42 protein-coding genes (1 of these 42 only partly in view) are annotated in these 41,654 nt (G+C 65.1%); 26 read left to right on the top strand and 16 right to left on the bottom strand.

The genetic code is table 11. The features are described from left to right. Nucleotides 1-167: 167 nt before the first annotated feature. From EG850_RS10410 to EG850_RS10400, 3 genes are read right to left on the bottom strand one after another with little or no spacing between them, the layout of a single operon-like run. Nucleotides 168-1,799 carry a solute symporter family protein gene (locus tag EG850_RS10410; protein ID WP_124973198.1) on the bottom strand — a complete coding sequence of 544 codons (1,632 nt, stop codon included), beginning with the start codon at nucleotides 1,797-1,799 and terminating at the stop codon, nucleotides 168-170. Beyond that, entirely contained in the window at nucleotides 1,796-2,149 is a 354-nt protein-coding gene (locus tag EG850_RS10405) for a DUF485 domain-containing protein (RefSeq protein ID WP_124973196.1), read from the bottom strand. Before EG850_RS10405 ends, EG850_RS10410 begins: the two co-directional genes overlap by 4 nt. Nucleotides 2,150-2,197: 48 nt before the next feature. After that, a complete protein-coding gene (locus tag EG850_RS10400) occupies nucleotides 2,198-4,192 on the bottom strand; it encodes an AMP-binding protein (RefSeq protein ID WP_124973195.1) in 1,995 nt (664 codons plus the stop codon). 147 nt (nucleotides 4,193-4,339) lie between these two features. Between EG850_RS10400 and EG850_RS10395 the strand changes: the two genes are divergently transcribed. The 5 genes from EG850_RS10395 (at nucleotide 4,340) to EG850_RS10375 (ending at nucleotide 9,608) form a co-directional block, all read left to right on the top strand. Next, on the top strand, nucleotides 4,340-5,191 hold the full coding sequence (locus EG850_RS10395; RefSeq protein WP_235829291.1) for a LuxR C-terminal-related transcriptional regulator: 852 nt from the start codon (nucleotides 4,340-4,342) through the stop codon (nucleotides 5,189-5,191). 166 nt (nucleotides 5,192-5,357) lie between these two features. Continuing rightward, entirely contained in the window at nucleotides 5,358-6,038 is a 681-nt protein-coding gene (locus EG850_RS10390) for a GntR family transcriptional regulator (RefSeq protein ID WP_124973191.1), read from the top strand. Continuing rightward, nucleotides 6,035-7,570: an MmgE/PrpD family protein gene (locus EG850_RS10385; RefSeq protein ID WP_124973189.1), complete on the top strand. Its 1,536-nt coding sequence runs from the start codon at nucleotides 6,035-6,037 to the stop codon at nucleotides 7,568-7,570. The genes EG850_RS10390 and EG850_RS10385 overlap by 4 nt, the downstream gene beginning before the upstream one ends. 12 nt (nucleotides 7,571-7,582) lie before the next feature. After that, the gene (prpB, locus tag EG850_RS10380; RefSeq protein ID WP_124973187.1) at nucleotides 7,583-8,482 is read left to right on the top strand and encodes a methylisocitrate lyase; all 900 of its coding nucleotides are present in this window, start codon (nucleotides 7,583-7,585) and stop codon (nucleotides 8,480-8,482) included. 13 nt (nucleotides 8,483-8,495) lie between these two features. After that, on the top strand, nucleotides 8,496-9,608 hold the full coding sequence (locus tag EG850_RS10375) for a bifunctional 2-methylcitrate synthase/citrate synthase (protein ID WP_124973184.1): 1,113 nt from the start codon (nucleotides 8,496-8,498) through the stop codon (nucleotides 9,606-9,608). Between the two features lie 104 nt (nucleotides 9,609-9,712). On the opposite strand, the gene EG850_RS10370 is transcribed toward EG850_RS10375, so the two are convergent. Both EG850_RS10370 and EG850_RS10365 read right to left on the bottom strand, forming a co-directional pair. Further along, nucleotides 9,713-10,747: a TerC/Alx family metal homeostasis membrane protein gene (locus tag EG850_RS10370; protein WP_124973182.1), complete on the bottom strand. Its 1,035-nt coding sequence runs from the start codon at nucleotides 10,745-10,747 to the stop codon at nucleotides 9,713-9,715. A 164-nt stretch (nucleotides 10,748-10,911) separates the two neighbouring features. Continuing rightward, nucleotides 10,912-11,478, bottom strand: coding sequence for a histidine phosphatase family protein (locus tag EG850_RS10365; RefSeq protein WP_185715031.1), 567 nt, complete (start codon nucleotides 11,476-11,478; stop codon nucleotides 10,912-10,914). Nucleotides 11,479-11,562: 84 nt separating this feature from the next. Between EG850_RS10365 and ftsY the strand changes: the two genes are divergently transcribed. Both ftsY and EG850_RS10355 read left to right on the top strand, forming a co-directional pair. Further along, nucleotides 11,563-12,444 (top strand): signal recognition particle-docking protein FtsY, encoded by an 882-nt coding sequence (gene ftsY, locus EG850_RS10360; RefSeq protein WP_124973178.1) that lies wholly within the window; start codon nucleotides 11,563-11,565, stop codon nucleotides 12,442-12,444. Then, nucleotides 12,441-12,878 (top strand): GNAT family acetyltransferase, encoded by a 438-nt coding sequence (locus tag EG850_RS10355; protein WP_235829290.1) that lies wholly within the window; start codon nucleotides 12,441-12,443, stop codon nucleotides 12,876-12,878. The genes ftsY and EG850_RS10355 overlap by 4 nt, the downstream gene beginning before the upstream one ends. 136 nt (nucleotides 12,879-13,014) lie before the next feature. On the opposite strand, the gene EG850_RS10350 is transcribed toward EG850_RS10355, so the two are convergent. Next, nucleotides 13,015-13,713: a Crp/Fnr family transcriptional regulator gene (locus EG850_RS10350; protein WP_124973174.1), complete on the bottom strand. Its 699-nt coding sequence runs from the start codon at nucleotides 13,711-13,713 to the stop codon at nucleotides 13,015-13,017. A gap of 117 nt (nucleotides 13,714-13,830) precedes the next feature. Between EG850_RS10350 and EG850_RS10345 the strand changes: the two genes are divergently transcribed. Beyond that, nucleotides 13,831-14,061, top strand: coding sequence for a heavy-metal-associated domain-containing protein (locus tag EG850_RS10345; RefSeq protein WP_124973172.1), 231 nt, complete (start codon nucleotides 13,831-13,833; stop codon nucleotides 14,059-14,061). A gap of 28 nt (nucleotides 14,062-14,089) precedes the next feature. Continuing rightward, nucleotides 14,090-15,961: a heavy metal translocating P-type ATPase gene (locus EG850_RS10340; RefSeq protein WP_124973170.1), complete on the top strand. Its 1,872-nt coding sequence runs from the start codon at nucleotides 14,090-14,092 to the stop codon at nucleotides 15,959-15,961. 176 nt (nucleotides 15,962-16,137) lie between these two features. On the opposite strand, the gene EG850_RS10335 is transcribed toward EG850_RS10340, so the two are convergent. Both EG850_RS10335 and EG850_RS10330 read right to left on the bottom strand, forming a co-directional pair. Continuing rightward, nucleotides 16,138-16,695 carry a gamma carbonic anhydrase family protein gene (locus tag EG850_RS10335; RefSeq protein ID WP_124973168.1) on the bottom strand — a complete coding sequence of 186 codons (558 nt, stop codon included), beginning with the start codon at nucleotides 16,693-16,695 and terminating at the stop codon, nucleotides 16,138-16,140. A 47-nt stretch (nucleotides 16,696-16,742) separates the two neighbouring features. Continuing rightward, the gene (locus EG850_RS10330; RefSeq protein ID WP_185715030.1) at nucleotides 16,743-17,915 is read right to left on the bottom strand and encodes an SLAC1 family transporter; all 1,173 of its coding nucleotides are present in this window, start codon (nucleotides 17,913-17,915) and stop codon (nucleotides 16,743-16,745) included. Between the two features lie 117 nt (nucleotides 17,916-18,032). Here EG850_RS10330 and ffh point away from each other — a divergent pair, with 117 nt between their 5' ends. Continuing rightward, nucleotides 18,033-19,589: a signal recognition particle protein gene (gene ffh, locus EG850_RS10325; protein ID WP_124973164.1), complete on the top strand. Its 1,557-nt coding sequence runs from the start codon at nucleotides 18,033-18,035 to the stop codon at nucleotides 19,587-19,589. 85 nt (nucleotides 19,590-19,674) lie between these two features. Here the strand turns inward: ffh and trmD are convergent, their stop codons facing one another. The 5 genes from trmD to rpsP are packed head-to-tail and all read right to left on the bottom strand — an operon-like array spanning nucleotide 19,675 to nucleotide 23,078. Further along, the gene (gene trmD, locus EG850_RS10320) at nucleotides 19,675-20,382 is read right to left on the bottom strand and encodes a tRNA (guanosine(37)-N1)-methyltransferase TrmD (RefSeq protein WP_124973162.1); all 708 of its coding nucleotides are present in this window, start codon (nucleotides 20,380-20,382) and stop codon (nucleotides 19,675-19,677) included. Nucleotides 20,383-20,387: 5 nt separating this feature from the next. Beyond that, on the bottom strand, nucleotides 20,388-21,788 hold the full coding sequence (locus EG850_RS10315; protein ID WP_148097119.1) for a hypothetical protein: 1,401 nt from the start codon (nucleotides 21,786-21,788) through the stop codon (nucleotides 20,388-20,390). Nucleotides 21,789-21,800: 12 nt separating this feature from the next. After that, a complete protein-coding gene (gene rimM, locus EG850_RS10310) occupies nucleotides 21,801-22,346 on the bottom strand; it encodes a ribosome maturation factor RimM (RefSeq protein ID WP_328588386.1) in 546 nt (181 codons plus the stop codon). 37 nt (nucleotides 22,347-22,383) lie between these two features. Then, complete coding sequence (locus EG850_RS10305; RefSeq protein WP_124973156.1) at nucleotides 22,384-22,614, bottom strand: RNA-binding protein; 231 nt, start codon at nucleotides 22,612-22,614, stop codon at nucleotides 22,384-22,386. 5 nt (nucleotides 22,615-22,619) lie between these two features. Further along, nucleotides 22,620-23,078 carry a 30S ribosomal protein S16 gene (rpsP, locus tag EG850_RS10300; RefSeq protein ID WP_124973154.1) on the bottom strand — a complete coding sequence of 153 codons (459 nt, stop codon included), beginning with the start codon at nucleotides 23,076-23,078 and terminating at the stop codon, nucleotides 22,620-22,622. 231 nt (nucleotides 23,079-23,309) lie between these two features. Between rpsP and EG850_RS10295 the strand changes: the two genes are divergently transcribed. From EG850_RS10295 to EG850_RS10270, 6 genes are all read left to right on the top strand, one after another. After that, entirely contained in the window at nucleotides 23,310-24,401 is a 1,092-nt protein-coding gene (locus tag EG850_RS10295) for a YbdK family carboxylate-amine ligase (protein ID WP_185715029.1), read from the top strand. 100 nt (nucleotides 24,402-24,501) lie between these two features. Then, the gene (locus tag EG850_RS10290; RefSeq protein WP_124973150.1) at nucleotides 24,502-25,113 is read left to right on the top strand and encodes a hypothetical protein; all 612 of its coding nucleotides are present in this window, start codon (nucleotides 24,502-24,504) and stop codon (nucleotides 25,111-25,113) included. Nucleotides 25,114-25,279: 166 nt separating this feature from the next. Then, nucleotides 25,280-25,627, top strand: coding sequence for a 50S ribosomal protein L19 (rplS, locus tag EG850_RS10285; protein ID WP_124973148.1), 348 nt, complete (start codon nucleotides 25,280-25,282; stop codon nucleotides 25,625-25,627). A gap of 94 nt (nucleotides 25,628-25,721) precedes the next feature. Next, on the top strand, nucleotides 25,722-26,558 hold the full coding sequence (gene lepB / locus EG850_RS10280; RefSeq protein ID WP_124973146.1) for a signal peptidase I: 837 nt from the start codon (nucleotides 25,722-25,724) through the stop codon (nucleotides 26,556-26,558). After that, nucleotides 26,555-27,226: a ribonuclease HII gene (locus EG850_RS10275; RefSeq protein WP_124973144.1), complete on the top strand. Its 672-nt coding sequence runs from the start codon at nucleotides 26,555-26,557 to the stop codon at nucleotides 27,224-27,226. Before lepB ends, EG850_RS10275 begins: the two co-directional genes overlap by 4 nt. An 11-nt stretch (nucleotides 27,227-27,237) precedes the next feature. After that, nucleotides 27,238-27,561 (top strand): DUF2469 family protein, encoded by a 324-nt coding sequence (locus EG850_RS10270; RefSeq protein WP_124973142.1) that lies wholly within the window; start codon nucleotides 27,238-27,240, stop codon nucleotides 27,559-27,561. Between the two features lie 166 nt (nucleotides 27,562-27,727). Here EG850_RS10270 and EG850_RS10265 read toward each other — a convergent pair whose 3' ends face one another. After that, nucleotides 27,728-29,368: a thiamine pyrophosphate-binding protein gene (locus EG850_RS10265; protein WP_124973140.1), complete on the bottom strand. Its 1,641-nt coding sequence runs from the start codon at nucleotides 29,366-29,368 to the stop codon at nucleotides 27,728-27,730. Nucleotides 29,369-29,683: 315 nt separating this feature from the next. On the opposite strand from EG850_RS10265, the gene EG850_RS10260 reads away from it, so the two are divergent. The 5 genes from EG850_RS10260 to EG850_RS10240 all read left to right on the top strand — a co-directional run bounded on the left by EG850_RS10260 (nucleotide 29,684) and on the right by EG850_RS10240 (nucleotide 34,835). Further along, on the top strand, nucleotides 29,684-30,247 hold the full coding sequence (locus tag EG850_RS10260) for a GNAT family N-acetyltransferase (protein ID WP_124973138.1): 564 nt from the start codon (nucleotides 29,684-29,686) through the stop codon (nucleotides 30,245-30,247). Nucleotides 30,248-30,447: 200 nt separating this feature from the next. Continuing rightward, the gene (locus EG850_RS10255; protein ID WP_124973136.1) at nucleotides 30,448-30,819 is read left to right on the top strand and encodes a YraN family protein; all 372 of its coding nucleotides are present in this window, start codon (nucleotides 30,448-30,450) and stop codon (nucleotides 30,817-30,819) included. Next, entirely contained in the window at nucleotides 30,816-32,375 is a 1,560-nt protein-coding gene (locus EG850_RS10250; RefSeq protein ID WP_124973134.1) for a YifB family Mg chelatase-like AAA ATPase, read from the top strand. The genes EG850_RS10255 and EG850_RS10250 overlap by 4 nt, the downstream gene beginning before the upstream one ends. Nucleotides 32,376-32,440: 65 nt before the next feature. After that, entirely contained in the window at nucleotides 32,441-33,706 is a 1,266-nt protein-coding gene (dprA, locus tag EG850_RS10245) for a DNA-processing protein DprA (RefSeq protein WP_124973132.1), read from the top strand. Nucleotides 33,707-33,929: 223 nt separating this feature from the next. Next, nucleotides 33,930-34,835 (top strand): tyrosine recombinase XerC, encoded by a 906-nt coding sequence (locus EG850_RS10240; protein WP_124973130.1) that lies wholly within the window; start codon nucleotides 33,930-33,932, stop codon nucleotides 34,833-34,835. Between the two features lie 58 nt (nucleotides 34,836-34,893). On the opposite strand, the gene EG850_RS10235 is transcribed toward EG850_RS10240, so the two are convergent. Both EG850_RS10235 and EG850_RS10230 read right to left on the bottom strand, forming a co-directional pair. Further along, nucleotides 34,894-36,441 (bottom strand): hypothetical protein, encoded by a 1,548-nt coding sequence (locus EG850_RS10235; RefSeq protein ID WP_124973128.1) that lies wholly within the window; start codon nucleotides 36,439-36,441, stop codon nucleotides 34,894-34,896. A 49-nt stretch (nucleotides 36,442-36,490) separates the two neighbouring features. Continuing rightward, nucleotides 36,491-37,033, bottom strand: coding sequence for a murein hydrolase activator EnvC family protein (locus tag EG850_RS10230; protein WP_124973126.1), 543 nt, complete (start codon nucleotides 37,031-37,033; stop codon nucleotides 36,491-36,493). A 321-nt stretch (nucleotides 37,034-37,354) separates the two neighbouring features. Here EG850_RS10230 and rpsB point away from each other — a divergent pair, with 321 nt between their 5' ends. The 5 genes from rpsB to EG850_RS10205 all read left to right on the top strand — a co-directional run. Continuing rightward, nucleotides 37,355-38,245, top strand: coding sequence for a 30S ribosomal protein S2 (gene rpsB, locus EG850_RS10225; RefSeq protein WP_124973124.1), 891 nt, complete (start codon nucleotides 37,355-37,357; stop codon nucleotides 38,243-38,245). A 60-nt stretch (nucleotides 38,246-38,305) separates the two neighbouring features. After that, nucleotides 38,306-39,160: a translation elongation factor Ts gene (gene tsf, locus EG850_RS10220; protein ID WP_124973122.1), complete on the top strand. Its 855-nt coding sequence runs from the start codon at nucleotides 38,306-38,308 to the stop codon at nucleotides 39,158-39,160. A gap of 131 nt (nucleotides 39,161-39,291) precedes the next feature. Next, entirely contained in the window at nucleotides 39,292-40,020 is a 729-nt protein-coding gene (gene pyrH, locus EG850_RS10215) for a UMP kinase (protein WP_124973120.1), read from the top strand. 57 nt (nucleotides 40,021-40,077) lie between these two features. Then, nucleotides 40,078-40,632 (top strand): ribosome recycling factor, encoded by a 555-nt coding sequence (gene frr / locus EG850_RS10210; RefSeq protein WP_124973118.1) that lies wholly within the window; start codon nucleotides 40,078-40,080, stop codon nucleotides 40,630-40,632. 43 nt (nucleotides 40,633-40,675) lie between these two features. Then, nucleotides 40,676-41,654, top strand: partial view of a phosphatidate cytidylyltransferase gene (locus tag EG850_RS10205; protein WP_124973116.1) — the 5' portion only. Its footprint extends 71 nt past the window's final position; only the first 979 of its 1,050 coding nucleotides appear in the window; it begins with the start codon at nucleotides 40,676-40,678; its stop codon lies off the right edge, out of view.

The raw sequence follows: 41,654 nt of genomic DNA, 5'->3' as shown, positions 1-41,654 counted from the left end.
TCAGCCCTGCCGGGCCGCATCCCCATCTGTGAGCGAAAACTGCGAGTGGGAGTCCGCTGGGGCTCCCACTTGTGGTTCTCGCTCCCAATTGCGGGGAGCAAGCCCGCGGAAAGACCCTGGGCCCTCGAAGCGTGCGCTCCGAGGGCCCAGGGTCATGCATCCAGCTACTAGTGTTCGACGGCGGCTTCTGCGCCGTGGCCGGTGAGCGAACGCACTTCCATCTCAGCGGCGAGCACCGGGTCTTCCTTCTCGCGGGCGGTCACTGAACCGAGCCAGCCGAGGAAGAAGCCGAGCGGAATCGACACGATGCCCGGGTTCTGCAGCGGGAACCACGCGAAGTTGACGCCTTCACCGAAGAGCGACGTCGGCGTGCCCGACACCACCGGCGAGAAGAAGATGAGCAAGAGCGAGGATGCGAGCCCGCCGTACATGCTCCACACCGCACCGCGGGTGGTGAACTTCTTCCAGTAGAGCGAGTAGAGGATCGTCGGCAGGTTCGCCGAGGCCGCGACCGCGAAGGCGAGCGCCACGAGGAATGCGATGTTCTGACCCTGCACGCCGATACCACCGGCGATCGCGATGACACCGAGCACGACCACGGTGACCTTGCCGACCTTCACCTCGGTCTCGGGGTCGGTCTTGCCCTTCTTGATGACGCTGCCGTAGATGTCGTGCGCGAACGAGGCCGCAGCAGTAATCGCGAGACCCGCCACCACCGCGAGGATGGTCGCAAATGCGATCGCCGACACGAAACCGAGCAGCACCGGGCCACCGAGCTGCAAAGCAAGCAGCGGTGCAGCCGAGTTCACCTTGCCGGGCGCGTTCTGAATTACTTCGGGGCCGACGAGCGCCGCGGCGCCGTAGCCGAGCACAAGGGTGAAGATGTAGAACGCACCGATGAGCCAGATCGACCAGACGACCGACTTGCGGGCTTCCTTCGCGGTCGGCACGGTGTAGAAGCGCATGAGCACGTGGGGGAGACCCGCGGTGCCGAGCACGAGCGCCATGCCGAGCGAGAGGAAGTCAATCTCCTTGCCGCCGTACTGCAGGCCGGGGGCGAGCACCGCGGCGCCCTTCTCCGATGCATCCATCGCGTGCTGCAGCACCTGCGAGAAGTCGAAGCCGTTGAGCGCGAGCACCCAGAGCGTCATCGCGAACGCAGCGCCGATGAGTAGCCAGGCCTTGATGATCTGCACCCAGGTCGTGCCCTTCATGCCACCGATGAGCACGTAGACAATCATGAGCACACCGACGACGGCGACAACGAGCGACTGCCCGACCTTGTCGTTGATACCGAGCAGCAGCGACACCAGACCACCGGCGCCGGCCATCTGCGCGAGCAGGTAGAAGAAGCACACCGCGAGCGTCGTCGTGGCCGCAGCCATGCGCACCGGGCGCTGCTTCAACCGGAACGAGAGCACATCGGCCATCGTGAACTTGCCGGTGTTGCGCATGAGCTCGGCAACGAGCAGGAGCGCCACCAGCCACGCCACGAGGAATCCAATGGAGTAAAGGAACCCGTCGTAGCCATTGATCGCGATTGCGCCGACAATGCCGAGAAAGGATGCGGCAGAAAGGTAGTCGCCCGAAATTGCGAAACCATTCTGCGTACCCGAGAACGAGCGGCCACCGGCGTAATAGTCAGCTGCCGACTTATTGTTCTTGCTCGCCCGCACGACGATAAACATCGTCACGCACACAAACGCGATAAAGATCGAGATATTGAGGATGGGGTTGTTTTCCACCACCGCAACCGTGTCGGCGAGCACCGTGCCGATGTGGGCGAAATCAATGTTCATGCCTGCGCCTCCCCGCGCTCAATAGCCTCGAGGTCGCCGCGCAGTTCGGCAGCATCCTCGTCAAGTGAGCGGTTGGCGAACCGCACGTACCACATGGTGATCGCGAAGGTCGTGACGAATTGCATCAGACCGAGCAAGAGTCCGACATTGATATTGCCGAACACGGGGGTCGCCATGAAGTCGTGCGCAAAGGCGCCGAGCAACACAAAGGCGAAATACCAAACGAGAAAGAAGATGGCCATCGGAAATACGAATGACCGTTGCTTCTTACGCAGTGCTTGGAATTTGGGGGTCTGTTGAATCTTCACATAGTCGACAACGCCTGGCGTTGCCGTCTCGGTTTCCTGCATGGGGCCTCCTTGCCACATGGATGAACGGAAATGGGGAAGAGCGAATGTTTAGTTCTGCGCCACGGTGCGAATGGGCACCGTGAACATGCCGGTGGCGGGCACGACATCGGGTTGGGGCGCGAGTGCGAGCAGGTCATCGAGCACCGTGATGTCTTCGATGGTTGGCGGCACCTGGTATTTCTCACCGTCGAGAATCTGCCGGATGGTCTTGCGCAGGATCTTGCCGGAACGGGTCTTCGGCAAACGTGCCACCACCGCGACATCGCGGAACGCGGCAACCGGGCCGATGTGCTCACGCACGAGGGCGACGAGCTCCTTCTCGAGCACCGCATCCTCAACCTCGAAGCCGTGCTTGAGCGTGACGATGCCGTACGCGCGCGAGCCCTTCAGCGCATCCGCGACACCGACCACGGCCGCCTCGGCAACCGCATCGTGCATCGCAAGCACCTCTTCGAGCGCGCCGGTCGAGAGGCGGTGGCCGGCGACGTTGATGACGTCGTCGGTGCGACCCATGACGTAGACGAAGCCGTCTTCGTCGACATAGCCCGAGTCGCCAGTGGCGTAGTAGCCGGGGAACGCTTCGAGGTAGGAGCGGCTGAAACGCTCGGGGTCGCCCCAGACGGTCAGTAGGTACCCGGGCGGCAGCGGCAGCTTGAGTGCGATATTCCCTTCGACACCGGGCTCGGTGACATCGTTGCCAGCGGCATCGAGGATGCGCAGATCAACACCCGGGCAGGGCACCGAGGTCGATCCGGGCTTCGATGGCAGCAGCTCAATGCCGCGCGGGTTCACGCAGATCGCCCAGCCGGTTTCGGTCTGCCACCAGTGGTCGATGACCGGGCAGTGGAGTCCGTCGTTGAGCCAGTGGTAGGTCTCGGGATCGGTGCGCTCGCCCGCGAGGAAGAGCGCTTCGAGGCTCGAGATATCGTGGCGGTTTGCGCCTTCAAGCTCTGGGTCTTCGCGTCGAATTGCGCGCACGGCGGTCGGCGCGGTGAAGAGCACCTTGACGCCGTACTGCTCGATCACTCGGAAGAAGGCGCCCGAGTCGGGGGTGCCGACCGGCTTCCCCTCGTAGATGAGCGTCGTCGCGCCAGCGAGGAGCGGCGCGTAGACGATGTAGCTGTGGCCGACGACCCAGCCGACATCGGATGCGGTCCAGAACACATCACCCGCGCCGATGCCGTAGATCTTTGACATCGACCGGGTCAGTGCCACGGCGTGGCCGCCGGTGTCGCGCACGATGCCCTTCGGGTTTCCGGTGGTGCCCGAGGTGTAGAGGATGTAGGCGGGGTGGTTCGCGGGCACCGGCACCGGAGCGACCGGCTCGGCCGCGCATTCGGCTTCCTTCCAATCGAGGTAGCGCACCGGGCCGCCCTGGTAGTCAGCGGCAGAACCGGGGATGCGGGAGCGCTCGGCCACGATGACCGTCTCGACACTGTCGCTCGAGCGAGCGAGTGCCTTCTCGATAATCGGCAGGTATTCGACGACGCGGTTCGGCTCGAGGCCACCGTTGGTGGTGACGATGACCTTGGGCTCGGCGTCATTGAGTCGCACGGCGAGCTCGCTCGAGGCGAAACCGCCGAACACGACCGAGTGAATCGCGCCGATGCGCGCGCAGGCGAGCATCGAGATGATCGCCTCGGGAATCATCGGCAGGTAGATGAGCACGCGGTCACCGACGCCGACGCCGGCGTTGCGCAACACACCCGCGAAGCGCGCGACGTGCTCTTGCAACTCGGCGTAGCTGATGCGCGATTGGGTGCCGGTCATGGCCGAGTCGTAGATGATTGCGGTGCGGTCGCCGTTGCCGGCTTCAACATGGCGGTCGACGGCGTTGTAGCAGGTGTTCAACTCGCCATCGGGGAACCAACGCCACTCGGTGTCACTGCGCATTTCGACGGCGCGCGTGGGCTTGCGGTGCCAGTCGATGAGCTCGGCAGTTTCGAGCCAGAACCCCTCGGGGTCGTCGATGCTGCGCTGCCACACCGGAGCGTAGTGGTCATCGCGCACGGGCTGATTTGGGGTCAACAGGGCGTCAGTCATTGAAACCTCATTCGTGGTCGCGTCGTTGCGATCTGGAAAACTCCGCCGCCGAGGTAGGCCGAAGCGGGTGTTAGGGTTCACGGTACGAAGCCCGACTGACGTCGCAGTACCCCCGGAAGTTGGTATCCCGTCATGCAACGAAGCACGATGAAGTCCGAATACGAGCTGCTTGATCTCGCTGTGAGCGAGCTCAGCAGCTCAGGCGCGTTCCCGCTGGTGTTCGGCGGGCTCTCCTCGTCGAATGGCATCCACGTGTCGACGCTGCGCGGCCACCGCACTCCGAATCTCGTTGGCCTCAACGTTGAGGTGAACCGTGGACTCGGTGGCCGATCGATCAGCGATCGTCAGCCGCGCATCACGAACAACTACCGCACCTCGCGGGTGATCACCCATGACTACGACCGCCAGGTGCTCAGCGAAGGTGTCTCGACCCTGCTCGCGGTGCCGGTCATTGTTGACAATCAGGTGCGCGGAGTCATTTACGGTGGTCAGCGCAACGACGTGTCGGTCGGCAACGTCTCGATTGAGCCCGCGGTGCGCATTGCGGCGAAGCTGCAGCGGGCGCTCGCGGCACGCGACGATGCCGAGCGGGTGCGCTTGCAGGTCGCCTCGCATCAGCAGCGGCGGGCAGTGCAGGATGCACCTGAGCTTGACCCAGCGCAGCTCGAGCAATTGCGCACGAGCTACGCGGAACTGCGGTCGATTGCGGCCGCTGTCGAGAACCCCGAAATCGTGGGACGCCTGCGTGTGCTTGAGCAGCGCATCGCTGGGCTGGTGTCAACCGAGGCGGTCTGCCCGGCCGAGGTACGGCTTTCGCCGCGCGAGTTGGATGTGCTTGGTTATGTCGCTGTGGGCCTACGGAACGCGGAAGTTGCTCGGGAGCTCGGGCTCACCGAGTCGACCGTGAAGAGCTACCTCGGGGCGGCCATGCAGAAGCTTGGTCAGCGCTCGCGCCACGGTGCAGTCGTTGAAGCGCGCCGCTTCGGCTTCCTGCCGTAGTTCTTCGACCTCGTGAGCATACGCGCCGCCACAGTCACTGTGGCGGCGCGTCTGTGTGTATGCAAAAAATCTCAATTCTGCGCTTGCGTTCGTGCAAACTCGACGTAATGTATACATAAATCGAGATTCACTCGAATTAGCATCATGCCGAGCACGAGGAGGTGCCATGCGCGCAAGCGATCGCAGCTACGCCACGCTGCGAGACGAGATCCTCGATGGCATCCTCGAACCCGGCGCAGTGCTCGCCGAAGTTGAGCAGTCGACCCGCCTCGGCGTGAGTCGCACGCCGATTCGCGAGGCGTTCTCGCGACTCATCGCCGATGGCCTCGTCACCGCACAATCGCCACGCGTGCTCGTTGTCTCTGAACTCGATTCCGACCGCGTGCGCGGACTCTATGAGCTGCGCATCGCACTCGAGTGCACTGCCGCATCCCTCGCCGCTCGCCGCCGCGCCCCCGAAGCATTCGAGCAGCTGCGTGGCGAACTGCTCGCCGCACCCGCACTTCTCGACGAAGGCGCCGAAGGGCTCGCGCGCTACTTCGCAATTGTGGATGCACTCGATGACGCCATCGAGGCAGCCATCGATAACGCCTACCTTTCGACGGCCTTCGCCAGCGCACGCCTGCACTCAGCCCGCGTGCGTCGTCTCGCACAACACGACCCGGCACGCATGCGCCAGGCCGCCGAAGAGCACCTGCTCGTCGTCGACGCCATCCTCGAGGGCGACGCCGAACTGGCCGCCGACGCCACCCGCATCCACCTGCACCGCAGTCTCCACAGCGCACTCCAGCGCATCCCACCACGCCAGCCCAACACCGCTACCGCCACCCCGAAGGGAAACCGATGAAGCAGCACGAAGTTCGCGTCTACCGTTCCGAAGAGCAACTCGCCCGCGAAGACCAGCTCGCGTGGAAGCTTGCCGAGATCGCCGCCGACAAGGTCGAGGTCACCGACGACGTCACCGACATGGTGATTAACCGCGTCATCGACAACGCCTCAGTGGCTGCCGCCTCGCTCAACCGCGCCCCGATCGTGGCCGCTCGTGGCCAGGCGACCGCTCACCCCGCATCCCGCCACGGCGAGGGCGCGAACGTCTTTGGCCTGCCTCAGGGGGAGCGCACGAGCCCCGAGTGGGCAGCTTGGGCCAACGGCGTGGCCGTGCGCGAACTCGACTACCACGACACCTTCCTCGCGGCTGAGTACTCGCACCCGGCAGACAACATTCCGGCCGTCGTCGCCGTCGCCCAGCACCTCGCGAACGCCCGCGGCCTCACCGGCAACGACGTCGTTCGCGGCATCGTCACCGCCTACGAGGTGCAGGTCGATCTCGTGAAGTCGATCAGCCTGCACAAGCACAAGATCGACCACGTCGCCCACATTGGCCCCTCAGCATCGGCTGGCATCGGCACGCTCCTCGGTCTCGACACCGAGACGATCTTCCAGGCCATCGGCCAGGGCCTCCACACCACGACCGCCACGCGTCAGTCGCGCAAGGGCGAGATCTCAACGTGGAAGGCGCACGCCCCCGCCTTCGCCGGCAAGTTGGCTGTCGAAGCGGTCGACCGCGCCATGCGCGGCCAGACGAGCCCCACCCCGATTTATGAGGGCGAAGACGGCGTGATCGCGTGGATGCTCGACGGCCCCGACGCGCGCTACGAAATCTCGCTGCCCGAGGCCGGCGAGGTCAAGCGGGCCATCCTCGACACCTACACCAAGGAGCACTCGGCCGAATACCAGGCACAGGCCTGGATCGACCTTGCTCGCAAGCTCAACCGCGAGCATCCTGAACTCGTTTCGTCGCCCGAGCGCATCGAGTCGGTCGTTATTCACACCTCGCACCACACGCACTACGTCATCGGCTCGGGCGCCAACGACCCGCAGAAGTACGACCCGACCGCCTCGCGTGAGACGCTCGACCACTCGATTCCCTATATCTTCACCGTCGCCCTGCAAGACGGCGCTTGGCACCACGTCGACTCCTACGCGCCCGAGCGCGCTGGCCGTCCCGACACCGTGGCCCTCTGGCAGAAGGTGACCACGCGCGAAGACGCCGAGTGGACCCGCCGCTACCACTCGCTCGACATCAGCGAGAAGGCCTTCGGTGGCGCCGTCGTCATCACCCTCAACGATGGCAACGTGATCACCGACGAGATCGCCGTCGCCGACGCGCATCCCCTTGGTGCCCGCCCCTTTGCGCGCGAGCAGTACATCGCGAAGTTCCGCACGCTCGCGACCGACGTGCTTGGCGAAGATGAGGTCGAGCGCTTCCTCTCGGTCGCCCAGCGCCTGCCCGAACTGCGCGCCGATGAACTCGGCCAACTCACCATCGTTGCCCGCGAGGGGCTGCTCATCGCGAGTCCCGCCGACGGCATCTTCTAAGGAGACCGGCACATGCTCTACGCCTCCACGCCAGCCGCCGACAAGCGCGCGGCCTTCCGCGAACGGCTCTCGAGCGGGGAGCTCTTGCAGTTCCCGGGCGCCTTCAACCCGCTCTCGGCACGACTCATCGAACATAAGGGTTTCGACGGCGTCTACATCTCGGGTGCCGTGCTCGCCGCCGACCTCGGCCTGCCCGACATCGGACTCACGACACTGAGCGAGGTCGCCGGCCGCGGTCGCCAGATTGCCCGCATGACCGAACTCCCGGCCATCATTGACGCCGATACCGGCTTCGGCGAACCGATGAACGTCGCGCGCACCGTACAAGAGCTCGAAGATGCGGGACTCGCGGGTCTACACATCGAAGACCAGATCAACCCCAAGCGTTGCGGTCACCTCGACGGCAAGCAGGTCGTTGACGTCGATACTGCGACCAAGCGCATCCGCGCCGCCGTCGACGCGCGCCGTGACCCGAACCTACTCATCATGGCGCGCACCGACATCCGCGCCGCCGAAGGGCTCGACGCCGCACTCGACCGCGCCAAGGCGCTCGTCGATGCCGGGGCCGATGCGATCTTCCCCGAAGCAATGCGCACACTCGACGAGTTCGCGGCAATGCGCGCGGCGGTCGATGTGCCGCTCCTCGCCAATATGACCGAATTCGGCAAGAGCGAGCTGTTCTCGGTCGACGAACTGCGCGATGTCGGCATGAACCTCGTGATCTGGCCCGTGTCGATGCTGCGCATCGCGATGGGGGCCACGGGCCGCGCGCTCGACGAAATCAGCGAAAAGGGACATCTGCGTGACAAGCTCGGCGAGATGCAGCACCGCGCTGATCTCTACGAACTCCTCGACTACGAGGCCTACAACCACTTCGACACCTCGGTGTTCAACTTCCAGATCGAACGCTGAGAGAGGAATCACCATGGAAACCAAGGAAATCTATAAGGGCCTCGCCGGCGTGCCGGTCGACTACACCGCGATCTCGAAGGTGAACCCCGAGACGAACTCGCTGCTCTACCGCGGCTACCCGGTGCAAGACCTCGCGGCCAAGTGCTCGTTCGAAGAGGTCGCGTGGCTGCTCTGGCACGGCGAGCTGCCGAGCGAGGATGAACTCGCCGCGTTTGTTGCCGATGAGCGCGCTGGCCGCGCCCTCACGCCCGAGATCCGCCAGGTGATCGACGGGCTGTCGCTTGAGGCACATCCGATGGATGTGGTGCGCACGGCAGTGTCGGTGCTCGGCGCGAACGACCCGACCACCGAAGACAACTCGGCCGAGGCAAACCTCGCGAAGTCAAAGCGGATGTTCGCAGCCCTTCCCGCCGTCGTCGCTTACGACCAGCGCCGCCGCCACGGGCTCGACGTGGTGGAACCGCGCGACGACCTCGACTACTCGCAGAACTTCCTCTGGATGGCGTTCGGCGAAGAGGCCGCTCCCGAGGTCGTTGACGCATTCCGGGTGTCGATGGTGCTCTATGCCGAGCACTCGTTCAATGCCTCGACCTTCACGGCGCGAGTCATCGCATCCACCACCTCAGACATCTACTCGGCCGTCACCGGCGCGATTGGGGCGCTCAAGGGTGCCCTGCACGGCGGCGCGAACGAGGCTGTGATGCACACCTTCGCCGAGATCGGCTCGGCCGACAATGTGGTGCCGTGGCTCGACGAGGCGCTCGCTGAGAAGAAGAAGATCATGGGCTTCGGGCACCGGGTCTATAAGAACGGTGACTCGCGCGTGCCGACGATGCAGGCGGCGATGGAGCGGATGATCGAGCACTACGGTCGGCAGGACATCCTCGACCTTTATCGTGCGCTCGCGGCGGAGTTCACCGAGCGCAAGGGGATTCAGCCGAACCTCGACTATCCGGCCGGGCCCACCTATCACCTCATGGGCTTTGACACCCCGACCTTCACGCCACTGTTTGTCGCCTCGCGCGTGACCGGTTGGACGGCGCACGTGCTCGAGCAGAACGCAGCCAATGCGCTCATTCGTCCGTTGTCGGTGTACAACGGCGTCGACGAGCGTCAATTGCCGTAGTTCTCGCTGGAGGCAAGTATGGGCCTCGTGGCGAAGTTCCCCACCCATGGGTGGGCGACTTCACCACGAGGCCCATACTTGTGCGCGGTTATGCCTCTGCGTCGTTATGCCTCAGTGGGCTTAGTGGGCTCGACCGACTCAGTCGATTCGCTCGCCTCGGCCTTACCGACCTCGACGCCCTTCGCGTAGATGAGCGAGGTGACCGCAGCGATCGCGAGCGTGCCGAAGATGAACACGAGCGAGAACCAGGTGGGAATCTCGGGCACCCAGAGCACCGGCTCGCCACCGTTGATGAATGGCACCTCGTTGACGTGGAGTGCGTGGAACACGAGCTTCACGCCAATAAAGCCGAGGATGAACGCCAGCCCGAGATCGAGGAACGCGAGGCGCGCAAGCAGTCCCTGGATAAGGAAGTAGAGCTGTCGCAGACCCAGCAGTGCCAGCGCGTTCGCCATGAACACGAGGTACGGCTCCTGCGTGATACCGAAAATCGCCGGGATCGAGTCAAGTGCGAACAGTAGGTCGGTGAAGCCGAGCGCGATCACCACGAGGATGAGCGGCGTCCACATCTTCTTGCCGTTTTCGACGATCTTCCACTTGTCGTCGTTGTAGTGGTCAGACGCGGGGACGAAGCGCTTGATGTGCTGCACCCATCCCGGCATCTCGGGGTCTTCATCCTTGAACGAATCGATGAACTGGCGCACGGCCATGAAGAGCAACCAGGCACCAAAGATGTAGAACACCCAGGCCCAGGCTTCAAGAATGAGCGCGCCACCGATGATGAACGCGGTGCGCATCACTAGGGCGATTGCGATGCCGATGAGCAGCACCTTCTGTTGCGCAATATCGGGCACCTTGAAGCTCGTCATGAGCAGCAAGAACACGAAGAGATTGTCGACTGACAGCGCCTTTTCGGTCGCGTAACCGGTGATGAAATCACCCGCGTGGTTCCAGTCCCAGAGCCAAGCGACGAGGAACATGAACACGAACGCCATCGCGATATAGAAGAGGGACCACATCCCAGCTTCTTTCATCGACGGCACATGCGCGTGCTTGACGTGCGAATAGAAGTCGAAGAAGAAGAATCCGACTACGACCGCGACACTGATCGCCCAGATCCAAATATCGACGTGACCCACTAAGCCTCCAGGGTTCGCAAAGAACATCTCTGAAGGTCTCTTCCGCCGCATTGCGGCCGGCGAGCCCGGAACCCCAGTGGTGGGATTCGTGATGACGAACACGCCGCGAGAGGAATACTCCCCTTCACCGGCCCCAAGAGTACACGTCGTGACCGGGTTGAGACCTAGGCGATTAGATATCCGTTCGCTGAGCGCACCACGAAACCTGCTGCCGCAGAGTCGTCAGTCTCGATCACCGACATCGCGAGATTCGAGATGTGCGGCGCTCGCCAGCCGAGAAGCTCGGTGAGCACGAGGCGAATGACCGAGCCGTGGGCAACGACGAGCACCTCGGCATCATCGTCGTGGGCGGTAGCGATTTCGCGCAGCGCCGCGAGTGCGCGGGCGACGACCTCGGGCTCGGGTTCGACCGTCGGATGGTCGATCGGCAGGCGTTCACCATTGTCGTCGTAGACCGGGGCACCCTCGAGTTCACCGAAGCTGCGCTCGACGAGGTTTGGCGCGATGCTCGGGCGCGGCAGGCCATTCTCGACCGCGATGATTTCGGCGGTGCGCAGCGCTCGGGAGAGGGGAGTGGCGTAAATCTCGCTCCAGCCGTGTCCGCGTAGCAGGCGCGCCGCATCCTCTGCTTGCTCAAGACCGCGGTCGTTGAGTGGCACATCAGTGCGTCCCTGCAGGCGGGACTGGGCGTTCCAATCGGTCTCGCCGTGTCGAATGAGGCCAATGCGCATCACGTGCTCCTTAGTGCTCAACGGTGCGGTCGCTACCAAGCGCATCCTCCCACGGCCACAAGTCAGGTCGCGTAACCTGGGGCCATGGCGGAACGGAACTCCTGGTCACTCGGCAGTGCACTACGCGGCATGTTTGGTCGACAGACGATCGATGAGTCGACGTGGGACGACCTCGAGGATGCATTGCTGCTCGCCGACTTCGGTCCGGTGATCACCGACGAGATTCTCGAAGAGCTGCGCGGACAGGTCGAACGATTCCGCACAACCGACCCGCGCGACCTCAAGCGGATGCTGCGCGAGACCATTGAAGATCGCCTCGCGAAGTTTGACCCGACCCTCAACCTCTCGGCGAGGCCGGCAGTGACGCTCGTGGTCGGCGTGAACGGGGTCGGCAAGACGACAACGATCGGCAAGTTCGCGCGCTTCTTGCGGAACTTTGGTCGCACGGTCGTGCTTGGCGCCGCCGACACCTTCCGCGCAGCGGCCGTGGAACAGCTCGATACCTGGGCGATGCGGGCGGATGTGCGCATTGTGCGGCCGCAACAGTACGGGCAGGATCCGGCCTCGGTCGCCTATCAGACCGTTGAGATCGCGATGCGTGAGGGCATCGAGATGGTCATTCTCGACACAGCCGGTCGCCTGCCGACGAAGGCCGGGCTCATGGATGAGCTCACGAAGATTCACCGAGTGGTCGAGAAGCTCACCCCGGTGAGTGAAGTGCTGCTCGTGCTGGATGCGACCACCGGCCAGAACGGTGTTTCGCAAGCCGAGGCATTCATCGAGCATTCGGGCGTGACCGGGCTTGTAATCACGAAGTTGGATGGTTCGGCCAAGGGTGGCTTCGTGCTCGCCGTGCAGGAACGCACCGGGTTGCCGATCAAACTCATTGGCACGGGGGAGTCGATCGACGACCTCACCGGTTTCACGCCGCACGTATTTGCCGAGAAGCTCGTCGGCGACGCGTGACGTTCGCGATTCGACCGCTCGGCGATGCGGATGCGGATGCTGCCGTCGCGCTCTGGCACGAGGTGGGGTTGACCCGGCCGTGGAATGACCCGCACGCTGATTTCGCGCGGGCGCTCGCGACCTGGCCGGAGCTGTTGCTCGGGGCGTTCGCTGACGAGGCCGCTGATGGTGAAGTGCTCGTTGGCACCGTGCTCGGTGGCTACGACGGACACCGCGGCTGGGTGTACTACCTGGCTTCCGCGCCCTCGCATCGCGGTGCCGGTATCGGGCGCGCGCTCATGGCCGAGATCGAGCGGCGACTCGAAGCTCAGGGATGCCCGAAGCTGCAACTCATGGTGCGCAGCGACAACACCAGCGTGCTCGCGTTTTACGACCACCTTGGCTATGCGGTGAACGAGGTCGCCGTGCTCGGTAAGCGCCTCATCGCAGACTAGGGCGCACTTCGCGAGCCTCAGTACGCGAGGTTCACGCCATGACGCACACGTACTGCCGTTTCTACCCCTCTCGTGGCGTTCACCCCCACGCATGGGTGGGGGTGAACGCCACAAGAGGGCCACTTGCGGTGCGTGACTAGCTGGTGAGCTTGGCTGGGTCGAGGAGTCGGATGCGCGGGCCGTCGACTTCGATGGCGCCGCTCTTTGTGAGCCGCGCGAGCGCCCGCGAAAACGACTCGGGTGTCATGCCGAGATACGAGGCCACCTCGCGCTTGGTCATCGGCAGGGTCACCACCGCAGTCTCGCCGTCGCGCGCAAACGGCGAACCGAGCAGGTAGTCGGAAAGGCGGGTCACGGCATCCGTGCCGGCGAGTGCCGTGATGCGCCGCTCAGCGCGCTGTAAACGAGTGCTCACGGCGCGCAACATCTCAATCGCGACCTGCGGATGCGCTGAAATGATGCGCCCGAGGTCGCGGTGATCGAACACACACATCTGCGAATCTTCGAGCGCCGTCACAGTGTCATCGGGTCGAGCGCCGGTGAGAAAGGCATGCTCACCGACGACTTCGCCGGGGCCGACTGTGCGCACAAGCCACTCGCCATCGGCGCGCGATTGGGTGAGCTTTGAGGTGCCGGTGTGCACAACGAACAGTTGCGCGATCGCATCCCCTTGTCGATAGAGCGCTTCGCCAGCTCGCAGCTTGCGTGGGCGGGCGTAGCCGGCGATCTCGAGCTGAGTTGCGCGCGGCAACTTGGCGAACACCGGCACGCGCGCGACGCAGAGATCGTCTTGAGATTCGTGCACGGGGGTGAGCCCGAGATCGCGATGTTGCATGTCCCGATCCTCCTTGACGCGCCTGTACGCAGGCCTTGACGTTCGTCAAGGCGAGGGGCCTACTTCGTTCGTACCTTGAGAACTGACCCCACCGCATCCGAACGAAAGGACCGGACCATGACCACCACCACCACCCACACCACCCTCCGCGCCGAAGGCTTCACCTGCCCCTCCTGCGTGCAGAAGATCGAAAAGCAGGTCGGACGCCTCGACGGCGTCGACGCGGTTGAAGTGAAATACGCCAGCTCCCGCATCGAAATTGACCACGACCCGGCACTCGTAAGCGTCGACGATCTTGTCGCCGCCGTCGACCGCGCCGGCTACCGCTCGGCTCCTGCCGCCTTCTAATCCGAACCGCCAAGAAAGGAAAAGACCCATGAACGCGTCGCTCCACCAGCTACGCACCTCGAAGTGGACCGTGCCCGGTATGGCCGCGGCCCTCGCGGTCATCGCGTGGTTGCTTATCTGGTCAGGGATGCAGTGGGCCGGCGATGCGTTCATGCTCGCCTCAGCCGCCGTTGCCGGCATCCCGATCGTGGTCAAGGCGGTGCGTGCGCTGCGTGCTCGCGTCATCGCCATCGACCTTCTCGTCGCCGTCGCCGCGATCGGCGCCGTCTTCATCCAGAACTATTGGGAGGCCGCCGCCGTCACGACACTCTTCGCCCTCGGCCACGCGCTTGAACTCGCGACGCTCGCGAAGACCCGCGCGGCCCTTGGCGAACTCATCGACCACGCTCCCGACATTGCGATCGTCGAACGCGATGGCACCGAAATCGAAACGCCTGCGACCCAGGTGCGCGTCGGCGAAACCGTCATCGTGAAGGCCGGCGCTACGGTGCCGGTCGATGGCGAAGTGCTCGCCGGCGAAGCCGCAGTCAACGAGGCGAGCATCACCGGCGAATCGATCCCCGCAGCGAAAGGCCCGGGCGACCCGGTCTTCGCCGGCACCCTGCAAACCGGCGGCTATCTGCGCGTGCGCACCGACGCTATTGGCGGCGAAACGACACTCGCGCGCATCATTCGCCGCGTCGAGGATGCGCAGGATGCGAAAGCCCGTACCCAGCAATTCATGGACCGCTTCTCGAAGTGGTACACACCCGGCATCATCCTGCTCGCGCTCGTGACCGGACTCATCACCGGCAACGTTGAACTCGCGTTGACGCTGCTCGTCATCGGCTGCCCCGGCGCGCTCGTTATCTCGATTCCCGTCGCGATCGTCGCGGGCATCGGCCGTGGTGCCCGCCGCGGCGTGCTCATCAAGGGCGGCGAACACCTCGAACGTGCCGCGACCATCGACGTCGTTGCCCTCGACAAGACCGGCACGCTCACCGAAGGTCGCCCGCAGCTCACCGATGTGGTGCCGCTTGACAGCCGCACAAGCGAAGACGAGCTGCTGCAACTCGCGGCACGCGTCGAACTTGGCAGCGAGCATCCGCTTGCCCGGCCCATCGTCGAAGCCGCTCGCGAACGCGCCCTCGACCTCACCACCGCCAACATCGCCTACGCGCCGGTCGTCGGCCACGGCATCACGGCAGTGCTCGACGGTGAACGAGTGGTCGTTGGTAAGCCCGAGCTTGTTGCCGAGGAGCTCCCCGGCATCGACCTCGCTCTCGCGAAGTATGAGGTGGAACGACTCGGCGAACTCGGTCGTACGGCCATGGTGGTTGCCGACCACAGTGGTGTCCGCGGCGTCGTCGCGGTCGCCGACACTGTGCGCGCTGATGCGGCCGAGGCCATCGCTGCGCTGCACCGCCGGGGCGTGCGCCGCGTGGTCATGCTCACCGGCGACCGCGAATCAGTCGCCCGCGCCGTTGCTACCGAACTCGGCATCGACGAGGTGCGTGCTGGGCTCCTCCCCGACGACAAGCTCGAGGCGATTCGCGAGCTGCAAGCATCCGGCCACCGCGTCGCCATGGTCGGCGACGGTGTGAACGACGCACCAGCGCTCGCGACGGCCGACACCGGCGTTGCGATGGGGGCAGCTGGCAGTGGGCTTGCGGTCGAGACCGCCGATATCGCGCTCATGCGTGATCAGCTGCGCCACGTCGCGGATGCGCTCGGGCTCGCCCGCGCGACCGTGAGCGTCATGCGGCAGAACATCGCGATCGCGCTTGTCACCGTGGTGCTGTTGCTTGCGGGTGTCTTCGCGGGCGGCGTGACGATGAGCATTGGGATGCTCGTGCACGAGATCTCGGTACTCGTTGTGATCGTCAACGCGATGCGGCTGCTGCGCTATCGCACGGCGTGAGTGGGGGCGGGATCTCGATACGGCCTACGGCCTACTCGATCAGCCAGGGTTGGGTGGTCGAGTAGGTCGAAGGCCGTTTCCTTGGCGCATTGAGTAGGCCGAAGGCCGTATCGAAATGCAGGGAACGCGGGGTCTCAATTCGCTTCGCTACTCGACCACCCAGTGAGGGCTGCCTCCTAGTAGTAGCGCACCTCGTCGAGGGTGAGAGCCTCGTCGAGCGGCGCCTGCGCCTTCGCAAGCTGCACGTAGTTACCGGCGTGCGGGATGAACCCGGCTGCTTCTTCGTCGGTCGTCTCGCGGCGCACCTTCGCCGGCACACCCGCCGCGAGCATCCGATCACCAATCTCGAAACCTTCGAGTACCACCGCGCCCGCCGCGACGAGCGACCCGGCGCCGACGCTTGATCCGCTGAGGAGCGACGCGCGCATCCCAATGAGCGTGCCATTGCCAACGGTGGTGCCGTGCAGCATCGCCGCGTGACCGATCGTCACATCGTCGCCGAGCGTGCACGGCGCATCCGGGTCGACGTGCACGACGGTGCCGTCCTGCAGATTCGTGCGCGCACCAATGCGGATGCGGCCGGAGTCGCCGCGCAGTACGCATCCGTAGAAGACGCTCGAGTCGGGACCGATTTCGACGTCGCCAATGATCGTCGCGTTCGGTGCGATCCAGGCCGAGCTGTGGATGCGCGGGGCAACGCCGTTGAAGGGAAGGATGAGGGGGCCGTTGGTCATGGTGGGATTCTGCCAGCCTGCGCTGGGTGCTGCGGCGGCGGGCAATCTCAGCGGGCGGTGCGGCCCGGCTCAGGCGGCAGGAAGAGCTCGCCCGTCACGACCGCTCCGTAGAACGTGCGGCTTGCAACGGTGAGCCACGCAATGACCAGCACCGCATAGGTGGCGAGGGCGGCCACGGTTACGACCAGGAGGCCGGTTTCGTGCGCGAGCGCCGCGAAGCCGGTGACGCAGGTGCCCACGGGGAAGGTGAACGACCACCAGGCGAGTGAGAACGGCAACCCGATTCGCGCCTGACGTGCGACAAGGATGGTGACGATCGTGAACCAGAGCGTCGCAAAGCCGAGTATTGCTGCCGCGTAGGCGAGCGCGAGTGCGTGGAGCGGTGCGGCGAGGGTCGGTGAGACGAGGCCCTCGGCGGCGGTGCCAAGGGCAATGGCCGAAGTTGCCGATTGGCCGAGCGGGCCAAGTGCAATGGCCAACATTGGCACGCGGTGGGCCGGACCAACGCCGAAACGCAATAGGCGTTGCCAGACGAGGCCGATCACGATGAGCGCCGGGATGATCGTGGTGCCAAAGAGCATGGCGCAGACAACGAGGAGCGTGCGCTGCGCCTCGAGGCTTGAAAGCGTGTCGACGAGCCCTATGCCCACCGCGGACGACACCATCGGTGGCACGATCGGCATGAGCCAGCCCATGAACGCGGCGTTCTCATCGTGCGAATGGCGCACAAAGAGCATGATCGGCACGAAGATCGCACTGCCGATGCCGATTGCCGTGCCGGTGAGCCAGCACGCCCAGGCGAGCGCGGATGCGGCCGCGTCACCGATGAGCGCGCTACCCAGGGGTAGGAATCCTGCGGCCACGGCAGTGAACGCCATCGACACAGCGCCGACGAAATTCGCCATGATCGGATGCACGAGTTCGGCGCGCGCGTGTTGCGGAAAGCGCAGCCAGTGCGCCGCGGTGAGGCAGAGCACGATGACCAGCAGCACCAGCGCTGCGAGCCAGACCACCGTCGCCGGTACGGTGAGCCCCTCGGCGACGAGCGGCAGCTTCGTCGCCGCCACACCCACGATTGCCGTACCCATGACCGAGGTGAACCAGTTCGGGCCGAAGTGACGCACGGCATCCCCAGGGCGTTCGAGCTGGCGAAGGAGGCGCCCAGACGATCGGGCACCGTTACGCGAGGCTCGCGAATCAGCCGGGGGCAACACAGACATATCTGCCATGGTGCTCGCTATTTGGGCCGCGGGCTAATCGAGCGTGCGCGTGTGGCGAAACTGCGAAGCTCAGGCAGTTCGGCCTGACACGGCCCGAGACGGTAGAATCGACCCATTATGGCCATGTTCGGGAACCTCTCTGATCGTCTCGTCGAAGCGCTCGGCAACCTGCGCGCGAAGGGCAAGCTCACCCCCGCCGATGTTGACGGCACCGTTCGCGAGATTCGTCGCGCTCTGCTCGAAGCCGACGTCGCACTGCCGGTGGTGAAGGACTTCGTCACGCACGTGCGCGAGCGCGCCCTGAGCGACGACGTCAACCGGGCGCTTAACCCGGCCCAGCAGGTCGTGCAGATCGTCAATGACGAACTCGTGCGCATCCTCGGCGGTACCGAGTCGCGGCAAATTGCGTTCGCAAAGCAGCCGCCGACCGTCATCATGCTCGTTGGTCTGCAGGGTGCCGGTAAGACGACCCTCGCCGGCAAGCTCGCGAAGTGGTTCGTCGGCCAGAAGCACTCGCCGATGCTCGTGGCTGCTGACCTGCAGCGTCCGAATGCGGTGACGCAGTTGCGCATCGTGGGTGACCAGGCCGGCGTGCCGGTGTTCTCGCCCGAACCCGGCAATGGCGTCGGCGACCCGGTGCGGGTGGCCCGCGAGTCAATGCGCATCGCGCGGGACAAGCAGCACGATATCGTCATCGTTGACACCGCCGGTCGACTCGGTGTCGATGAAGCGCTGATGAAGCAGGCCGCCGACATCAAGGCGGCGGTGAACCCCGACGAGGTGTTCTTCGTCATCGACTCGATGATCGGTCAGGATGCGGTCGCCACCGCGAAGGCGTTCCACGACGGCGTCGGATTCACCGGTGCGGTGCTCACGAAGCTTGACGCCGACACCCGCGGTGGTGCCGCGCTCTCGGTGGCGCAGACCACCGGCCAGCCGATCATGTTCGCCTCGGTCGGCGAAAAGCTCGACGACTTCGAAGTCTTCCATCCCGACCGCATGGCGTCGCGCATCCTCAATATGGGTGACGTGCTCACGCTTATCGAGCAGGCGCAGGCCGCGTTCGATGAAGCAGAGGCCCGTGAGGCAGCCGAGAAGCTCGCCAAGGATCAGTTCACCCTCAACGACTTCCTCAAGCAGATGCAGCAGCTGCGTCGCGCGGGCAACTTCAAGAAGATGATCGGCCTCATGCCGGGCATCACGAAGGAAGCCAAGGCCGCGCTTGACGACTTCGACGAGTCGAGCCTTGTGCGCATTGAGGCGATCATTCAGTCGATGACGCCGCTCGAGCGCGAGATGCCGAAGGTGCTCAACGGTTCGCGTCGCGCGCGCATTGCCCGCGGTTCGGGTACCTCGGTGACCGAGGTGAACAACCTCGTGAAGCAGTTCGACCAGATGTCAAAGATGATGCGCACGATGGCGCGCGGGGCAATGCCGGGGATGCCCGGAATGGGTCCGCTTGGCGGCGGTGCGCCGGCGCGTGGTGCGGGTAAGAAGGCGAAGACCAAGGGGAAGAAGTTCTCGGGCAACCCGGCGAAGCGCAGCATTGAGCCGGCGGCCCCGCAGGCCCCGAGCGGCGCATCCTTCGGCGCGGGTGCATTTGGCGGCGGCGCCGGTGGTCAGCAGCCGACACCGGAAGAGCTTGAGAAGCTACAACGCTTCCTCAAGCGCTAGGCGCGTGCCCTAACTGTCATCCTGATCGGCCTATCCCGCAATATTGCGGGATAGGCCGATTTTGATGACTTCTAGGATGCAGGCGCTAGTCCTGCGCGGCGGTCCAAGCCTCGTAGAGGTCGGGACGCACACGGGCGGTGCGCTCAAGCTGCTGCTCGTGGCGCCAGGCCGCAACCTTGGCATGGTGGCCCGAAAGCAGCACCTCGGGCACCTCATAGCCCCGCCAGGCTGCCGGCTTCGTATAGCTCGGGTATTCGAGCAGCCCCGACTCATGCGACTCTTCAACCAGCGACTCCGGGTTGCCGACGACGCCCGGCACCAGGCGTCCAAACGCCTCGATCATCGCCATGACCGCGACCTCGCCACCATTGAGCACATAGTCACCAATCGACACGAGTTCCACCCGAGCGCGCGAGGCGGCCCAGTCGAAGACGCGCTGGTCAATGCCCTCGTAGCGGCCGCATCCGAACACCACGTGCGGCTCTTCGGCGTACCGACGCGCGGTCGCCTGCGTAAACACCTCACCGGCGGGGGAGGGGAAGACAATGAGCGGCGGCTCGGCGGCCTCATCGAGAATGCCATCGAGTGTCTCGCCCCAGGGCTCAGGCTTCATCACCATGCCCGCGCCACCGCCGTACGGGGTGTCGTCGACGGTGCGGTGCCGGTCGTGCGTGGCATCGCGCAGATCGTGGATGCGCAGGTCAATCAGCCCCTGCGTGCGCGCTTTGCCGAGCAACGACAGGTCAAGGATGTCGAAGAACTGCGGAAAGATCGTGACGATATCAACGCGCATGGCGGCTAGTCCTCCTCGGTGACAGCGGTGTCGGCATTGACCGCATGACGGCGCGACCGCATCCCGACAAGTGCGTGATAGAGCGCACCGGCCAGCGGGCCGATGACGAGTGCGAGCTCAGTGGCAAGCACGATCTGTGGCACGGCGAGCAAAATGACGATGGCGAGGCCGGATGCGATCCACCAGCCGGCGACGTAGTGGCCGTGGGCCTCGTGCGCGAGCGTCGCGGCACCCGTGACATAGAGCACGCCGGTAAGGGATGCAGCAAAGGTGAGCGAGGCGAGCACGTCGCCGCCCATGGCAAAGCCCTCGCCCATGAATTCGATGATCGGCGGGCCGAGGAACCAAGCGAGTAGAGCGCCGACGATACCAACAGCGAGCACGACGCCCACCGGCACAATGAGCGCCAAACGACCCTTGTCGAAGCGGTCAACGAAGTGCACGACAAGTGCGTTCTGGAATGAGGTGATCGGCGTGAGAATCGGCGCACGAGTCAGCAACACCGCAAGGAGCAGATTCGAGAGCACGATCGGCTCGGTGCCCGCGCGGGTGGCCTGCAGGATCACCGGGAAGCCCACAACGAGCACGGCTGCCGCAGAAGCTGCCGCCATGGCATTGGCGCTGCGGCGCAGGAAGGCGCCGAGCGGCACATCGGTACGCAACTGCCCGACCTCGCGGCCGAGCGGCGTGAGTGGGAGCATGAGCGGCGCGACCACGGCACCGGCGACGGTCGCGTACATGAAGCCGGCCATGGGGTCGCCGAGGAAGCTGGCGATGGCGGCGACGATGATGCGCGCGGCGGCCTCGAGGGTGAGCAGGATCCCGAACGAACGCCAGCGCGCCGTGCCGGAAAGCAGGCCCGCAAAGGCCGATTGCACTGCGAGCAGCGCCGTCGATACCGAAATGAGCACGGTGCCGAGCACCTGCTGGCCCTCGGGCAGGAGCACCGGGCCCCACAGCGGTGAGGTCGCGGCCATGAGCGCGCCAAGGACGAGGCCGACAAGTGCGGCCGTGGGGAGGGGCCGTGCACCCAGGCCGAGCTCTGCCGCATCCACGCGATGCGAACCGTGGCGCATCAGCTGGCGACGCCGGTCGGCCTCAATTTCTTCGGGGGTGAGCACCTCGATGACGGCGGTGCCGGTCGCGCTTTCGGACACGACGATTTCGTCGGCGTCGTCGATGCCGTTGTCGTTTTCATCGACGATCTTGCGAGTCGTGTCGGCTGCTGATGCGGCGCGGATGCCTCGGGTTGTCTCGTGCATGATTCCCTGCACGATGCCGGAAATTGCGAAGAACAGCGCCCAGTAAACGTTGAAGCCGTCAAAGCGCTCGGCGCCAAGCGTCGAGGTAGCGAGAAAGATGACGAGATAGCCGGTGATCCCCGCGAAGATGGTCGAGAATGCCACCCAGCGCATGAATCAGTCCCGTTCTGTGTTCGAGTTCGGGTCAGCGATCTCGGCGTTGTCGTCAAAGAGGCCGCCCGGAGGCGTCACCGTGATCGTACCCGCGGCGACGTTCACCTCGGGCACGATGTCCTTAACGAATGGCACATAGACGTCGCCGCGATCGGTGTTCACCACGATGAGGTCTTGAGCCGGGAAGTGGTCGACGCGGACGACCTCACCAAGCTTGCGGTCGCCTTCCATGACGGCGAGGCCGACGAGCTGGTGGTCGTACCAGGTGTCGGGGTCGAGTTCTTCGGCGTCATCCTGGTCGACCCAGAGGATGGCGCGCACGAGGGTCTCGGCGGCGGTGCGGTCGACGACATCTTCGAAGAATCCGACGGGCACGTCGTTGAACCAGCGCAATTCGCGCAGGATGAGCTTGCGGCCGTGCCAGGGCGAGGTCGTCGGCACCTGCAATGAGAATGCGGCGCCGGGAACGAAGCGACGTTCGGGCTCGTCGGTGTAGAGCTCGAGTTTGATGGCGCCCTTGAGTCCGTGCGCCTTAACAAGTCGTCCCACCCGAAGCTGGGTGATACCGCTCTTCTTGCTCGCCAATTTAGTCGTCGGCCACGTCAACGCGGACGCGGCGATCGTCGGCGAGCGCTTGGATGAGGGTGCGCAGCGCCTTCGCTGTGCGGCCCTGTCGACCGATCACGCGGCCGAGGTCCTCAGAGTGCACGTGCACCACGAGGACCTCGCCGCGTGCGGAATCGCGCGCGTCCACGCGGACATCGTCGGGTCGATCGACGATGCCGCGGACAATGTGTTCCAAAGCGGACGCGAGCATGTGACTTACGCCTCGGTGGTCTCGGCGTCAGCGGTCTCGGCAGCCTCGTCAGCAGCCGGAGCCTCAGCAGCCTCGTCGGCGGCGGGCGCCTCTTCGGCAGCCGGTGCGGCCTTCTCGGTCTTCGGCTTGAGGACGGGCTTCTTCGCCGTGTCGGCGACGAACTCTTCCTTGGCAGAGGGCTGCTCGACGCGCGACTCGGTCGGGCCTTCGCCCGAGAACTTGCCCCAGTCGCCGGTCAGCTTGAGGATGGCGAGCACGGCCTCGGTGGGCTGAGCGCCAACCGAAAGCCAGTACTGGGCGCGCTCCGAGTCAACCTCGATGAGCGAGGGGTTGAGGGTCGGCTGGTACTTGCCGATCTCTTCGATAACGCGACCGTTGCGCTTGGTGCGAGCATCGGCGACGACGATGCGGTAGAACGGCGCCCGGATCTTGCCGAGGCGCTTCAGACGAATCTTGACAGACACGTGTCTCCTGTAGGTAATGAAGGTAAAGCTCTGAACTCACGACCAAGGGCGTGGGGCACGCTCGGCCAAGGCTCGGGACTGCTGCGCGATGCGAAGAGAGGGTCGCCAGCGCAGACTCAGCTGTCCATTCTTGCAGATTTTCGCGCCGCCTGCCGACCTAATTCCTGCCGTCAGCCAATACGCGGCGTCGCAGTGGGCGCCCGGCGCGGCCAAGGCTCTACGATGTGCCGTATGGAATTCGCGGAATCCCGGCGTGCCACTCTCGGAGTTGAATGGGAGTTGGCGCTTGTAGACCCGGCAAGCGGCGATCTCGTCGGTCGCGCTGCTGAGCTCGTCAGCGCCATCGATGACCCGCGGGTCGTGGGGGAGTTCCTCACGAACACCATTGAGCTGGTGACGAGTGTGCACGATCGCGTTGCCGACGCCACCGAAGAGCTGCGGCAATTGCGTCAAGCCGTCGTGCGTGCCGCTGATCCTCTGGGCGTCGCCGCGATCGGTGTGGGCACGCATCCCTTTGCCGATTGGCATGTGCAGACCGTCGTGCCGGATGAGCGCTATTTGCGTGTCATTGATCGCGCCAAGCAGTGGGGTCGCCAGTTGGCGATCTGGGGCGTGCACGTGCATGTCGGCTTGCCTTCGACCGACTACGTCGCGGATGTCATTGGTGCGGCGCTTGCCGACTATCCGCTCTTTCTTGCGCTGTCGGCATCCAGCCCGTTCTGGGAGGGCCAGGACACGGGCTTTGTCTCGCACCGCACAATGCTCTTTCAGCAATTGCCGACCGGCGGCCTGCCGCCGTCGTTCCGGGATTGGGCCGAGATCGAACGCAAGACCGAGGGCCTCATCAACGCCGGCGTGATCGTCGACGAGCGTGAACTGCGCTGGGATGTGCGACCCTCTTCGCGCTTCGGCACAGTCGAGATTCGCATCGCCGACTCAATGTCGACCATCTCTGAGATTGGCGCCGTCACCGCGCTTGCGCAATGTGTTGCCGAAGAGGCGATGCGCGCCGTTGACAATGGCTGGCCAGCGCGTCGACTGCCCGATTGGGCGGTACAAGAGAACAAGTTCCGTGCGGCCCGGTACGGCCTCAACACCCAATTCATCATTGATGCCGAGGGCGCCGTGCAGAACGGTCGCGAGGTGCTCGCTCGTCGCATCGACGAGTTGCAGCCGATCGCCCGCGACCTTGATTGCGAAGCAAAGCTCATCTCGGCGCTCGCGATCGGTAATGACACGAATGCCGAGCGCCAGCGGGCGCTCATGCGCTCCTCCGGCCGACACGGCCTCATCGACGCCATGCGCGCCGATTTCCTCCGCTAACGGCAGCGCATCCTCTGCGCCCTCTGAATCCTCTGCGCCCACGGCGAACTTTGGCCGGTTCGCGGCCACTTTTTCAGCGAGATTTTGTAGCGTGACCGGCATGCCGAACGCTCTACGTCGCCTGCTCAATTGGATGCGCATCCCCGCGCCGTTTGTCGTTGGCGCCTGGACCGTTGCCGCCTGGCTCATCTTCCTGCAATCAGCCAGTGGGTTCCTCTCGCTGTTCATTGCGGTGCCGGTGTCGTTCTTGCAGATGGCCATTCTTGGCCTCATGCTTTGGCTGCGACCGAGCGTGCGCATCTCGAACGAGTACCGCGTCGATGACGCTGTCTGGTACCTCGGCACCTTTGTGCTCTGGGCGGTCGGAGCTGCGGTGCCGGCGCCCTGGGGTGGCGTCGTGCAGGTGCTCGCCTTCGTGGTCGGGGCCATCGGCATCGCCCGTATTGGCCGCGCTTCGCAGGCCGAAAACCTAGCCAATATGCAGGCGCGAGCGGAACGCATCCGTGAACACCGTGCCGACCAGGCTGGTGGCCGCGCCTGGGGTCCTGACGCAGGCAAGGTCATCACGATTGACACCGGCGTGCAGTGGCAAGAGCAACCCGATGACGTGAAGCGAGGCGGCCCGGTCGTCGACGCTGAGATCGTTGATGACGTGGTGAAGCAGGATGAGGGCCCCGCCGACGAGTGGACCGCGCGTCCCCGGAACGAATAGTCGAATTCGCGGAGCTTGGCCCTTGCCGGGCGCGCGTGGCATGTGGCAGGATTGAACGCTGTGCCGCAGCACGACTCTGCCACGGGGGACACTCTGCCGCGACCGCACACTCACTTCAACTTTTGTTGCGCCCGACCCGTGGCGGCGCAGAGAGTGACTGACCACTATGGCCAATCTCATCGACCAGATCGATGCCGCTTCGCTCAAGGATGTTCCGGACTTCCGTCCCGGTGACACCGTCAAGGTGCACGTGAACATCGTTGAAGGCAACCGCTCGCGTGTCCAGATCTTCCAGGGCGTCGTCATCGGCCGCCAGGGCGCTGGTGTCTCGGAGACCTTCACCGTTCGCAAGGTGAGCTTCCAGGTGGGCGTCGAGCGTCTGTTCCCGGTGCACTCGCCGATCATCGAGAAGATCGAGATCGTCACCCGCGGTGACGTGCGTCGCGCCAAGCTCTACTACCTGCGCGGTCGCTCGGGTAAGGCCGCGAAGATCAAGGAGAAGCGCGAGCACTAATCTCGACGCAGTCTTCCAACAGCCCCCGTGCCACGCACGGGGGCTGTTCCTTTCCAAGTAGACTCACGCAGACCACCACCACCGAGGAGACCGAGTGCGCGACGACTACGAGCTGCCTGAGCTCGGTGCGAGCGACTCCTCGGAGGACGTCGACGTACTCGGTGCTTGGCGGCATTCCCATCAGCCGCGTCACCGCCTGCGTGAACACATTGGCCTGGATGCTAAGGGCAACGTGGTGCGCCGCGACTCACTGACGAGTTTGCTGCGCGATGTGCTCGTGATCGCCGTCATGGCGCTCGTCATCTCGATGGTGGTCAAGACCTTCTTCTTGAAGCCGTTCTACATTCCCTCGGCATCGATGAACCCGACGCTCATCGTTGACGACCGCGTGCTCGTGAACCTGCTCGTGCCGCAGCTCGTCGACATTGAACGCGGTGACGTCATCGTGTTTGAAGACCCCGGTGGGTGGTTGCGCCAGGCCCCGCCGGTTGAGAAGCCGTTGTTGCAGGCGATTGGTGATGGCTTCCTCGAAACGATTGGGCTGAAGCCCGAAGAGACCACGAACCATCTCATCAAGCGCGTCATCGCGCTTCCCGGCGACCACATCGTCTGCTGTAACGCGGTCGGACAGCTACTCATCAATGATGTGCCGATCTCGGAACCGTACGTGCGCGTGCCGACCTATCAGCCCGCATCCGGAATGGAATTCGACGTCACGGTGCCGAGCGACGCCGTGTGGGTGATGGGTGACAACCGCTACAACTCGGAAGACTCGCGCTACCACCAGGATCTGCCAACGGGCGGTTTCGTGCCCTACGAGAACATCGTCGGCCGGGCCTTCCTCATCAATTGGCCGCTTGATCGCCTGCAAATTCTCGGCAATTGGCCCGAGACCTTCGCCACCGTGCCGAAGCGCGAACCGCAGCCGTGAGCCCGATCATTCCGAGCCTCGAAGTTGAGGCCGAACTCTTGCGCGCCGCTCCTGTGGTCATCGGTATTGACGAGGTGGGTCGCGGGGCGCTGGCGGGGCCCGTCGCGGTGGGTGTGTGCGCGGTGCGCGTGGATGAAGTTGCTGTGGGGTATCCCGAGGGGTTGCGCGACTCGAAGCTGTTGACACCGAAAATGCGTGCGCGGCTCGCGCCAGAGGCCCAGCAGTGGGCGTTCGCCTCAGCGGTGGGCTATGCCGAAGCAGCCGAGATCGACGAACTCGGTATTGGCGCCTGTCTCGCGGCGGCGGCCGTGCGTGCGCTCGGTGATTTGTGGCAGGCCGGAGTGGACATTGAGCGGGCGGCGATTCTGCTCGATGGCTCGCACGACTGGCTCACCCCAGGTCTCTCGTCGCCGCTCGCGGTGACGGTGCGTCCGAAGGCTGACCGGGACTGTGCGGCCGTTGCGGCAGCTGCCGTCATCGCCAAAGAAGCGCGGGATGCGCGCATGATCGCGCTCGCTGAGGCGCATCCGCAGTGGGCCGCTTACGGCTGGGCCGCGAACAAGGGCTACGGTTCAGCGGTGCATCGCGACGCGCTGCGCGAGCATGGCGCGAGCACGGCGCACCGACGAACTTGGTTGCATCGCATCCTCACCAGCGAACCGGCCTAGACTGAGTTGTTATGAACGAAGACGCTTTCGACGACTACGAGCGCGGGCTCGAACTCGCACTGTTCCAGGAATATCGGGATATTGCGAAGCAGTTCAAGTTTGTCGTCGAGACCGAGCGACGCTTCTACCTCGCGAACGAGGTCGAGCTCAATCGCCGGGATGCGGCAAACGACTTTTATTTCGAGCTCGCGATGCGCGATGTCTGGGTTTGGGACATCTACCGCTCCGACCGCTTCGTGAAGCAGGTGCGCGTGCTTACGTTCAAGGATGTGAACGTCGAGGAACTCAACGCGCACGACTTTGAACTGCCGCAGGAACTCTCGATCGAGGATTAGGCCGCGTCGGCGGAGTTTGGCGGCCGCGGATTTGCCTCACAGCGGGTCATCCCGCTCCGGGAGCGACTTGTTGCGCTGAGCGGCAAATCGCGGGACGGGCATCGCGCTTCGAGAACCTCAGCACGCACGTTACAGTGTGCGCTGAGGCCCTCGAAGCGCTCCTGAGCTACTTACGCAGCAGGTTCGCCATGATTTCGCGCTGATAGGGCGCGATCACCTCGCCCGAGATGCGGCAGTCGAGCACCCAGGTGCCGGGCTCGTCGCCGGCAGCCCAGGCGGCCCACTCCTCGAGGTCGGCGAGCGAACGCACGACGGTCGAGCGGGCACCGACACCGAGTGCGAGCTGTGCGAAGTCAACTTCGCGGATGAGCATGGGGCGCTCGTCGAGCCCCTGCATCCCGTACTGCGTGATCTCGGCGGTGTAGGCGGCGTCGTTGAAGACGACGACCGTGGCGCGCTCGGCGGTGCGTACGACCGAATCGAGATCGGCGAGCGCCATGAGTCCGCCGCCGTCACCGGTGGGCACCACGAGCATCCGCCCTTCGGCCGCGATCGCGGCACCCGGTGCCGACGGGAAGCCGAGGCCGATTGACTGGAACTGGGTGCCGACCATGATGATCGAGTCGGTCGCGGGTACGCGCAGGTGCGTGTTCGACCAGCCAATGAAGTGGCCACCGTCCGAGCAGACAAGACGCTGCTCGGGGAGGGCTGCGTCGAGCGCGACCATGAGTCCGCGCGGGTCGAGGCGGCCATCGCTCGCGAACTCGGGGCTTTCGCCGCGGTCGAACTGTGCCTGCGCAACCTCATTGGCGTTGATACCGGCCCAGGTGTCGGCCGTCATCGGCTCGAGGTCAGCCATCGCCTCGCGCAACGCCGGTACCGCAGTCGCCGCATCGGCACGCACGAACAGCGAAACCGCCGGGTGCGTCGCGGCCTCGGCAAGGTCGAGCTGGATGAGGTCGGCCTGCGGGAAGAGCCGACCGAAGCCCATGGTGAACTGGTTGAGTCCAGCGCCGACGGCAAGAATGACGTCAGCCTGGGCGAGGTAGCCGGCGGTTGCCTCAGACGAGAATCCGCCGCAGACTCCCGCGTCAAGCGCACGTCCATCGAAGAAGCCGCGCGCGGGAGCGGTGGTCACGGTGATGGCGCCAAGCGAGTCGGCAAGCGCGGTGAGCTCGGCCTGCGCCTCGAGGGCGCCGCGGCCAGCGAGGATGATCGGTCGCTTGGCGGTGCGCAGGCGCTCGGCGACCGCATCCAGTTCTTCGATCGAAGCTGCGGGAAGCTCGGGCGCCTCGAGGTCGAGCGACAGCTCTGGCTCGTCGGTGATGGCCGAGGGCAGGTCATACGGGAGCGCGAGGACGATCGGGCGGCACTCGGTGCGGGCGCGCTGGATGGCCTCGAGTGCGGCGGCGCCAGGCGATTCAGCGGTGACCACGATAGTTGCGGCGCCGCAGGCGTCGGCAAGGGCAATCTGATCGACATCCCAGGGGCGGCGGCCGGCCTCGGGCTCGTCGCCCACGACAACCACCATCGGCGTGCGCGACATCGCGGCCTCGCTGAGCGAGGTGAGCATATTGGTGAAGCCAGCGCCATAGGTGGTGGTGGCGAGCGCCAGCTTGCGGGTGGCGCGGTAGTAGGCATCGGCCGAGGCCACCGTTGCGGTTTCGTGGCGCACCGCGGTGTAGCGCAGCGGCGTGAGTCGAAGCATGGCGTCGACGAGGTGGGCGTTGCCATTGCCAAGCAGGCCGAAGATTTCGGTGGCGTGGGCGGCAAGCACGGTGGCCAGGCGTTCGGCGACGGTCGTCATCTGAGGCTCCTTTGGGCGCGACACTGCGGGGCTCGGGATGCCGAGCGATAGCACAGACTGTATATCAACATTGCGTGAGTGCCTAGCAGAATGTCATGCATTTACCGGCTAGCTTGCACGAATTGTTCGCTGAATGGCCATTCCAGTGGCGCTGATCGCACCCCCTTTGGAATTTCATTCATCCACAGGCCCACGTTTTCCCGGCCTGAATCTCGTCATCTCAGGGCAAGGTGGGCGCCGAATCGGGGCGCTGGCTCCGCGCGAGGGGAGCCAAGTTCTGTTGCCCCATTGATGCCGCGTGGGCAGTATGTTGCCATGGAGCCAACGCCATTTGCGGACAAGCCGACCCTCTACGGTGAGCTGGTCACGCTTCGCCCTATCCGTGCGGACGACGCCGACGCGATCGACGCAATCATTCGCGATGATGGCGAGGTCGCACGGTTGACCGGTTCGGTGCACTCCAGCACCGAGAAGCCTGCGGGGATGCCGCTCGAAAAGCTCCGCGAGCTCTACGGCGCTTGGGCCGTCGCCGATGACCGGCTCGTGCTCGCTGTCATCGACAACACGACGGATGAGCTCGTCGGTGAGGTCGTACTCAACAACTGGGACGAGGGCAACGAGTCCTGCGGCTTCCGTACGTTGATCGGGGCCGCGGGCCGCGGCCGCGGGCTCGGCACAGAGGCGACCAGACTCATCGTCGAGCACGGCCTGACGAAGATGGGTATGCATCGCATAACCCTTGAGGTGTACGACTTCAACCCGCGCGCCCGTCGTGTCTATGAGAAGGTCGGCTTCGTGTATGAGGGCACAGGGCGCGAGGCGCTGCGCTTCGACGACGAGTGGATCGACGTGCACTTCATGGCTATCCTCGCGCGCTGATACCGCCCATCGAACGTCTTCGCGACTTCACCCGATTCATTGCACGCATTGTGTGCTCTTGCTGGCAACAGTTGACGCTGATCGCACCCCCTGTGGAATTTCATTCATCCACAGGCCCACGGTTTCCCGGCGCGAATTTCGTCATCGCAGGGCAAGGTGAGCGCTGAAACGGGGCGCTGGCTCCGCGCGAGGGGAGCGAGATGACGGATCGAATCACCACCGGTGCACGCGGCGAGGAACTCGCCGCTGACTTTCTGCATGCCCACGGGTTCGAGCTACTTGACCGAAATTGGCGCTGTCGCTTCGGTGAGATCGACCTCATTGCTCGCGACGGCCGCGCGCTCGTGTGTGTCGAGGTGCGCTCGCGCACGAGTACGGGATTCGGGCATCCCGTCGAATCGATCACGCGAAAGAAGCTCGCGCGGATGCGCCAGGTCGCCGCAATCTGGCGAGCAGCGCACCCCGATCTACGCGGTGGCCTGCGGCTTGATGTCGTGACGGTAATGCTCCTGCCAGGGCAGCCGCCAGAGATCGCACATCTGCGTGGCGTTGGCGGCGAGGATGCGCGATGAGCGGCCGCGTCTCTCGAGCTTGGGCCATTGCGCTCGAGGGCTTTGGCGGGCATCCCGTAGAGGTCGAGACGCACATTGCCTCGGGGCTACCTCGGTTTTCGCTCGTTGGGTTGCCGGATGCGGCACTGAATGAGGCGAAGGACCGCATTCGCGCTGCGCTCAACTCGTCAGGGCAACCGCTGCCACTCGATGCGGTGACGGTAAACATGTCTCCGGCGTCGCTGCGCAAGCACGGTGCAGGTTTCGACCTCGCGATTGCGGTCTCGATTCTTGGCGCCAAAGGCGTGATCACAAGTGACACCCCGGCGCACAATGTGCACCTTGGCGAACTGGCACTCACCGGAGCGGTGCGGCCGATGCCGAATGTCTTGCCCGCGGTATCGGCCGCGCGGGCGGCCGGGTTTGCGAAAGTGCTCGTGCCAAGTCACAACGCCAATGAGGCGCGGCTCGTCGACGGCATCGACGTGGTGCCAATCACGTCAATTCGTGATCTCGCCCTGCACTACGGCGCCCACGACGCCGATTTCACGATTGAGCCGGAACCCTCCGTGCCCTTCGCCACGGCTACCGCGGAGTCACCCGCGCCAGTGCCCGAGCTCGCGGATGTGCTCGGCATGGATGAGGCCGTGCGGGCGCTCATGGTGGCCGCGGCCGGGCGCCACCACCTGCTCATGGTGGGGCCACCGGGCAGTGGCAAGACCATGCTCGCGGAGCGGCTCGCGGGTATTCTGCCGCGGCTCGAGGCGGAGGCCGCGATTGAGGTGGCGATGATGCGCTCACTGCGCGGACTCCCGATTGCGGTGCCCCTCGACTTGCGGCCGCCGTTCGAGTCGCCGCATCACACGGCGTCTGCCGCGGCGCTCGTCGGCGGGGGCAGCGGCATGATCAAGCCCGGCGCCGTCTCACTGGCCGCGCACGGGGTGCTCTTTCTCGATGAGGCACCGGAGTTTTCGCGGCGGGTGCTCGATGCCCTGCGCCAGCCACTTGAGTCGGGGTTGGCCTCGGTGGATCGCGCCGGCACCTCGGTGACGTTTCCGGCGAACACCCAGCTCGTGCTCGCGGCGAATCCCTGTCCCTGCGGTAACGCCGGTTCGGCCGGGCTCGAGTGCACCTGCCGGCCGGCCGTGCAGCGCTCCTATTTACAGCGTCTGAGTGGTCCGCTTCTAGACCGCATCGATCTGCAATTGCGGGTCGACCGGCCCTCGGCGAGCGTGGCGCGGCTTGCTGCCGCCGGGGAGCGAGGTGCGTTTTCGACCGCGGATGCAGCAGCTCGGGTCCTCGAAGCCCGCGCCCGGGCTGCCCAACGTTTGCGTGGAACAGGATGGACGACGAACTCGGAGGTCGATGGCAATTGGCTTCGGCGCAGCGCCAATCGACCCGAACTCGGCGCGACCGCGGCACTTGACACCGCGCTTGAACGCGGCCGAGTCACCATGCGCGGCTACACCCGCTGCCTGCGCGTCGCGTGGACCCTCGCCGATCTTGACGGCGCGGCCCGGCCCAACACAGCCCACATCGGCGAAGCGCTCTGGTACCGCGTTCGCGAACAGGGCTGAGACGAACGCTGCCTCCAGCTACTCGCACGACCCACCGCATCGACCTTCTTCCAACGGGAACCGAGATGACCGAATTTGCCACCTACCCGCATCCCACAAGCGACGATTACCTGCTCGACCTCATTGCCCCACTTCGTGACCAGGATGCGGGACTCAACGCCGAGACCGCGCTCGCTGCATTCACCCGTGCCGCCTGGACCGGAGTGAGCGAACCAGGCGATCGACATGCGGGGGCAGTGATCGCCGCGCTCGGACCGGAAGCGATCTTCGCGCTCACCGCCGGTGCCGAGCGCGAAGTCCTCGAACGAATCGAAGCGGCAGGGCTCGTGGAGGTCGTCAGTGACCCCAGCGAATGGCGCGCTGCGCTTGACCGCTGGCGACCCCGTCACGACCTCGAGCGCGCGGCCCAAGACTGCCGCAATGCCGCGAAGCTAGGACTGCGTTTACTCATCCCTGGAGACGCGGACTGGCCCGAACAATTGGGCGATCTAGGTGATCGGGCCCCGCACGCGCTCTGGGTGCGCGGCAAGGTCGCGGCGCTCGGGGCCTGCGCACAATCGGTCGCACTCGTCGGCGCTCGCGCGTGTACCGACTACGGGCAGCGAGTCACCGGCGACCTCGCCGCCGGTGCGGTCGACCGCGGATTCGCCATCGTGTCGGGTGGTGCCTATGGCGTGGATGCGATGGCGCATCGGGCCGCACTCGCTTCGGCTGGCGCGACCGTCGCGGTGTGCGCGGGCGGCGTCGATCGCCTCTATCCGTCTGGCAACCATGAACTGTTCATGCGGTTGATTGAGCGCGGCGCCATGATTTCTGAGTTGCCAGTGGGACAAGCTCCGCAGCGCTGGCGATTCGTGCAGCGCAATCGCCTTATTGCCGCGCTCTCGCAGGTTACGGTCGTCGTCGAGGCAGGGCAACGTTCTGGTGCGCTCCACACCGCCCGGGATGCCCTTGAGATCGGCCGCGGCGTGGGCGCAGTTCCGGGGCCCGTCACTAGTGCCGCCTCAATGGGCTGCCACGACCTCTTGCGCGGTGGCCTGGCCGAACTCATCACCTCGCCAGATGAGCTTGCCCAACTTTGGCGCGAACACACGGCTCCGGCCGGCTGGGCCGGTGGCGAAGAGATCACCATGCCGCTCTTTACGCTTGCGGCGCGCCCATCCGACCACGCCGTACGCGTGCGAGACGCCCTCGGCGTTCGCTCGTGGCGAGGTGTGGATGAGTTGGCCGCACGTGCCGGACTCACGGCATCGCAGGTGCGCGCAGCCCTCACCGAACTCGATCTCGCGGGCGAAGCGGTGGAATCAGCGGGACGGTGGCGCCGAAGTTAGTGCCGCTTGGTGCCTCCCGGCGGCGGACGGCGCAACGGGTTCACGGCCGACGAGCCCGCTCATGGTGGCGACATAACCTCATGTTGGCGACATCCTCTCATGAGTGGTGTCGCTGCGTGTGACTTCCACTCAATGCCGTGACCGCCACTCATGATGAGCGGCGGTCACCGCGTTGAGGGGATGTCGCCGCGGCCCCGTCCGCCACCATCCGTACGATGAACGCATGAGTGAGCTCCGGGACGCGGTCGCCGACTATGCGCGCGCCCTCGACCTCGAGCGCGGCCGCTCAGCCCACACCATTCGCGCCGCCCGCGGTGACCTCGACGGCTTCGTGGCGTTCGCCGAAGCGCGCGGCAGCGACAACCTCGCTGACCTCGACCTGGAAGACTTCCGCGATTGGCTCTGGGCCGAGTCGGAGGCGGGCCTCGCCAGCGCCACCATCGCGCGCCGAGCATCGAGTGCACGCGGATTCACCGCCTGGTTACGCCTCACCGAACGAGGACCCGATGCCGCTCGCCGGCTGAAGTCTCCAAAGACCGGACGCACGCTCCCGCGCATGGTGTCGGCCGGGCACATGGACGACATCTTCGATGAATTGCGCGCTCGTGCCGCCACCGGCGATCCGGTAGCACTGCGCGATCTTGCGATCGTCGAAGTGCTCTACGCCACCGGCATCCGCGTGTCAGAACTCTGCTCGCTTGACCTCGACTCGCTCGAACTCGAACGAAGGATGCTGCGGGTCATCGGCAAGGGCAATCGAGAGCGGGTCGTGCCGTTCGGGGCCCCGTGCGCCGAAGCGCTCGTCGAGTGGCTCGCTCGCGGTCGCCGTGCAATCGCCTCGGAATCCGCGGGCGAGGCACTCTTTCTCGGCGCCCGCGGACGCCGCATCAACGCTCGCACCGTCTACGACTTGGCGCGTCGGCAACTCGAACACTCGCCGGGCACTGGACCGGCTGGGCCCCACACGTTCCGGCACACCGCAGCCACCCACCTTCTCGACGGCGGCGCTGACCTGCGCGGCGTGCAAGAACTGCTCGGGCACGCCGACCTCGGTACCACCCAGATCTACACGCACGTGTCGACCGAACGCCTGCGCGAGACTTACCGTCAGGCGCATCCGCGCGCCTAACGGCCGCGGTGCACCCCAGCAACGAGGGATGCATCGCGGCCGCAAGCGTGCAGATCGTCTACCAGCTCGACTCGATGTCGTCGCGGAGCACCCGCTTTGAGCGTGTCATCGCCCAGCCGCCGGCGGCGAGGAGTACCACCGAGAGTCCCAGCGGAACGAGGAGGGTGACTGGGTCGAAGAGCGCGCCCGTCGACGCCAGCTCAGGCGCCACTGTCGGCGCGGCAGTCGGCGACTCGGATGCGGTGGGTCGCGCTGGTGCCGACGTGCTCGGCTTCGGTGCGGTCACCGCCGGCGGTGTGGATGCGGGTGTCGAAGTAGGTGTCGGCGCCGGTGACTCCGCCTCGGCCGCTGGCGGCTCGGCATTCGGCTTCGGCTCAGCATGGGGCTCCGGCTCCGACTCAACGTCGACCTTCGGTTCTGGCTCGGTCGTTGGTGCCGATTCGGGCGTAGCACCCGGTTCCGGAGTAGTCGTGGGCTCCGGTTTCGGAGTCGACACTGGCTCGGCAGGGGCACTCGGCTCCGGGCTGACCGTCGGCTTCGCCGTGTCAGTCGGCGCAGGTGTGTCCGTCGGCTCGGGCGTCACGGTCGGCTCCGGCACCGGCGTGCGAGTCGGCTCGGGCGAAGCTGGCGCATCCGGCGTTGCCGAAGGCACCGGCGGTGCATCCTCGATCACAACCGGCGCAAAGCGCGCCTGCGAGACCGCATCTGTCGGCACTGACGACTGAATAAGCAATTGCCGCCCCTCGGTCACGAGTACGCGCAAATCCGGACTCCACGCGCCGTCGGTCAATTGCACGGTTACCGTGACGTCAAAGGCAAGGCCCGACTCGCGTGACACCGCAAACTCGCGAGCACTGCCCGCTGGCAGCAACATCTCGACTGTGTCCACTGGAGCCAAACGTTGGCCATTCACCGCGGCGCCGCTTACAACTACGGGGCCATCGGCCACCCGCTCGCCAAGCATCGTGCCGCCACGTACTTGCACGATCGCATGCGACCCGGCAGCTACTTCACCGAGGCGAAGCGTGAGCCCGCGTGCATCCTCGACAAGTTCAATACTTACGGCAGCTGGTGCCGACGCGGCCGTAATCGCGGCCGCGCCCGACCGCAACGCTGCCAATCGATCGCGCACCGCCGTGCGATCGGCGGCAGGGATGAGCCCGAGATAGTGCTCATCATTGCGGTCCCGCAAGACGAATCCCGCGGGGTCAGCGAGCCACCACACGTAGATCGCAGTTGCGGCAGCGTCGACCGGGTTGGCCGAAGCACCAGTCGTTGAGATTGCCCAATTCAGGCGGGCTCGGTCGTTGGCCGAGAGTGCGGCGAGTTGGGTGGGCATCGGTGCCTCTGCCGAGAGCGGCACCGTCGGTGCACCGATGGGGGAGTCTTTGGTGAGCTCAATGCAGTAGGCATTGCTGCCGTCGAACGACATGGCGCCAACAAACGAGTTGGCCTGGCCGTTTGGGGAGAAGCCAGGTCCGGCTTCGGCGGCGCGAGCGGACGTGCCGCCGAGAAAGAGCAGGAGAGTAGTGAGGAGCGCGGCGACCGCGATCGCGGTCACCACCCGCCAGTGCGTGCGACGAGAGGTGCTGGGGAACGAGGGCATGCGGGGTCCTTTCAATCAGTCGAGAAAAGCGGGGAAGAGAAGGTAGGGATCATCCGAGCGGCAGCAGCACCGCCCTCGGCACGAGGCCGAGTAGTGCCAGCGGATCGACATAGGCGTCACCAATGCGGGCGCCAAGGTGCAGGCCACCCGCTGGCGCGTGGGCCACTGCGGAATCGAGCGTGCCGATCACGTCGCCGCGCGCGACCACGGTGCCGACGGCGAGCGTCGTGACCACGGGCTCGTAGGTCGAGATGAGGCCATCCGCGTGCTGCAACGAAAGAACTGGGCGGTCGACCACCCAGCCCGCAAAACGCACCACGCCGTCTTCGGGCGCGAACACGACCGCGCCGGCGACAGCATCCAAATCAATGCCGCGGTGACCGGCGGCATAGGGATGCGGCAGATCAAATGGCCGCGTCACCGCCGGTACCGGCGTGAGTGGCCAGGTCCAGCGCGGCTGCGCGACGTCGGCCGACGACGTCTGCGCGACTACCGGCGAAGCATCCGCGGTGGCCACTGGCATCGGAATCGGCACGAGCACCACGAGCAGGGCGGCAAGCAGCGCCGCTTTGAGTCGGTCGGGTCGGTACATGCGGCCAGGGTGACGCCCGCGCGCGAAATCTCGCCCGGAAAATCGTGACCCTGTGGATCAATCAAATTCCACAGCCCCTGCGGTAGAGACCACATCCGAAGTGCCGCGGCTTTCCCAGCGGCGCAGGTACGCGTAGACTGTGGGACGCAGTTCGCTTTGGCGAGCTGACTTCGCGCGCCCATAAGGCTCGACATCCGACGGTCCCAGCAACGCAAGTTGCCGGGCGGATGCACGAATAGGGCGCCAGGATCACCGGCCAACCCGCCGGCGATAACAACCGCAATGCGCGCCCCGGCGCGCCCAACTCTAGGAGATACGACCATGGCAGTCGTTTCGATGCGTCAGCTTCTTGACGCCGGTGTCCACTTCGGTCACCAGACCCGCCGCTGGAACCCGAAGATGAAGCGCTTCATTTTCACGGAGCGTTCGGGCATCTACATCCTTGACCTGCAGCAGTCGCTTGCCTTCATCGACAAGGCCTACGACTTCGTCAAGGAAACCGTCGCCCACGGCGGCACCATCCTCTTCGTTGGCACCAAGAAGCAGGCCCAGGAAGCCATCGCCGAGCAGGCGACGCGCGTCGGCCAGCCCTACGTGAACCAGCGTTGGCTCGGTGGCCTGCTCACGAACTTCCAGACCGTGCAGAAGCGCCTCAACCGACTAAAGGAACTCGACATGGTCGACTTCGAGGACACCACGCAGGGCTACACCAAGAAGGAACTGCTCATCCAGCGTCGCGAGCGCGACAAGCTCGAGAACACCCTCGGTGGTATCCGCAACATGGGCCGCACCCCTTCGGCGCTCTGGGTCGTTGACACCAACAAGGAGCACCTCGCGATCGACGAGGCGAAGAAGCTTGGCATCCCAGTGATCGCCATCCTCGACACCAACTGCGACCCCGACGACGTTGACTTCCCGATTCCGGGCAACGACGACGCGATCCGTTCGGTGGCACTCCTCACCCGCATCGTGGCCGACGCCGCCGCTGAGGGCCTCATGCAGCGCCACCAGAAGCCGGGCGAGGCCGCCCAGGCTGCTGAGCCGCTCGCAGAGTGGGAGCTCGAGCTCCTCAAGCAGGGCGAAAAGCCCGCTGAGGTTGCCGAAGTCGCTCAGGAGACCGCAACCGAAGCCCCCGAGACTGAGTTCGTCGAGCAGAAGACTGAGATCGAAGCCGACAACGCAGACGCGGTGGCCGCGGCTGACGCTGAGTAGTCCTACCCCAAGACCGAAGCCTAAGTATCCGGATTCGTTCCGGAAGAGGGAGACCATCACATGGCAAACTTCACGATCGCCGACGTCAAGGCGCTGCGTGAGCAGCTCGGCACCGGCCTGAGCGACACGAAGAAGGCACTCGAGGACGCCGACGGCGACATGGAGAAGGCTGTTGAGCTGCTCCGCCTCAAGGGTGTCAAGGGCAACGCCAAGCGCGCTGACCGTTCGGCCGCTGAGGGCCTCGTCGCCGCCAAGGTGAACGACAACGGCACCGCCTCGATCATCGAGCTCAACTGCGAGACCGACTTCGTTGCCAAGGGCGACAAGTTCATCGAGCTCGCAAACCAGGTGCTCGACCCCGTGGCTGCCGCTGGTGCGAGCAACTCGGCCGAGGCACTTGCCGCAGATGCAGGCGGCCAGACCGTCGAGCAGCTCATCTCGGACGTCGCCGCCGTGATCGGTGAGAAGTTCGAGCTGCGCAACGTTCGCCTCGTCAAGGGCGAGAAGTTCGACATCTACATGCACCTCACCTCGAAGGACCTGCCCCCGCAGGTCGGCGTGATCCTCGGCTACGAGGGTGACGACGAGGAGACCGCGCACGGCATCGCCCAGCACATCGCCTTCGCGAACCCCTCCTACCTGGAGCGCGACGAGGTGCCGGAGTCGGTTATCGACGCCGAGCGTCGCGTTGTCGAAGAGATCACCCGCGCCGAAGGCAAGCCCGAGGCCGCGCTGCCGAAGATCGTTGAAGGCCGCCTCGGTGCGTTCTTCAAGCAGATCGTGCTCAACGAGCAGGAGTACGCGCGCGACCCGAAGTTCTCGATCAAGCAGATCGCTGAGCAGAAGGGCATCAAGGTCGTCGACTTTGCTCGCCTGAAGGTTGGCGCGGGCGTCGAGGCTGCTGAAGAAGATTAGTCACCTGTCGCACCAACGTGCGGAGTGATTCATCCGAGGGGATGTGGGCCAGGCCCGCATCCCCTCGGTTCTTTCCGCGCTGCATCCCGCTAGGCTCGAAGCGAACTATTCGTCGCGCTTAAAGGAGTGTCATGACCGAATCGACCACGAAGCCCCGTCGGGTTCTGCTCAAGCTCTCGGGTGAGGCGTTCGGTGGTGGTCGACTCGGCGTAGACCCCGAGGTGCTCACCAGCATCGCGCGTGAAATCGCGCACGCGGCCCAGACCGTTGAGGTTGCCGTCGTCGTCGGCGGCGGCAACTTCTTCCGCGGCGCCCAGCTCGCAAACGCGGGTATGGACCGCGGTCGCGCCGACTACATGGGCATGCTCGGTACCGTGATGAACGCGCTCGCACTGCAGGACTTCCTCGAGCAGGCTGGGGCCTCGGCGCGCGTGCAGTCGGCCATCGAAATGCGCCAGGTTGCCGAGCCCTACATTCCGCTGCGTGCCGAGCGGCACATGGAAAAGGGCCGCGTTGTCGTCTTTGGGGCGGGCGCCGGTTTGCCGTACTTCTCGACCGACACCGTGGCCGCACAGCGCGCGCTCGAGATTCGCGCCGATGTGCTGCTCGTTGCGAAGAACGGCGTCGACGGCGTCTACACCGCCGACCCGAACACCGACCCGACGGCCGAACTCATCCACGAAATCAACTACCAGGATGCGTTGCAGCGCGGCCTCAAGGTCGTCGACTCGACGGCCTTCAGCCTCTGCATGGACAACAAGATGGACATGCGAGTGTTCGGCATGAGCCCGGACGGCAACATTGACAAGGCCCTGCGCGGTGCCGAAATCGGCACGCTGGTCTCGAACCAGGTGCGATAAAAACGAACGTTACTGCTGAGTAGGATGAATGCATCCGCAGCAGCGAAAGGACAACCCGTGATCTCCGAGGTACTCGCCGAGACCAAAGAAAAGATGGAGCGCGCCGTCGAGCACGCCCACGAAGAGTTCGGCAACATTCGCACCGGTCGTGCGAACCCCGCCCTGTTCGACAAGCTCCTTGTCGACTACTACGGCACGCCCACGCCCATGGGTCAGCTCGCTTCGCTGCAGGTGCCTGAGGCGCGGATGCTCGTCATCACGCCCTATGACAAGTCGGCACTCAAGGAAATCGAGAAGGCCATCGCGGCCCACCCGAACCTCGGTGTGAACCCGACGAACGACGGGCAGCTCATCCGTGTCGTCATGCCGGAGCTCACCAAGGAGCGTCGTCTCGAGTACGTGAAGCTTGCCCGTGACCGCGCCGAGGATTCGCGCATCGCCGTGCGTAACGTGCGCCGCAAGTCGAAGACCGACCTCGATGCACTCACGAGCGAGGTCGGCGAAGACGACGTGGCTCGCGCCGAGAAGGAACTCGACAAGCTCACGAAGTCGTACATCGACCGCATCGACGAAGCACTCAAGCTCAAGGAAGCTGACCTGCTCGAGGTGTGAGTTCGTGGCGCTACCGAGGTAGTGCCAAGGATCACTGAGAATCATGACCCACACCGGTAATGACGAAGCGCGGGGCGACGATCACATCGACGCCCCGCGCTTCGTCGAGCCTGTTGCCGATGCGGCGCCGGTGGCTAATTCTGCACCGGTAGCCGATGCCGGTCCGGCGGCGCGCTCGTTCGAAGTCGAAGCCGCGCGCATCTCGGCACAGGTGCGTCGCATCAACCGCGAGGTGAATGAGCGTAGCGGCCGCAATCTCGGTAGCGCCATCGGTATGGCGGTGCTTCTCGGTGGGTTGCTCCTGCTGAGCCTGCTCATCGACAAGCGCTGGTTCGTACTTTTCGCGACCGCGCTCGTCGTGGTGCTCGTCGTCGAGCTCGCGACGGCGATGCGCTCGTCGGGTCGTCACGTGCCGCGCGTTCCTTCGGCGATCGTCGCGGCCGTTGTGGTGCCCGTCGCGTTCTATTTCGGGCCGGCCTGGCAGTGGGCGGCGCTACTCGCCGGCCTTGCCGTCGTCGTGCTCTGGCGGCTACTCGAGGGGCTCGTGCCGAATTCGGGCATGACCGGCCAGTCGCTCGCACTCGACGCATCCTCGAGCGCCTTCGTGCAGTTCTACGGCACGTTCCTCGGCTCCTTTACCGCGATGCTCGCGGCGCAGCCACTCGGCGAATACTGGGTGATCTCGTTCATCATCGTCGTGATCTGCATCGACACCGGTGCCTATGTGTTTGGGATGCGCTACGGCCGCACCAAACTCGCCCCGCGCATTAGCCCCGGCAAAACCTGGGAAGGCATCATCGGTGGCGGCTTCACCGCTGTCGTCGGCGCGGTGCTCGTGTGCGTCTTCATTCTCGAGTTGCCCTGGTGGTTCGGCGTCATCATGGGCGTCGCGATTACGATCACCTCGGTCGCGGGCGATCTCACCGAATCGATGGTGAAGCGCGACCTCAAGATCAAGGACATGTCGAATTGGTTGCCCGGACACGGCGGCTTCTACGACCGCGTCGATTCCATGTTGCCTT

This window comes from Gulosibacter macacae (assembly GCF_003865375.1).
Lineage (GTDB): Bacteria > Actinomycetota > Actinomycetes > Actinomycetales > Microbacteriaceae > Gulosibacter > Gulosibacter macacae.
Note: the sequence above shows the minus strand (reverse complement) of the source record. Positions and strands in the feature narration are given on the sequence as shown.

Coding starts and splice junctions, on each gene's coding strand:
- EG850_RS10410 (WP_124973198.1), bottom strand. CDS start 1,799: ATGAACATTGATTTCGCCCACATCGGCACGGTGCTCGCCGACACGGTT.
- EG850_RS10405 (WP_124973196.1), bottom strand. CDS start 2,149: ATGCAGGAAACCGAGACGGCAACGCCAGGCGTTGTCGACTATGTGAAG.
- EG850_RS10400 (WP_124973195.1), bottom strand. CDS start 4,192: ATGACTGACGCCCTGTTGACCCCAAATCAGCCCGTGCGCGATGACCAC.
- EG850_RS10395 (WP_235829291.1), top strand. CDS start 4,340: ATGAAGTCCGAATACGAGCTGCTTGATCTCGCTGTGAGCGAGCTCAGC.
- EG850_RS10390 (WP_124973191.1), top strand. CDS start 5,358: ATGCGCGCAAGCGATCGCAGCTACGCCACGCTGCGAGACGAGATCCTC.
- EG850_RS10385 (WP_124973189.1), top strand. CDS start 6,035: ATGAAGCAGCACGAAGTTCGCGTCTACCGTTCCGAAGAGCAACTCGCC.
- prpB (WP_124973187.1), top strand. CDS start 7,583: ATGCTCTACGCCTCCACGCCAGCCGCCGACAAGCGCGCGGCCTTCCGC.
- EG850_RS10375 (WP_124973184.1), top strand. CDS start 8,496: ATGGAAACCAAGGAAATCTATAAGGGCCTCGCCGGCGTGCCGGTCGAC.
- EG850_RS10365 (WP_185715031.1), bottom strand. CDS start 11,478: ATGCGCATTGGCCTCATTCGACACGGCGAGACCGATTGGAACGCCCAG.
- ftsY (WP_124973178.1), top strand. CDS start 11,563: ATGGCGGAACGGAACTCCTGGTCACTCGGCAGTGCACTACGCGGCATG.
- EG850_RS10350 (WP_124973174.1), bottom strand. CDS start 13,713: ATGCAACATCGCGATCTCGGGCTCACCCCCGTGCACGAATCTCAAGAC.
- EG850_RS10345 (WP_124973172.1), top strand. CDS start 13,831: ATGACCACCACCACCACCCACACCACCCTCCGCGCCGAAGGCTTCACC.
- EG850_RS10340 (WP_124973170.1), top strand. CDS start 14,090: ATGAACGCGTCGCTCCACCAGCTACGCACCTCGAAGTGGACCGTGCCC.
- EG850_RS10335 (WP_124973168.1), bottom strand. CDS start 16,695: ATGACCAACGGCCCCCTCATCCTTCCCTTCAACGGCGTTGCCCCGCGC.
- EG850_RS10330 (WP_185715030.1), bottom strand. CDS start 17,915: ATGTCTGTGTTGCCCCCGGCTGATTCGCGAGCCTCGCGTAACGGTGCC.
- ffh (WP_124973164.1), top strand. CDS start 18,033: ATGGCCATGTTCGGGAACCTCTCTGATCGTCTCGTCGAAGCGCTCGGC.
- trmD (WP_124973162.1), bottom strand. CDS start 20,382: ATGCGCGTTGATATCGTCACGATCTTTCCGCAGTTCTTCGACATCCTT.
- EG850_RS10305 (WP_124973156.1), bottom strand. CDS start 22,614: ATGCTCGCGTCCGCTTTGGAACACATTGTCCGCGGCATCGTCGATCGA.
- EG850_RS10295 (WP_185715029.1), top strand. CDS start 23,310: ATGGAATTCGCGGAATCCCGGCGTGCCACTCTCGGAGTTGAATGGGAG.
- EG850_RS10290 (WP_124973150.1), top strand. CDS start 24,502: ATGCCGAACGCTCTACGTCGCCTGCTCAATTGGATGCGCATCCCCGCG.
- rplS (WP_124973148.1), top strand. CDS start 25,280: ATGGCCAATCTCATCGACCAGATCGATGCCGCTTCGCTCAAGGATGTT.
- EG850_RS10270 (WP_124973142.1), top strand. CDS start 27,238: ATGAACGAAGACGCTTTCGACGACTACGAGCGCGGGCTCGAACTCGCA.
- EG850_RS10265 (WP_124973140.1), bottom strand. CDS start 29,368: ATGACGACCGTCGCCGAACGCCTGGCCACCGTGCTTGCCGCCCACGCC.
- EG850_RS10260 (WP_124973138.1), top strand. CDS start 29,684: ATGGAGCCAACGCCATTTGCGGACAAGCCGACCCTCTACGGTGAGCTG.
- EG850_RS10255 (WP_124973136.1), top strand. CDS start 30,448: ATGACGGATCGAATCACCACCGGTGCACGCGGCGAGGAACTCGCCGCT.
- EG850_RS10250 (WP_124973134.1), top strand. CDS start 30,816: ATGAGCGGCCGCGTCTCTCGAGCTTGGGCCATTGCGCTCGAGGGCTTT.
- dprA (WP_124973132.1), top strand. CDS start 32,441: ATGACCGAATTTGCCACCTACCCGCATCCCACAAGCGACGATTACCTG.
- EG850_RS10240 (WP_124973130.1), top strand. CDS start 33,930: ATGAGTGAGCTCCGGGACGCGGTCGCCGACTATGCGCGCGCCCTCGAC.
- EG850_RS10235 (WP_124973128.1), bottom strand. CDS start 36,441: ATGCCCTCGTTCCCCAGCACCTCTCGTCGCACGCACTGGCGGGTGGTG.
- EG850_RS10230 (WP_124973126.1), bottom strand. CDS start 37,033: ATGTACCGACCCGACCGACTCAAAGCGGCGCTGCTTGCCGCCCTGCTC.
- rpsB (WP_124973124.1), top strand. CDS start 37,355: ATGGCAGTCGTTTCGATGCGTCAGCTTCTTGACGCCGGTGTCCACTTC.
- tsf (WP_124973122.1), top strand. CDS start 38,306: ATGGCAAACTTCACGATCGCCGACGTCAAGGCGCTGCGTGAGCAGCTC.
- pyrH (WP_124973120.1), top strand. CDS start 39,292: ATGACCGAATCGACCACGAAGCCCCGTCGGGTTCTGCTCAAGCTCTCG.